Source organism: Spirosoma flavus (genome assembly GCF_054778555.1).
Map to the genome: position 1 here is coordinate 1,211,103 of NZ_BAAGZL010000002.1, position 57,671 is coordinate 1,268,773.

49 protein-coding genes (1 of these 49 only partly in view) are annotated in these 57,671 nt (G+C 48.8%); 19 read left to right on the forward strand and 30 right to left on the reverse strand.

Features of this window, described 5'->3' with window-relative positions:
- Positions 1-43: 43 nt before the first annotated feature.
- Positions 44-973: an NAD-dependent epimerase/dehydratase family protein gene (locus ACYVF1_RS13885; RefSeq protein WP_461079671.1), complete on the forward strand. Its 930-nt coding sequence runs from the start codon at positions 44-46 to the stop codon at positions 971-973.
- A 171-nt stretch (positions 974-1,144) separates the two neighbouring features.
- Here the strand turns inward: ACYVF1_RS13885 and ACYVF1_RS13890 are convergent, their stop codons facing one another.
- Positions 1,145-2,458 (reverse strand): glycosyltransferase, encoded by a 1,314-nt coding sequence (locus ACYVF1_RS13890; RefSeq protein ID WP_461079673.1) that lies wholly within the window; start codon positions 2,456-2,458, stop codon positions 1,145-1,147.
- 355 nt (positions 2,459-2,813) lie between these two features.
- Here ACYVF1_RS13890 and ACYVF1_RS13895 point away from each other — a divergent pair, with 355 nt between their 5' ends.
- From ACYVF1_RS13895 to ACYVF1_RS13910, 4 genes are all read left to right on the forward strand, one after another.
- Complete coding sequence (locus ACYVF1_RS13895) at positions 2,814-3,332, forward strand: hypothetical protein (RefSeq protein ID WP_461079675.1); 519 nt, start codon at positions 2,814-2,816, stop codon at positions 3,330-3,332.
- Positions 3,333-3,428: 96 nt separating this feature from the next.
- Positions 3,429-3,926 carry a deoxycytidylate deaminase gene (locus tag ACYVF1_RS13900; RefSeq protein WP_461079677.1) on the forward strand — a complete coding sequence of 166 codons (498 nt, stop codon included), beginning with the start codon at positions 3,429-3,431 and terminating at the stop codon, positions 3,924-3,926.
- Positions 3,907-4,506: an acyl carrier protein phosphodiesterase gene (locus tag ACYVF1_RS13905; protein ID WP_461079679.1), complete on the forward strand. Its 600-nt coding sequence runs from the start codon at positions 3,907-3,909 to the stop codon at positions 4,504-4,506. Before ACYVF1_RS13900 ends, ACYVF1_RS13905 begins: the two co-directional genes overlap by 20 nt.
- A gap of 185 nt (positions 4,507-4,691) precedes the next feature.
- Positions 4,692-5,546, forward strand: a complete 855-nt coding sequence (locus ACYVF1_RS13910; protein WP_461079681.1) for a DUF2911 domain-containing protein — start codon at positions 4,692-4,694, stop codon at positions 5,544-5,546.
- Between the two features lie 78 nt (positions 5,547-5,624).
- On the opposite strand, the gene ACYVF1_RS13915 is transcribed toward ACYVF1_RS13910, so the two are convergent.
- From ACYVF1_RS13915 to ACYVF1_RS13930, 4 genes are all read right to left on the reverse strand, one after another.
- Positions 5,625-7,064 carry a DUF1501 domain-containing protein gene (locus ACYVF1_RS13915; RefSeq protein WP_461079683.1) on the reverse strand — a complete coding sequence of 480 codons (1,440 nt, stop codon included), beginning with the start codon at positions 7,062-7,064 and terminating at the stop codon, positions 5,625-5,627.
- A 21-nt stretch (positions 7,065-7,085) separates the two neighbouring features.
- Positions 7,086-10,331: a DUF1553 domain-containing protein gene (locus ACYVF1_RS13920; protein WP_461079685.1), complete on the reverse strand. Its 3,246-nt coding sequence runs from the start codon at positions 10,329-10,331 to the stop codon at positions 7,086-7,088.
- A gap of 184 nt (positions 10,332-10,515) precedes the next feature.
- A complete protein-coding gene (menB, locus tag ACYVF1_RS13925) occupies positions 10,516-11,340 on the reverse strand; it encodes a 1,4-dihydroxy-2-naphthoyl-CoA synthase (protein WP_461079687.1) in 825 nt (274 codons plus the stop codon).
- A gap of 80 nt (positions 11,341-11,420) precedes the next feature.
- Positions 11,421-11,879, reverse strand: coding sequence for a DUF2452 domain-containing protein (locus ACYVF1_RS13930; protein WP_190887833.1), 459 nt, complete (start codon positions 11,877-11,879; stop codon positions 11,421-11,423).
- A gap of 116 nt (positions 11,880-11,995) precedes the next feature.
- Here ACYVF1_RS13930 and ACYVF1_RS13935 point away from each other — a divergent pair, with 116 nt between their 5' ends.
- Genes ACYVF1_RS13935 through ACYVF1_RS13945 form a run of 3 tightly spaced genes read left to right on the forward strand, consistent with a single transcriptional unit; the run spans position 11,996 to position 14,341 of the window.
- Positions 11,996-12,466, forward strand: a complete 471-nt coding sequence (locus ACYVF1_RS13935) for a QcrA and Rieske domain-containing protein (protein ID WP_461079690.1) — start codon at positions 11,996-11,998, stop codon at positions 12,464-12,466.
- 4 nt (positions 12,467-12,470) lie between these two features.
- The gene (locus tag ACYVF1_RS13940; protein WP_461079692.1) at positions 12,471-13,583 is read left to right on the forward strand and encodes an AMP-binding protein; all 1,113 of its coding nucleotides are present in this window, start codon (positions 12,471-12,473) and stop codon (positions 13,581-13,583) included.
- 20 nt (positions 13,584-13,603) lie between these two features.
- Positions 13,604-14,341: a hypothetical protein gene (locus tag ACYVF1_RS13945; RefSeq protein ID WP_461079694.1), complete on the forward strand. Its 738-nt coding sequence runs from the start codon at positions 13,604-13,606 to the stop codon at positions 14,339-14,341.
- On the opposite strand, the gene ACYVF1_RS13950 is transcribed toward ACYVF1_RS13945, so the two are convergent.
- The 4 genes from ACYVF1_RS13950 to ACYVF1_RS13965 form a co-directional block, all read right to left on the reverse strand.
- Entirely contained in the window at positions 14,316-14,981 is a 666-nt protein-coding gene (locus tag ACYVF1_RS13950) for a class I SAM-dependent methyltransferase (protein WP_461079696.1), read from the reverse strand. The genes ACYVF1_RS13945 and ACYVF1_RS13950 overlap by 26 nt on opposite strands.
- 91 nt (positions 14,982-15,072) lie before the next feature.
- Entirely contained in the window at positions 15,073-17,511 is a 2,439-nt protein-coding gene (locus ACYVF1_RS13955) for a tetratricopeptide repeat protein (RefSeq protein WP_461079698.1), read from the reverse strand.
- Positions 17,474-18,532: a hypothetical protein gene (locus ACYVF1_RS13960; RefSeq protein WP_461079700.1), complete on the reverse strand. Its 1,059-nt coding sequence runs from the start codon at positions 18,530-18,532 to the stop codon at positions 17,474-17,476. The genes ACYVF1_RS13955 and ACYVF1_RS13960 overlap by 38 nt, the downstream gene beginning before the upstream one ends.
- Before the next feature lie 236 nt (positions 18,533-18,768).
- Positions 18,769-21,501: a fibronectin type III domain-containing protein gene (locus tag ACYVF1_RS13965; RefSeq protein WP_461079702.1), complete on the reverse strand. Its 2,733-nt coding sequence runs from the start codon at positions 21,499-21,501 to the stop codon at positions 18,769-18,771.
- Positions 21,502-21,865: 364 nt separating this feature from the next.
- On the opposite strand from ACYVF1_RS13965, the gene ACYVF1_RS13970 reads away from it, so the two are divergent.
- Positions 21,866-22,426 (forward strand): carboxymuconolactone decarboxylase family protein, encoded by a 561-nt coding sequence (locus ACYVF1_RS13970; protein WP_461079704.1) that lies wholly within the window; start codon positions 21,866-21,868, stop codon positions 22,424-22,426.
- Between the two features lie 77 nt (positions 22,427-22,503).
- Here ACYVF1_RS13970 and ACYVF1_RS13975 read toward each other — a convergent pair whose 3' ends face one another.
- The 4 genes from ACYVF1_RS13975 to aac(6') form a co-directional block, all read right to left on the reverse strand.
- Positions 22,504-22,953 (reverse strand): putative periplasmic lipoprotein, encoded by a 450-nt coding sequence (locus ACYVF1_RS13975; RefSeq protein ID WP_461079706.1) that lies wholly within the window; start codon positions 22,951-22,953, stop codon positions 22,504-22,506.
- A 204-nt stretch (positions 22,954-23,157) separates the two neighbouring features.
- A complete protein-coding gene (locus ACYVF1_RS13980; RefSeq protein WP_461079708.1) occupies positions 23,158-23,793 on the reverse strand; it encodes a response regulator transcription factor in 636 nt (211 codons plus the stop codon).
- 37 nt (positions 23,794-23,830) lie between these two features.
- Positions 23,831-25,801, reverse strand: coding sequence for a tetratricopeptide repeat-containing sensor histidine kinase (locus ACYVF1_RS13985; RefSeq protein ID WP_461079710.1), 1,971 nt, complete (start codon positions 25,799-25,801; stop codon positions 23,831-23,833).
- Positions 25,802-25,886: 85 nt separating this feature from the next.
- The gene (gene aac(6') / locus ACYVF1_RS13990; RefSeq protein WP_461079712.1) at positions 25,887-26,327 is read right to left on the reverse strand and encodes an aminoglycoside 6'-N-acetyltransferase; all 441 of its coding nucleotides are present in this window, start codon (positions 26,325-26,327) and stop codon (positions 25,887-25,889) included.
- A gap of 62 nt (positions 26,328-26,389) precedes the next feature.
- Here aac(6') and ACYVF1_RS13995 point away from each other — a divergent pair, with 62 nt between their 5' ends.
- Positions 26,390-27,052, forward strand: coding sequence for a hypothetical protein (locus ACYVF1_RS13995; RefSeq protein ID WP_461079714.1), 663 nt, complete (start codon positions 26,390-26,392; stop codon positions 27,050-27,052).
- A 134-nt stretch (positions 27,053-27,186) separates the two neighbouring features.
- On the opposite strand, the gene ACYVF1_RS14000 is transcribed toward ACYVF1_RS13995, so the two are convergent.
- Positions 27,187-28,518 (reverse strand): sensor histidine kinase, encoded by a 1,332-nt coding sequence (locus ACYVF1_RS14000; RefSeq protein WP_461079716.1) that lies wholly within the window; start codon positions 28,516-28,518, stop codon positions 27,187-27,189.
- Between the two features lie 343 nt (positions 28,519-28,861).
- On the opposite strand from ACYVF1_RS14000, the gene ACYVF1_RS14005 reads away from it, so the two are divergent.
- Positions 28,862-30,229 carry a sensor histidine kinase gene (locus ACYVF1_RS14005; protein WP_461079718.1) on the forward strand — a complete coding sequence of 456 codons (1,368 nt, stop codon included), beginning with the start codon at positions 28,862-28,864 and terminating at the stop codon, positions 30,227-30,229.
- A gap of 36 nt (positions 30,230-30,265) precedes the next feature.
- Here ACYVF1_RS14005 and ACYVF1_RS14010 read toward each other — a convergent pair whose 3' ends face one another.
- The 7 genes from ACYVF1_RS14010 to ACYVF1_RS14040 form a co-directional block, all read right to left on the reverse strand.
- Positions 30,266-31,174 carry a hypothetical protein gene (locus ACYVF1_RS14010; RefSeq protein ID WP_461079720.1) on the reverse strand — a complete coding sequence of 303 codons (909 nt, stop codon included), beginning with the start codon at positions 31,172-31,174 and terminating at the stop codon, positions 30,266-30,268.
- Between the two features lie 86 nt (positions 31,175-31,260).
- Entirely contained in the window at positions 31,261-33,666 is a 2,406-nt protein-coding gene (locus ACYVF1_RS14015) for a glycoside hydrolase family 65 protein (protein ID WP_461079722.1), read from the reverse strand.
- A 248-nt stretch (positions 33,667-33,914) separates the two neighbouring features.
- The gene (locus tag ACYVF1_RS14020) at positions 33,915-34,979 is read right to left on the reverse strand and encodes a TolB family protein (protein ID WP_461079724.1); all 1,065 of its coding nucleotides are present in this window, start codon (positions 34,977-34,979) and stop codon (positions 33,915-33,917) included.
- Between the two features lie 202 nt (positions 34,980-35,181).
- The gene (locus ACYVF1_RS14025; protein ID WP_461079726.1) at positions 35,182-35,370 is read right to left on the reverse strand and encodes a hypothetical protein; all 189 of its coding nucleotides are present in this window, start codon (positions 35,368-35,370) and stop codon (positions 35,182-35,184) included.
- A 213-nt stretch (positions 35,371-35,583) separates the two neighbouring features.
- Positions 35,584-35,943, reverse strand: coding sequence for a hypothetical protein (locus ACYVF1_RS14030; protein WP_461079728.1), 360 nt, complete (start codon positions 35,941-35,943; stop codon positions 35,584-35,586).
- Positions 35,944-36,463: 520 nt separating this feature from the next.
- Positions 36,464-37,702, reverse strand: a complete 1,239-nt coding sequence (locus tag ACYVF1_RS14035; protein ID WP_461079730.1) for a hypothetical protein — start codon at positions 37,700-37,702, stop codon at positions 36,464-36,466.
- Positions 37,703-37,846: 144 nt separating this feature from the next.
- Positions 37,847-39,034 carry a hypothetical protein gene (locus tag ACYVF1_RS14040; RefSeq protein ID WP_461079732.1) on the reverse strand — a complete coding sequence of 396 codons (1,188 nt, stop codon included), beginning with the start codon at positions 39,032-39,034 and terminating at the stop codon, positions 37,847-37,849.
- 253 nt (positions 39,035-39,287) lie between these two features.
- Here ACYVF1_RS14040 and ACYVF1_RS14045 point away from each other — a divergent pair, with 253 nt between their 5' ends.
- Positions 39,288-40,376, forward strand: coding sequence for a sensor histidine kinase (locus ACYVF1_RS14045; protein ID WP_461079734.1), 1,089 nt, complete (start codon positions 39,288-39,290; stop codon positions 40,374-40,376).
- Positions 40,357-41,139, forward strand: a complete 783-nt coding sequence (locus tag ACYVF1_RS14050) for a LytR/AlgR family response regulator transcription factor (protein WP_461079736.1) — start codon at positions 40,357-40,359, stop codon at positions 41,137-41,139. Before ACYVF1_RS14045 ends, ACYVF1_RS14050 begins: the two co-directional genes overlap by 20 nt.
- Before the next feature lie 17 nt (positions 41,140-41,156).
- On the opposite strand, the gene ACYVF1_RS14055 is transcribed toward ACYVF1_RS14050, so the two are convergent.
- Positions 41,157-42,080 (reverse strand): NmrA family NAD(P)-binding protein, encoded by a 924-nt coding sequence (locus tag ACYVF1_RS14055; protein WP_461079738.1) that lies wholly within the window; start codon positions 42,078-42,080, stop codon positions 41,157-41,159.
- Between the two features lie 67 nt (positions 42,081-42,147).
- Complete coding sequence (locus ACYVF1_RS14060) at positions 42,148-42,636, reverse strand: PPC domain-containing DNA-binding protein (RefSeq protein ID WP_461079740.1); 489 nt, start codon at positions 42,634-42,636, stop codon at positions 42,148-42,150.
- A 190-nt stretch (positions 42,637-42,826) separates the two neighbouring features.
- On the opposite strand from ACYVF1_RS14060, the gene ACYVF1_RS14065 reads away from it, so the two are divergent.
- The 3 genes from ACYVF1_RS14065 to ACYVF1_RS14075 all read left to right on the forward strand — a co-directional run bounded on the left by ACYVF1_RS14065 (position 42,827) and on the right by ACYVF1_RS14075 (position 48,517).
- On the forward strand, positions 42,827-44,104 hold the full coding sequence (locus ACYVF1_RS14065) for a TolC family protein (RefSeq protein ID WP_461079742.1): 1,278 nt from the start codon (positions 42,827-42,829) through the stop codon (positions 44,102-44,104).
- A gap of 33 nt (positions 44,105-44,137) precedes the next feature.
- Positions 44,138-45,262, forward strand: a complete 1,125-nt coding sequence (locus ACYVF1_RS14070) for an efflux RND transporter periplasmic adaptor subunit (RefSeq protein WP_461079744.1) — start codon at positions 44,138-44,140, stop codon at positions 45,260-45,262.
- A gap of 123 nt (positions 45,263-45,385) precedes the next feature.
- Positions 45,386-48,517, forward strand: a complete 3,132-nt coding sequence (locus ACYVF1_RS14075) for an efflux RND transporter permease subunit (RefSeq protein WP_461079746.1) — start codon at positions 45,386-45,388, stop codon at positions 48,515-48,517.
- Between the two features lie 82 nt (positions 48,518-48,599).
- On the opposite strand, the gene ACYVF1_RS14080 is transcribed toward ACYVF1_RS14075, so the two are convergent.
- The 4 genes from ACYVF1_RS14080 to ACYVF1_RS14095 form a co-directional block, all read right to left on the reverse strand.
- The gene (locus tag ACYVF1_RS14080) at positions 48,600-49,163 is read right to left on the reverse strand and encodes a DinB family protein (RefSeq protein ID WP_461079748.1); all 564 of its coding nucleotides are present in this window, start codon (positions 49,161-49,163) and stop codon (positions 48,600-48,602) included.
- Positions 49,164-49,178: 15 nt separating this feature from the next.
- The gene (locus tag ACYVF1_RS14085; protein WP_461079750.1) at positions 49,179-49,787 is read right to left on the reverse strand and encodes a nucleotidyltransferase family protein; all 609 of its coding nucleotides are present in this window, start codon (positions 49,785-49,787) and stop codon (positions 49,179-49,181) included.
- A 66-nt stretch (positions 49,788-49,853) separates the two neighbouring features.
- On the reverse strand, positions 49,854-50,609 hold the full coding sequence (gene truA / locus ACYVF1_RS14090; protein WP_461079752.1) for a tRNA pseudouridine(38-40) synthase TruA: 756 nt from the start codon (positions 50,607-50,609) through the stop codon (positions 49,854-49,856).
- Between the two features lie 143 nt (positions 50,610-50,752).
- Entirely contained in the window at positions 50,753-51,937 is a 1,185-nt protein-coding gene (locus tag ACYVF1_RS14095) for a helix-turn-helix domain-containing protein (RefSeq protein WP_461079754.1), read from the reverse strand.
- Positions 51,938-52,047: 110 nt separating this feature from the next.
- Here ACYVF1_RS14095 and ACYVF1_RS14100 point away from each other — a divergent pair, with 110 nt between their 5' ends.
- On the forward strand, positions 52,048-53,478 hold the full coding sequence (locus ACYVF1_RS14100) for an aldehyde dehydrogenase family protein (protein ID WP_461079756.1): 1,431 nt from the start codon (positions 52,048-52,050) through the stop codon (positions 53,476-53,478).
- Positions 53,479-53,869: 391 nt separating this feature from the next.
- On the opposite strand, the gene ACYVF1_RS14105 is transcribed toward ACYVF1_RS14100, so the two are convergent.
- On the reverse strand, positions 53,870-54,049 hold the full coding sequence (locus ACYVF1_RS14105) for a transposase (protein WP_461080756.1): 180 nt from the start codon (positions 54,047-54,049) through the stop codon (positions 53,870-53,872).
- A gap of 79 nt (positions 54,050-54,128) precedes the next feature.
- The gene (locus tag ACYVF1_RS14110; protein WP_461079758.1) at positions 54,129-54,545 is read right to left on the reverse strand and encodes a DUF6331 family protein; all 417 of its coding nucleotides are present in this window, start codon (positions 54,543-54,545) and stop codon (positions 54,129-54,131) included.
- 955 nt (positions 54,546-55,500) lie between these two features.
- Here ACYVF1_RS14110 and ACYVF1_RS14115 point away from each other — a divergent pair.
- Together ACYVF1_RS14115 and ACYVF1_RS14120 are read left to right on the forward strand one after the other, a co-directional pair.
- Positions 55,501-56,472 carry an aldo/keto reductase gene (locus tag ACYVF1_RS14115; RefSeq protein ID WP_461079760.1) on the forward strand — a complete coding sequence of 324 codons (972 nt, stop codon included), beginning with the start codon at positions 55,501-55,503 and terminating at the stop codon, positions 56,470-56,472.
- Positions 56,473-57,300, forward strand: coding sequence for a helix-turn-helix domain-containing protein (locus tag ACYVF1_RS14120; protein WP_461079762.1), 828 nt, complete (start codon positions 56,473-56,475; stop codon positions 57,298-57,300).
- A 242-nt stretch (positions 57,301-57,542) separates the two neighbouring features.
- Here the strand turns inward: ACYVF1_RS14120 and ACYVF1_RS14125 are convergent, their stop codons facing one another.
- On the reverse strand, positions 57,543-57,671 hold the 3' portion of the coding sequence (locus ACYVF1_RS14125) for a hypothetical protein (protein WP_461079764.1). Its footprint extends 69 nt past the window's final position; 129 of the gene's 198 nt are visible here — the last part of the coding sequence; the start codon falls outside the window, past its right edge; the stop codon is at positions 57,543-57,545.

Below are 57,671 nucleotides of genomic sequence, written 5' to 3' on the forward strand. Positions count from 1 at the left end.
GGCCAGCGTTGTTTAGTAACCTTGTTAATCAATACAAAAAGATATGCAGACCATCCTGGGAGCCAATGGACAAATTGCCGAAGTGTTAGCTAGAGAACTCCATCAAAACTACACTACCAATATTCGGTTGGTCAGCCGAAACCCTAAAGCAATCAACCCTACTGATGAGCTATTCCCAGCTAATCTGCTGGATGCACAAGCGACCGATGAAGCCGTAGAAGGCAGCCAGATCGCTTATCTGACGGTTGGTTTGCCGATGAATACCAGTCTGTGGCAGGAACAGTTTCCGGTTATGATGCAAAACGTAATTGCTGCCTGCAAAAAGCATCAGTGTAAGCTGGTATTTTTCGACAATACGTACATGTATGCCAAAACCAGCGAACCTCAGACGGAAGAAAGTCGGTTTGCGCCCATCGGCCCGAAATCGGTGGTGAGAGCAACGATTGCGACCATGCTCTTGAATGAGATGACCAACAATACTATAGAAGCGGTTATTTGCCGGGCGCCTGAGTTTTATGGACCAGCTAAGACCCAAAGCCTGACCAACACGTTCATTTTCGACAACATCCAGCAAAACAAGACATTACAAGTTCCGCTGAAAGACAATACGTTACGAACCCTTATCTGGACACCAGACGCCAGCCGGGCGATGGCGTTGATCGGCAATACGTCTGATGCCTACAACCAAACCTGGCATCTGCCCTGCGACGACAACAGGCTGACGTACAAAGGGTTGATTGATCTGGCTTCCACTATTTATCAAAGGGAATTTAAGTACACAATTTTAAAAGCGTGGATGTTCAGCGTTGGGGGCTTATTCAACCGACAAATGAAGGAAATTCAGGAATTACTGCCCCGTTACCGGCATGATAATATCTTTATTTCAGACAAATTCAAGAAACGATTTCCTGATTTTGCTTACACGACGTATCAGGAAGGTGTTACCCAAATCATGAACGACCCAAAACACTGACTGTAAGCAATTTACTGTTGGGACTGAACTATGAATGATTGTCAAAACTACCATTTGATTCATAACGTATTGCCGACGCGTGGGGCTTTGACCTCCACGCGTCGGCAATACGTTCACTTAGCTATCTTAACATCGGAGAGCTAAAACATGGCCCATCGTTTGGACTATCTTTTACGCCATGATACGTTTTGATTTATGATTGTTCAGTACGTCCATCAGGTGATTTTCGCAGAGGGTCAACGTATCATACTGGCTAAACTCAGCGGCAAGGGCCGTTACGTTAGTGCGGTACTGCGAACTGCCCAATACTTGTTCGACGCTACGTCGAATTCTGGCTGCTTTGGGCGTTTCTGTATGCAGACGAACGGCCAGTCCAAAGTGACTTAAACGGGCAGCAATTTCATTCTTGCCTTCATAGACACCCGCCACAACCATCGGTAAACCGTTTTTAACACTTAGCAAAACTCCGCCGTAGCCACCGTTCGTGACAAAAACACTTGCGTAAGGCATCACAGCATTGAAATCGATGAAGTCTTCAATAATAATATTGGATTGAGGATACTGACTACGTAGCTCGGCCGTTTTAGAACCGCCCGTGGTCGCAATCACCAACGTATCGGTATCGTTTTTAAAGGCTTCAATGGTCGGAATAATGATTTTGCCGGGATCGCGTTCGATGGTTCCCTGCGTTACCAGCACCACTCTTCGGTACGTACAGGCGCGTTGCGCATGCCGAAATGGATATTTATTACCCGTTTTGTGTGGCAACAAGGGGCCAACGAAATGAACCTTATCGCTCATATCAGAACGTTTGTACTCGAAACCGGGCGTACCGCTCTGAAGATACCGGTCGGCTTTCGTAACTGCAATATCAAAAAGCAATTCTTTTTCGGGCAGCAGACCAAAAGGACGTATCACTTCATTATACACATCGGTGCATTGACGCATCATCCGGCCAACTACCATACGTAGCAAACTCTGCACGTGCCGCCCCAGCCACGACCTGGCCGGTGTCATACCGATTCCATTGGGTGGTAAATCGCGCGAACTCTGCGGCAAAGGCACAATACCCATAACCACAACCGGGACGTCGAAAACGTGCTGCATAACCGCCATAGCCGAAAAACCAATGTCACACACCACCAGATCGAAGGGGAAAACCTGATGAATTTGCTGCAAATCGACCATATAATCCTGAATAGGACGAACGAATACGTTATTGATATCGAATCGGATGCGGTTTATAGCTCCTTTGATCTGCGTGCGCTCCGGAAATAATTCGTCGAGGTTATCCTGGTTAATAACCCGGGCTTTTTGGAACGGATAGACTGGTATGCCCAAGCGTTCGGCCCGGTCGGCATAGGCACCGCCCGTATACCAGCGGACATCGTAGCCCTGTTGTTTGAGATGAACGGCCAGGCCAGTAAGCGGGTTAAAGTGCCCGTCCATGGGCATGGTAGCAAAGAGGATTTTGGGAGTTGTCATCGTACGTTGTTGTTTGGTTGTTCGAGCAAGGTCACGGCAAAGGTGGGGCTTCCCGGTACAGTCAACCAATCACAGGTACGACGAAGCGGCAGTTCTGCTGGCTGAACTGACCGAAGTATTGTATAAACCGACGCTTTTACCTGAAAAAGGCCCTAACGAAGCCAGAATCAGGCATTTTTCTGATCTGAACGGAGATGGATACACTTGATGGTTCATTTTTTACACTTCGCACACAACATCTGACGGTTCGTCTGCCTGCAACTTTCTGAACGCAGCTCAACCTGCCAATTTTGAACCGGCAACGCACTGAAGCACTGCCTGAACCATCCTCTTTTTTCAAAACAACAACTACAAAATGAACACGTATTCTTTCACCACTCGCTTATTGGGCCTTTGCCTGCTCGGTCTTGTATTGACAATGACCGCCTGTAAAAAAGAAACAGAACCTATTAACCCAAACAATGGCGGCAGCGCACCGGCTTTCGTCGATAAAAACCTACGTATCACGGCGGTTACGTCTGACCCACTTATCGATATTGATGGCGACGGCAAACTGGACAAAGACCTGCTCCCCTACCTGCGTCCCTGCGATCTGGACAACACCATCCGTTTCGAGAAAAGTGGTCGGTTGTCGGGCACCAGCGGAGCAACCAACTGCAACGACGGTTCCGAACAGGCTACCGATAGTAAACCTGGTACATGGACGTACAATGCCAATTCGCATGTGCTACGTCTGATCACGACAGTTGATTCTAAACAGAGCGTATCGGAGTGGGAAATTCTGGAAGAATCGGCCAGTGGCTTAAAAGCAAAAGTGAGCGCAGAGGGAAGCACCGATGATTTCCGGCTTATCATGACCTGGAAAGCACAGTAACAAGCTTTAAAGAGTGAAAGAGCGAAAGAGCGTATAGAACGAGGCACTCTTTTATTCTTTCGCTCTTTCACTCTTTACGACTACTTTTACGGCAATATGCTCCTAACACCGACATCCAAGCCCCGTTTCGATGACATTTTTATGGAGCTGGCCATTAATCTGGCCCGCCGATCGCACTGCATCAAAGCGCAGGTAGGTGCGGTGCTTGCCCGCGATACCCGAATTATTTCAATCGGTTATAACGGCCCACCGGCTGGTACGCACAACTGCGACGAGGAGTTTCCCGAAGTGGGCTGTCCACGCGATTCCAAAGGTTCCTGCTCGCTGGCCCTACATGCCGAACAGAACGCCATTTTGTATGCTGCCAAAAATGGTTCGGAAGTGGAAGGTGCGACGATCTACGTAACGCTTTCGCCCTGCATTGCCTGCGCCCGCATTATCTACAGCATGAAGATCGCCCGCGTAGTTTACCTGAATTCCTACGCCGAATATAAAGGCATCGCATCCGACGAAGGCGTTGATTTTTTACGTCGGTTTGGCGTTACGGTCGAACGCTACGTGCCTATCCAACACCATGAACATACTGGCACATAGTTACTTATCGGGGCAAAATACGGGTCTGATTATCGGAAATTTTATCGGCGATTTCATAAAGGGAGATCCAGCTCATCCTCGTCATCAGCTCAATTCCGGCGAAATTTTGGGCGTACGGCTGCACCGTGCCATTGATTCGTTTACCGACAGTCATCCGGCCGTTGACGTAGTACGAAATTTACTTCATCCTCGCTGCCACAAGTATGCTGGAGCGGCCGTCGACGTTTTTTTCGATCATTTCCTGGCCCGACATTTCGAAACGCTGACTGGTCAGCAACTCACTACGTTTGTCCAGTCGTTTTATCAGACATTACAGAACAATCAGGCCCGCTTGCCCGCAGCAGCCGTTCGGATGACCGATTACATGATACGTCAGGACTGGCTCACCAACTACCAGTTTCCCGAAGGCATCGACCGCTCACTCAAAGGACTTTCCCGCCGAACGGCATATCCATCTGGCCTGGATACAGCCATCGAAGATTTCACTACGTATTACGACCTGATTGGCAGCCAGTTTAACCGTTTCTGGCCCGATTTGGTAGCGCATACCGAACCGCTACGTTCCACCAGCCTCGATTAACTGCTCCTGGATTTTGTGGGTATATGTAGCATTTCATTTCCCTGAGCAGCCTTTTTAGTAACTACGTTCAATGAGTAATAGTCGATAGACTATTAATAACTTCCCCCCGAAAGTATCGCACGAGGAATAATAGCTATACCTTTGAGAATTGAAAACAAGCTTAACTATTTACTTCATTATTTATCATGATGCGTTTTACGTTTTCGCGCCTTGCCGTAGCTAGCTTAATTACCCTTTCTTCGCTTTCAATGGCTCAGGCTCAGTTGAAAATTCCGGCAGCCAGCCCCTCCCAGACCACTAAACAAAGTTTTGCCCTGGGTGAAATTACGCTTGAATACTCCAGACCGGCGATTAAAGGTCGGACCATTTTCGGTGACCTGGTTCCATATGACAAAGTATGGCGGACGGGGGCTAATGCTACGTCCAAGATTACTTTTTCATCGGATGTTAAACTCGAAGGCAAAGAAGTGAAAGCAGGCACTTACGGTCTGTTTACCATTCCGGGCAAAAACAGTTGGGAAGTAATGCTTTCTAAAGATCTGGCTTTAGGCGCGAACGTTGGCGACTATAAAAAGGAGAACGAAGTTGTACGAGTTCAGGTGAAACCAACTATGCTGGACAGAAAAGTAGAAACGTTTACGATCAACATCGCCGATATTCTGCCAAACTCGGCCACGCTGGAAATTATGTGGGATAAAACCCGCGTTCCCGTTGCCATCACGGCCGATGTCGACCAATCGATTATGAAGAATATTGAGGCTTCAATGGCCTCTGATAAGCCGGCCTATTTCGAAGCAGCCAGCTATTATTACGATACCAATCGGGATTTAAAACAAGCGCTTGGCTGGGCAACCAAAGCTACGGAGCAAAATCCTAAAGCTTTCTGGATCATGCTGTTAAAAGCCCGGATTGAACTGAAATTAAAAGAAAAAGCCAGTGCCATTGCCAGCGCCGAGAAGACGGTAGAATTAGCAACCGCAGCCAAAAATGCGGACTACGTTAAAATGGCAAATGACCTGATTGCTTCAGCCAAAAAGTAAAATTGGTCTTCTTTTTCCAAACGGCTGACTCTTAGGAGAGTCAGCCGTTTGGCTTTATCAACGTAATAACAGTGTTGGTCAGGCCAGAATACCTTTCACTAATTTGCCTTCTACGTCGGTCAGGCGGAAGCGACGGCCCTGAAATTCGTACGTTAGTTTTTCGTGATCAATGCCGAGCAGATGCAGCAAAGTAGCCTGAAAATCATGAACATGCACCGGATTATGGGCAATGTTGTAGCCGAATTCATCCGTTTCGCCGTATGTAATTCCCGATTTTACGCCACCGCCGGTCATCCACATCGTGAAGCAGCGAGGATGATGGTCGCGACCGTAATTGTCTTTTGTCAGTTTTCCCTGCGAATAATTTGTCCGGCCAAATTCGCCCCCCCAAACCACAATTGTATCGTCGAGCAATCCCCGCTGTTTCAGGTCAATCACCAGTGCCGCTGACGCCTGATCGGTGGCCTGACATTGCTTGGCTAATCCTTTAGGCAGGTTTCCGTGCTGGTCCCAGCCTTGATGGTAAAGCTGTACAAACCGAACATCGCGCTCAATTAACCGACGGGCCATGAGGCAGTTAGCGGCATACGTACCGGGTTTCCGGGCATCGGGGCCGTAGAGATCAAACACCCAGTCGGGCTCTTTCGATAAATCCGTTACGTCGGGAACAGAAGTCTGCATTCGGTACGCCATTTCGTACTGCGCAATCCGGTTGGCAATTTCAGGATCGCCGAAACGGTCGGCCTGAGCCTGGTTGAGTTGTTTCAGTGCATCCAGCATGGCCCGACGGTCGTTACCCGCATAACCACTGGGGTTGTTCAGGTAAAGAACCGGATCATTTCCGGAGCGAAATTGCACACCCTGATGCTTCGACGGCAGAAATCCATTGCCCCACAGTCGGGCATACAACGGCTGATCCTGTGGCGCATTGTTCGACACCAGCACAATGAACGCGGGCAAATTCTGATTGATCGAACCAAGTCCGTAGCTCACCCACGAACCAATGCTGGGCCGACCCGCCAGTTGATTGCCTGTCTGAAAAAACGTCAGCGCCGGATCGTGGTTGATCTGCTCCGTATACATGGATTTGACAAAGCAGAGATCGTCGGTAATGCGACTCGTATACGGCAGTAACTCACTGACCCAGGCCCCGCTTTTTCCGTGCTGGCGAAACGTATAGGGCGAACGTACCAGCGGCAGGGCCGATTGCTGAGCGCTCATGCTAGTCAGTCGCTGTCCTTTCCGAACCGACGCGGGTAAATCCTGACCATGCATTTTAGCCAGCATCGGTTTATAATCAAACATTTCCAACTGCGACGGTCCTCCACTCTGAAACAGGTAAACCACTCGTTTCGCCTTGGGAGCGCGGTGCGGACGATCGTCAGTTAGCGGGGACGAACGTAACGTTTCCGGCAACAGTGAACCGAGCGCTAGAGTGCCAAGTCCCAGCGAGCTTTTCCGAAGAAAAGCTCGTCGATTGAACGTATCGGCTATGATTTGGTCCAGTTGTTGGTTCATAATGCTGTTTCGAATCGGTTTCTAACGCCGGGTAATGAATGCATCGGAATTCATGATGGCACTGGCTACCACTGTTCGGGCAGTCAGTGCAGGCAGGTCATTTTTTTGACCAGCGCGATACGTTCCTGAGTTGAGCCAGCCCGCCATTTTCGCCGGATTTCGTTTAAACTTTTCGTATTCAGATTGATACAAACGTAGTAATACGTCCATTTCGCGCCCTACCGGACGCTGCCCGGTCAGAAGTCGATAACTGTACAAAATTTGCGCTTTAGGTTGCGGATATTTTGATCCGGCCCGTTCGGCCACCACACGAGCGGCTTCCACAAATTGCGGATCATTGAGTAAAATTAACGCCTGTAATGGTGTGCTGGTTTTCTGTCGCTGAACGACGCAGTAACTTCGGGACGGTCCGTCGAAGGTGTTCATAGACGGTGGCGGATTGGTACGTCGCCAGAACGTGTATAAACTTCGCCGGTACAAACCCGCGCCCGAATCCGGTTCATAAACTGCATTATTTACGGCCCACAAACCTTCTGGCTGATAAGGTTTTACACTTGGCCCGCCAATTTTACGTACCAGCAAACCACTGGCAGCCAAGGCATTGTCACGTACCATTTCGGCCGTAAGCCGGAACGACGGCCCACGTGCCAGCAACGTATTATCGGGATCTTTACGCAGCATTTCGGGCGTTACCTGCGACGACTGACGATACGTTGCCGACATGACAATCAGCTTTTGCAGTGCTTTCACATTCCAACTGCGAGGCTGTTCTGACAACGTAGCGCGGGCAGGCTCTCGGAACGTAACAGCCAGCCAGTCAAGCAACTCCGGGTGGTTGGGTATTCCGCCCTGATTACCAAAGTTATTCGCGTTTTTCTGAAGACCCGCTCCAAAATAGTTTTGCCAGTATCGGTTCACAATAACACGCGCCGTCAGCGGATTATCCGGATGCAAGAGCCACTGCGCTAGCCCCAACCGATTTTTCGGAAAATTTTCAAACGGCAACACGCTAGCCGGAACATTGGGATGGACCTCGGGACCATGTGCGTCATATACACCCCGCTTGAGCAGGTACGTTGGCCGAGGTGATTTCATCTCATCCATCACCATAATTTCCGGAATATCCTCAACGTAGCGATTCCGTTTGGAACGTAGCGCTTGCAACGTAGCAGCCTGTTCCTGATACGCTTTTGAATGATTTACTACGTAGTATTTTGCCAGATCGGGCGTAGAAAAAGACGCCGGCAGATCCACACCGCCCTGATTACGTACCAATTGCGCGATTTCAGGAGCGGTCAGTTCGCGGGCGTAGATGACCAATTCGTCCATTTGCCCATTTTTGAAACCAGCTCCGCGCATATCAGCTCCTAGTTGCAAACCCGGCTGCTCGCCACCGATGAGATTTTCCTTACTGAGCAGAATGTCTTTGTAGAGGTTGTCTTTTTCGGTGAGCATCCCCGCTTCTCGCCCATCGACGTAGAGACGCAGCCCATTCGCTTTACTGGAGCCATCATAGGTCATCATCAGATGCACCCACTTTTGCTTTGGAAGCTTTTGCTGACTCACCCGAATAATGCTGTTATAAGGCCAGGTGTGCGCCATCAGCAATTCAGCCCGCCCGTCGCGTAGGTTCAGGAAATAGCCTCGAAAATTATAGAGTATGTCGCCCAGCCCTTTGTGAAAAATCACACCTTTATTCAGCTCTTTCGGGATGTTGACCCATAGGCCCACCGAAAACGGCTGCGACCGGTCGAAAATACCAACTTTGCCCAATTTCAATACGTCGTCGCCGTTTGACTGGAAGGCATTACCTAGCTTTCCGGAAACCAGCTTTGGCTCTTCCACCACCCCTTTATCTTTGGCCGAAACGTTATTGACAAATTGATTATCAACCAGTTTATCAAACGTATAATGTGCTTGTAGACCTTTCTGCGCATCAAATATTGCTGATTTTCCACTCGGCGTTTCCCAGTTGGCGAAAGCCGTTTTTTCTCGTTCGGCAGTCTGACGTAGCGCAGTTTCGCTCACTTTAATCTGGCTATCCAGAAATGTCAGCAAACTGTCCTGTTTTTTCTCCGTCAGCAGCATGGTAGGCACCGGCATGGAGTTATCCCAGGAAATCTGCCCCGCTTCGTCGACGTTGTTGAAAAAAGCGAACAGGGAGTAATAATCTTTCTGGGAAATCGGATCAAACTTATGATCGTGACAACGGGCGCACTCGACCGTCAGGCCCAGAAATGCGGTGCCAAGTGTATTAGTCCGGTCGGCCACGTACTCCACCCGGAATTCTTCATTGACGATGCCGCCCTCCATGTTCTGCGAGTGATTGCGGTTGAAAGCCGTAGCCAGTCGCTGCTCTTTGGTGGCATTTGGCAGGAGATCGCCCGCCAGTTGCCAGGTCGTAAACTGGTCGAACGGCATGTTCTGGTTGAACGCCTTAATAACCCAGTCACGCCAGGGCCACATCGGCCGGTAACGGTCAACGGTATAGCCATGCGTATCGGCAAAGCGGGCTGCGTCGAGCCAATCAACGGCCATTTTCTCGCCGTAATGCGGTGATTTCAACAGCCGATCCACCACTTTTTCGTACGCGTTTGATGAGCGATCCGCCAGAAAAGCATCGATTTCTTCGACAGTTGGCGGCAGGCCGGTCAGATCAAGCGTAACCCGACGTAGCAAGGTTTCCTTATCGGCTTCGGGCGCAGGCTTCAAACCCGCCTTCTCAAGCGAATTCAGTATAAAAAAGTCGATCGGATTTTTGGGCCAGCTCGTGTTTTTAATGGTCGGCAACGTAGCAGCTTCGGGTTTAATAAGCGCCCAATGTGGTTTATATTCCGCCCCTTGTTCAATCCATTTCATCAACATGGCTTTCTCATATGGCGTCAGAAATCGGTTCGACGCAGGCGGGGGCATCATTACGTCAGGATCGGTGGCGATCAGTCGATAATACACTTCACTTTCACTCAGATTGCCCGGAACGATAGCATGTTTACCGTTTGATTTTTTCAGCGCAGCATAAGCGCCTTCTGGAGTCGCTAACTCTAAACCACCTTTTTGCACCGCTTTGTCGGGCCCGTGGCAGAAAAAACATTTGTCGGACAGAATGGGCTTTACGTGCCGATTGTAGTCAATGGTTTCGGGCAACTGGGCATCTAACCTGGCAATCTCGGCGGGTTTGTCAACATGACTACATCCCTGCAGAAACAGGCTGACCCAAATGAGCCAGCCCACAATTTGCCAGTACGTTCGATGTTGCCAGATATGCATAACAACTGTTTCTGTTTGCTTTTCTTAGGTAATTTATTGTCTCTTTCCACGAAATTATTGTCACAAATATAGTCGCTTTGCGTGATAAAGACTGGAACAGTGATCGTCAATTCAGTTGGTTAGCAACAAAAAACGCCGACCATTTCTGACCGGCGTTCTCCATTCATTATACGTATCACTACGTTTACGGAAATTTCGGAAACTTGCTGAAATCCGGTTTACGCTTTTCCAGAAAGGCGTCTTTTCCTTCTTTAGCTTCCTCCGAAAGGTAGTACAGTAACGTAGCATCTCCAGCCAATTGCTGAATGCCGGCCTGTCCGTCGAGTTCGGCGTTGAACGAAGCTTTGAGCATACGTAGCGCGATAGGGCTTTTCTCCAGCATTTTGCGGCACCAGCTTATCGTTACTTCTTCTAACTGCTCAAGTGGCACAACTTTGTTGACTAAACCCATGTCCAGCGCTTCCTGGGCATCGTATTGATCGCAGAGGTACCAGATTTCGCGGGCTTTTTTCTGACCGACGATACGGGCCAGATAACTGGCACCAAATCCGCCATCGAACGAACCAACTTTGGGGCCCGTCTGACCGAATCGGGCATTTTCGGCAGCTATGCTCAGGTCGCATACTACGTGCAATACGTGTCCGCCACCAATGGCATAGCCAGCTACCATCGCCACTACGGGTTTCGGAATCCGCCGAATCTGCATTTGCAAATCCAGTACGTTCAGACGCGGCACTTTGTCTTCGCCTACGTACCCACCATGTCCCCGCACCGATTGATCTCCGCCCGAACAGAAGGCTTCTCCACCTTCGCCGGTCAGAATGACAACACCCACGCGTTCGTCCTGACGAGCCAGTTCCATGGCTTCCGACATTTCCTTGACGGTCAATGGGGTAAAGGCGTTACGTTTGTGTGGACGGTTGATGCTGATTTTGGCAATTCCGTCGTAATAACTGAACAGAATCTCCTGATATTCTTTAATTGTTTCCCAGGGGTAATTGCTTTGCATATTCTAAAGAATGAAAGAGCGGAAGAATGAAAGAGCGAAAAAGCTGCCATTTCAACACGCTCTTTCGCTCTTTCATTCTTTTACTCATTATATGAAACTTCGTGATATTCCACATCCCACGTATGGTCGGCCATCATGCGGACGGTGGCGAGGCAGCGCTCGAATGGGAATTTGCGTCCCCATTCGTTTGGTGCCACCATCGATAGCACATCCTGACCATTTTTGCGGGTATAGAAATGATACGTTTTGCCCACTACCGGTTCAAAGCTCATCTGAGCTGCATAAATTCGCTCCGATATTTCGACCCGGTGCCGAATTGCCGTGGCCTGTTCAGCCAGCAACTGCATTTGTTTGTAAAGCTGGCTAAGCTGCATGTCGGTCTGCTCGCGCATGGCGGCAACTGCCCGACCAGTGATTTTGCCTTTGTCTTCGGGCCGAATGACGGCACCACCCGCTGTGTGGGCGTAGGCCAGCAATCCTGGCGCATCCGCTACTTTATCCGGCGAAATCGGATTGATGAATACTTTCGCTTCTTCCATTTTTGTAAATTGGGTAACCGCCCGGCGAACGTTATTGTTCGCTGTCGTTGAATGACAAAAAATTTATATTTATACCGAAATTCGGCATAACGCCACAAAAATACGCGAAAACCACTATGGAAACCAGTTTTCCCACCTCCGATAAATCTGTGATGCCCCGGCACACGTTTTTCCGCATCCTCGGCACGGGCCTTGGTGCATTTTTATTAAGTGGCTCAGCATCAGCCTGCACCTGGGAAGAGAACCCGTCGATCGAGTCGACTGAAGCTGCCCCAAAAATTGATTTTACGCTTCGGCTGGACGACAATGCGAATCAGAACTTAAAAACAAAGGGCGGCTACGTAGTCGTCAATAATATCATTATTGTTCAAACGAGCGACGGAAAATTTGTGGCTGCGGCATCGAAATGTACGCACGATAACACCCTTTTGGTATACCGGGCATCGGCTAATGAGTTTTACTGCGCCCTCGATCTTTCTCGTTTCGATATAACCGGAAAAGTGATCTCCGGCCCTGCTACCAAAGCGCTTACACTGTATACCATCGATTCAAATTTAACCGCCGGTACGTTACGCGTTCACAATTAAGCGTTTGGGTCGTAGCGTGCGGGGCAAAGATGTGCCCGTACCGCACGCTATGCCCCATGCCCCGCGCCCTATGCCCCATGACGCCTACCAAGATGAAGCCCAGAAATTTTGCGAAGCCTGGCTGAGCGGTCAGACGTCGTTTACATTGCATACGTCGGGTTCTACCGGTACACCGAAGCCGATTCAACTGTCACGGGCTCAGATGCGGGCAAGTGCTCTGCTGACCGGGCGCACACTTGGTTTACAAGCTGGTGATACGTCATTAGTTTGTTTGAATATTCGCTACGTAGCAGGCGTTATGATGCTCGTTCGTGGACTGGAACTGGGGCTATCCATGACGATCATCGAGCCATCCAGCAATCCACTCCTTGCTTTTGCGCCCACCGACGTATCATTTGATTTTACAGCTCTGGTACCGCTCCAGCTACAAACCGTTCTGAACGAAACGCCCGAAAAATTGCCTATTCTAAACGGAATGAAAGCGATTTTGGTAGGTGGTGCGGCTACCAGTCCGGCGCTGGAACAAGCGCTGCAAGTCATTACGGCACCCGTTTTCGCTACGTATGGCATGACCGAAACGGTGTCGCATATTGCCCTTCGGCGGCTGAATGGACCAACAGCTACAAACGTATTTACAGCGCTGGAAGGGGTAGAATTGGGTACCGATGAGCGAAATTGCCTGCACATCCGCTCGGCCGCAACTAATTTCGAACGTATTCAAACCAACGACGTAGTAGAACTGCTCGACGCTACGCATTTTCGCCTGCTTGGGCGCGCCGATACGATTATCAACAGTGGTGGCGTAAAAATACAGCCCGAACAGGTAGAGCAGGTCATCAGCGACGTGCTACATCAGGCGGGTTTATCCTGGCGCGTGCTGGTCATTGGTCGGCCGGATGATTTACTGGGGCAACGTATTACGGCGGTTTACGAAGTTGCAGATTCTGCCCAAACGGCGGCTTTTAAGGAGGATACCGTAGCGCAGACGATTCGCCAGAAACTTGGCCCTTACGCGGTCCCGAAAGAATCCATCTTCTTACGTACTACCTTTGCAGAAACGGCAACGGGCAAAATTGACCGGAAGGCCACCGAAGCCGCTGTTTTTCCCAGGCCATAAACCTGACCGTTTCCAAACGTATGTCTTTCCAACGTCTCCAGATTCGCTATCAGACGGCGCGCTCATTGCCAGCGCCTTACGCTTATTTTTACACCCTCACGCTGACACCGGAAGGTACCAGCGGACTTCAGGTCGACCTGGCCATTACGTATCCCGATCGTGAGGACATCGACGACGACGAACTGATTGCCGAAGGGTTCACACGCGACGATGATTTTAGCTGGTCGGGGAGATTGCCCAAAACGTGGCTGGAAAGCGTTGACACGCTATTGTCGAAAACGCGCCTTCGTCAGCTGAACGAAGATGAACTAGGCGAAGACGATGATTTCTGGGAGATAACGGCCGATAAGCAGGGCCAACAGCAGGGAGCTCCCGCCAATGCCGATAAATGGCAGTATCTGGTGCAGGAATTGATTCAGGCTGCCTACGAAGCCATTGGCCGTGAACATCCGTTTCACCTGACGTACCTCGATCTGAACAGCCGACGCAGCGATACCGAACTGCACCTGACAGCCTCTTTTGTCGAACGTAACGTAAGAATTATCAGGCATTTGAACCGTCAGGAACAAACGAAAACGATGCCCTGGACTACGCTACAACAACTGATGAGCCAGGTCTACGAACACGATTACGACCCCGATGATGCTTTACTCAAACGGCCAAAACGTGATGGTCAATGGTTAAACCTGGGGGGTGACGAGTGGTATGACATCAGCGATTTTCGGAACCTGATTACACTGTTAACCAGTTTGTTGTAAAGGTGTTACGTTGTTCCAATTCCCACACTTCGGCAGTAGCCATTCCACCGACCTGTGCGCTACGTTCCCGAAGCTTCAGGCCAGTTTCTGCCAGAGTGGTTTGCCAATCGGCTAACTGTTTGATCTCGATACGTGCCGTCAATCGAAAGAAACGTATCATTAACCATAAAATTCCTTTCTGCCACCCGTTTTTGGGTTGAACAAAATCCGTTACGTACCACTGACCGATTGGTTTTAGTACGTTGCGAAGTCTAGGAATTAATTGGGACCGCAACGTTTTTTCGGTGAAAAGGTCCAGCACAAATGGGGTCATCACTACGTCGAAACGTTCGTCAGGTTGCAGCGTCAGTTCATTACCGACTCTGAATTCTATCGAGCCCATTTGCTTGCTCTTTATGATCCGCCGGACTGCCTGGTTAATCATCTGGCGCGATGTTTCAAGGTATAAAACCTGTCGCGGCCGGCAGTGTGTCAGCACCTGTTGAAGTAACCAGCCCGTTCCACCTCCAACGATCAAAATGGTGGCATCAGCCGGAATCTGATGTAGCCAAACAACCTGCGCCTGTTGAAGACGGCGACCAAAAATCAGCATCGCCAACGTATCATAAATCGGCGCAACCAGATCGAAATTTCCGGACATAAAGTAGGATAGATGATGTATGATGCGTTTGTGGTGTCAAATGAAAGCATCCGACACCACAAACGCATCATACATCAAACTTCATACACAATTACTCTTCTCCTTCTGCCATGAAATCTTTATAAAACGGGCATTCCTGAAGCATTTCTTTGTGGAAGGCTGATTTTGTATGCTTGTTGAGGTAGTCAGTAAAGGCGCTGGAAAACTTCGATTTACGTATCATTTTCATCTTTTTCACGAAGGTCGAATCTTCTTCGTAAACATAGCCATGACGCACCTGCTCAATTGACTCCTGCATAGTAAACGCATTAGCTTCACACCGAGCGGCCATGTACGCCGAGCGATCTGACAGCGCTTGTGTTTTAGCCAGTTTAGCTGATTTTTCGAAGCAACTGCGGGCATAGTCGGTGGTGTAATAATCAGTGTGCGACAGTACGTCGAATCGCTTCTGTTTCGCCGTCGGGTCAGTGGGAAGGTCGTAAAAGGAAAGTTCAGCGCTACTCCAGTACGATTTGGCAGCGAGCCAGGCGTTTCCGTACCAGCTCAAATTCCAGGCGCCACAACCCAACTGATAATATAAATCAGCCGCCTGATCGCCGGTTGCCGCTTTAGCCTGCTGTTCCAGTTCGGCCATTTTACGGGCAAACGTCAATGGTGTGTACGAATTTTCTTCCGCTTCAGCCGGAAAATTCATGGATTTGTCAGCAGCGTTTAACTTCGGCATTTTCACGGCAAATGGGTTGACTTGGAAATACGTCGTAAAATTCTCATCGTTCCAGACTTTGGCCTCTACTTTCGCAAATGCGGCTGCCGCTTCAGCGTAGCGATGTTCCATTATCAGCCGACGACCTAACAGTAGGTTTAAATTATCGTTTGTAAAGCCCGTCAACACCAGCAACCGCTTATCAAAATCGGTACGGCTACCTTTATTCGCATAAGCGATAACGGCTTGAACCGTAGACACGCGAACGGTATCATCAATGTAGCGTGAGTCGGTGGTACTGGCGAAATACGAATCTGAACCGGGCTGTGACGTCAGTATAGTCATCAGATACGATTTGGCCTGGTTGGTCGCATCAACCGATTCTGTTTTAGAGCGACTACAACCTGATAACCAGCCACTTTTCGTTTCGGATTTATTCTGGTAAAGGTCGGCAAAACGCTTGCAGACGGATACAAAGGCGTTGTTTAGGCGAAAATTGCCCGTGCTGTCAAATTCTTCCAGATACGTTATCAGTTTGTTTTCGATCTCGGGCGTAACGCTTTCAGTCTGAGCCGCCAGCAGGAGCATTTGCTGTACGGTTATCTGCGTTTTCAGGGTTTTGTTGGTCGTTGGCGATTTTTCGGCCTGCTCCAGATGTGTTTGGGCCGCTTTGTAATCCTTCACTGCGTAATCCAGATAAGCCCCCGCCGTGTACCAGTAAGCCGGATCTCCCAAGTCCTTATTTTCAGCCGATTCGAGGGCAAAAGTTCGCAGTTTTTCGAAATACGGCGTGGCTTCCGTTTTACGTCCTTCAAACTCCGTCGAATCCGGGTGGTTCGGCAATCCGTAATCAATAAACTCCTGCGCAGGTTCGAAGAAATAATATTCGTTACGGTTGATTTCCCGCGCCATTACCAACTCAACCAGCGGATTTTTCGGCGCCAGATGCACCAGCGATTTCAGCAAATCCAGTCCATCCTGCCCCGGCTGAATGGCGCACAACGCATAGACAGCCGCCCGTTCCGTATCGTTGGCAGCGTATTGCAGCGCGTCTTCCCGAAAGTGAATCCCGTATTTACGGAGGCTCAGCTCAGCCGCTTCCCGACGCGATGGGCAGTGGGCAAACACCTGCGCAAACTCGAAAATAGCCCGCGACGTATCGCCCTGCGCCAGCGAGGCACCCGCCCGCCGACTGAGCGCCCAATCGCTGATGAACGTCTTTTTTGGTAGTGGTTTCACCAACTGGTCGTAAAGCTGCGAAGCCTGCTTATAATCACCGATTTCGCTGGCCAGTTTCACCGCCTGAAATGCATAACGTTCTTTCAGAAAAGCGTCGTTCGTCGTCTGATACGTTGCTTTGGCCTCTTCGAGTTGGCGAGGCAGTTGGGCGCTGTCGATCGGTGTAGCGGCTGCATCCCACGGATTACTTTGCCCGTTGTCAGTCGACCAGGCAAAATTCAGGTACGTAAAGGCGGGCGCTGACAGCTTCGATTTCAACGTATTGACGGCCGCTGGTTCTTCTTTGTACAGCGCTTTGCTGACCACCGTTTCCGATACGTTTCCGCCCGCATATGCCGTCCACGCCCGTACGTTTTCGTCCACAACAATCGTATCTTCCTCCGATGCTACGTCCCATTCGGTATCGGCGTAGAGTTGGGGCGAAAACATATACCGTTTATCGCCGGGTGACATGGTAGCCGATTCGGGCATGAAAAAACTCATGAACTCGCTCGGATCGAACGAAGGACCGCAGGCAAGGCCAAATCCAACGGCTATTATAAGAAACGGTTTACGAAAGCGGACGAAAAAGTGTGCGTAGGATTTCACGGGAATAAGGAGCTAAAACAAGCGAATCGAGGTGGTATAAAGCTAAGGTAACGGATTGATTATCCAACTTATGGAGTAGTTGTTCCTTGGCCGACAACAACGCCTGTGATGAGACGGCTTCGGCCCGAAATAAGTCACCCCGGCGTATCGAAAACCCAAACGCCGACGTATCGTTTTGGGCTACAAATCGGTTGCTGTCGGGCTGAGCTATCAGGAATCGTCGGTTGGCTAATTGGTTTCGATCGATGTTGTTTAAAAACGTTAGGAAACGTCCATTTCGATATACAACTGTCCAGCGAAACAGCGGCAATACCACATCGAGCGGCAACGGATACGTAGCAACAAACGATACGTATTGATCGGCCACCTCGGCGTCGTAAATGGAATTTCGGGTCGACGGATTTTTCCAGTCGGCTACGTTGTAAAGCATCAGCATTCCCCGCGACACAGGTGGAATGCCGGTCTGGTCGGTATATTTTACCTGGTGCAGGCGAATCGTGGCCGACAGGGGACAGTTTAGTTGATTGCCAAGCAGACGTAATAGTCTGAAATATCGGTCGCGGGTGCTTACACTCCAGTCACAGTCGAGCTGCACTTCTTTGAACGTAATATCCTGTTTTTGAGAAATTTGCCGAATCTTTTGCGCTACGTGCGTAGCTAGTTCGGATAGAGCGCCCGACGTGAGCTGAGTCAGCGTTCGATTGGTGATAAACACCACCGGCACTACGTTACCAACTGGTTTTTGGGCGAAACGTAGCAAGGCTTTCGGTACCGGCTGGCGGATTTTCGGGTCCCAGTCAACGTCGAAGAAATGAACGTAAAGCTTATTGACGTTCAATTGCTTAATGGCCTTAATTTCAGAGTAGGTAGGATTGTAAGTCGCTTTCCAATGATAAAAAGCGGGGGTTATGTTAGCCGATGTTTTAGCGTTACGTTGCTCCGTTGATTGACACGCAAATAGCCCCATCCCGACTAGGAAATAAGCCATGCTACGTATAAATCGACCTCGCGACGTTTTCATTCGGGGCGAAATTACGAATCTTCGACTTCTCGTCCTGAAAGACTTCTCAAGCGGCTGAGTTTGCTGACTGGCTTAACAGTCACTCTTCTTTAATCAAATTTTGTTGGCTAGAATGGACATGGAGCGTCGATTTGGCGAGTCCTCGATCAGAAACTAAATAACTATTCTCGTCGCGTAGCGACCAAACCAATCAGCATCTTCGGTTGATCGCTACGCAACTTAATTTAAATTGCATCTTACCGCTGAATCAGCACTTTTCGAACCTCCACCTCGCCAGACGATTGTAGCCGAATTAGGTACAAGCCCGCCGGACGATCCCGCATATCGATTTTGAACCGGTTCTCGCCCGTTTGGGCCTGTTCGTCCTGCCGATGCAGTGTCTGACCGCTTGCATTTACAACCTGAATTTGGACGGGTTGTGACTTTTGCACGTAATACGTTACGGTTATGAGACCGTCTGAGGGATTTGGGTAAACGCCAGGCGTAGAAACCCCTTCCAAAAGCTCGGCGGATTCACGGCCCCCACTGACCGAAACCAACCGGATATGGTCGTAATAAACCGTTATATTATTGTTGTGGTAATTCTGGAAATTCAGCCGCTTAATTTGCGTTGGATTCCCTAACTGGCTCATCGTTAGGCTTATTTCCTGCCACTGATTGGCCGTAGGTGTGAACGTATAACCCGATGCTTCCCCCCCACTGTCGGCATTGTTGGTATACACTTTAATGGGCTGACTACCTGTGCTACGTACCCAGAATTTCAGCAACGTATTACTGTTGGTAGTCAGCGCATTGCCTTTCCTTAACGAAAACCCTCCCCATGCATAATAATCGACTTTGGCTGAATTACTGCCCACCTGAACCGGACTGGTAGTACTAAAATTATTCGACGTATTCCATGACCAATCCTGCCAGTCGGTTCCGACTGCGTCGTTATAAATCACCAGTTCATTCGCCGGGCAGGTCGACGTAGTGGCATTGGCCGTGTTGCTGACGGTTGATACGTTCCCCGCTGCGTCTCGAGCTTTAACGGTGAACGCATAAGCCGTTCCGCACGATAACCCCGAGACGGCATACGTAGTACCCGTTACGTTCCCGTTCAACAACGTAGCGCCTTGGAAAACCTGATAAGCCGTCACGCCCACGTTGTCGGTAGAGGCCGTCCAGTTCAGTGTTAAGCCAGTTGGAGTGATACCAGAAGCCGCCAGATTAGTTGGAGTTGAAGGAGCCTGTGTATCGGGCGTCGACGTGCCGGTATCGAACCGAATGTAGTCGTAAAATATGGCAGGACTATTTCCGGCATCTTCCTGAATATTAATGCGTTTGATAGCCGACGGATTTCCCAAAGTGGCCATTGTTACCGTGATTTCTTTCCATTGATTGGCGTCAGTTGTAAAATTCATCATCTGGCTGTAGCCCCCGCTATCATCTGCCTGGGTGTAGACTTTCAGGTTGTTGGCCACGCTGCTGTAGACCCAGAACTTGATAACCATGCCCGCCGACGGTGTAATCGGAGAATTTCGCCGTACCGAAAAACCGCCATAGCCGCCATAATCCACCCGAATCGATTTGCTGCCCTCTTTCACCGGGCTGGTGTTAGCGAAATTACGGTAGGCGCTCCACGTCCAGTCTTCCCAATTGGTGTTAAGCGCATCGCCATACACGAGCTCGCCCGCCGGACAAGCGCCCGTCGTGAAACTGACAGCATTGCTGGCTGACGACGTATTTCCCGCGCCATCTTTGGCCTTCACCGTTACGTTGCTGTACGGCATATTGCAGGTCAGGCCGAGCGTAATCGACGTGTTCGGTGTCGACGCCAGCAACGTAGTACCCGCGTAAATAGCGTAGCCAGCAACACCCAGATTATCGGTCGAAGCGGTCCAGGATAACGTAGCGCCGGTCGATGTTACGTTCGAGACTACTACGTTGGTCGGGGTCGTAGGCGGCTGTGTATCAGGCGTTACGTTACCCAGGATGGATGGTGGCCGGACAGAAGTGTTCTGGATACTGTTAGGGTCGCTGACGGCGATGGCCTGGCCCCATGTGTTCGACCAACTACCATAATTTCCGTTCGTCGTTACGTCGAATGTAGTGCCGCAGTTGCTGGTTCCGTCCTGTACCTTGCCCCAGGTCCAGACCATCCAGCCAATCTGGTTGGCCTGACATTGCTGCAACACCCAACTATACGGAATCGATGTACTGCAATCATAGCCCGTCTGTTGCGGCCCTTCACCAATGATAAATGGAATGTTCTGACTAACAACGGCATTGAAAAGATTCGTAAAGCGATTCTGAAGTGTCTGCGTGTTCGAATCTTTCCAGTATGGATGCACAGAAAATACCAGATTATGTTGAGGATCACTTTGTTGAAGTGAATTCCATGTATTAATAATCACGTTTTCGTTCTGGCCGTAACCGGGTGCGTCGATCACAAGGGGCAAGGTGTAGCCAGCGGTTCGCAACTGAGAAACAGCATCCGTGTAGGCGGTCTGAAACTGAGAATCAGTTGTGTAGTTATCACCGGCTTCGTTGGCAATATTGAGCAGTACCCATTTTTTGTACTTGTTCATCGCCGTCATTACGTCTGACCGCTTCCAGTAATCGAGGCAGGTTTGCAGGTTGTAGAGGTTGCCGGTACTGTTGTCGAGCTGAACAATAGGAATGATTTTATTGGCAATAGAATTACCCAACAAGGCGTCTAGATCACTGGCAGAACCGCTTGTGTTCCAGCAGATTCGCACGACGTTGGCGCCGGTTTGAGCAATCTGCGGCAGCGTTGTTACCCCCTGCTTATCACTGGAGTAGACGAACATTTCATTTACTCCCCGGAAAACGACTTTTTCGCCAACAGCGGAGTAGATGTTTCGCCCATTGACATACATTGTAACGCCCGGCTGCGCGAGCGAACGTAGCAGCGGGAAAACCCAGAAGTAGCCGATTAAAAACGGAAGCAGTACACGACGTTTCATACAATTAGCTGGATTAATTTTGTTACCACTAATACATTATTTGACAATATAAATAAATTATCTCTCCAACTCAGATACAAATAGATTTGTTATTAATGAACTTATAGTCAAGGTTATTAGACCGTCTAATAAAGAAAATCCCGAACAGCGAAAGGCCTTTCGGGACGGAATAGCTAAATGATTTGAAGCGACGATTGAAACCTTGTGGTGTCAGGTTGAAGAATCCAACTTCATACGATGCCTAAAAAGTTAACACTAGAGATATATTATAAATGTATCTTGAAGGCGATTGCTTTTCCAAAAAGGCTACTCAGTTACAGATTACCCAGAAATTGATTCATTTATCATCTAACTCCACAAATCAATGCCCCACATTCAATTGCTCGAAGGCCTGCCGGGAATTATGGGACCAATGACCTTCAGCCCTGAAACAACCAAACCGCTCAACGCCCTGGCTGATGTATTGTTGCGGACCAACGCCAGTGAATCGTTTACCCAGGCTGAGCGCGAATTGGTTGCTTCTTATACGTCGAAGCGGAACGATTGCCTTTTCTGTTCAAATTGTCACGGTGCCGTTGCCGATTACCTGTTTGGGCCAGAAAATCAGGTTGTTGCCAAAACCTGGGAGGATCCGAACACGGCACCTATTTCTGACAAAATGAAAGCACTACTCGCCATTGCGGGAAGTGTTCAGGTGGGCGGGCAATACGTTACTCCGGAACAAATTGCTGCCGCCCGAGAGCAGGGGGCTACTGACCGCGACATACACGATACGGTATTGATTGCGGCCGCCTTCTCAATGTTTAATCGCTACGTGGATGGCCTGGCAACCTGGGCTCCTGAGCCACGAGAAGCCTATTCTGAGATGGGTCAGATGCTGGCTACACATGGGTATCCGGAAACCGTAGCAACTCCGCCAGCATAAAGAACGAAACTCCTGATTAGTAGCAATCGGGTAATGTCAGATGTAAGCATCTGACATTACCCGATTGAGCCCGTTGATTATTTAGCGGCTGTAAATTTCAGTTCGAGGGTTTCACCCGTGCTGGGATCTTCTTCGTTTAGATTGAAGATGATGTTGTCGCCGTCGGCATCAGCTACCTGCTCGCCATCCACGTAGAGGCCGTACACTTTCCCGCGTTTTTTTACTTCTACGTTATCAATGTCGATGGAGGCATCCTGCGACCCGGTGGCTTTCAGCGTGAGAGTCATCGTTACGTTATCTTCCGACGTAGCATCCAGGCTAACTGTTCCTGAAATGGTCTTCCCCGACTGGGTCAAAGGCAATTTGGGGAGGTCGATTTCGTCGGTGCCAGCTGCGTAGCGGAACGAACTCAGTTTATAATTACCGGCTACTACGTCGGCCGCATTTTCCGGCTCAATATCAGTTTCACTTTTTTTGCAGGCGGTAAATGTCAGAGCTACGACGAAGAAAAGAAGGATCGTTTTCATGGCTTTTAGTTGTTTGCGGGGTGATTTCCGTCAATCACCGAGGCAAAACTATTGGCCATTTCAAGGCTCATCAATACTGCATTTGTATGATTTTTAAAGAGCAGTTCAAAGAGCGAAAGCATGAAAGAGTGAAAGAGCGATAACCAGTTGGAGGCTTTTCTATCGGCTGGTTATCGCTCTTTCGCTCTTTCATGCTTTCGCTCTTTATTTTCTTCCCAAATACTTATTCACCGCTTCCACTTTGGAGTGTACCTGGAGTTTTTCGTAGATGTTGAAAATGTGTTTACGCACCGTGGTAGGGCTAACGAACAGTTCTTCAGCTACTTCCTTGTGGCTATGACCTTTCGCCAAACGGTCCAGAATTTCGCGTTCGCGGGGTGTTAATACGTCTAATTCGGTTGGAGCGGAGTGGTTGACGTGGAACGAACCCGCAATTTTACGGGCAATAGTACTACTCATGGGAGCCCCCCCTTCGTGCAGTTCGGTGATGGCTTCGAGGAGCTTATGGGGCGGGCTACGCTTCAGAATATACGAATTGGCGCCCGCTTTAAGCGCTTCAAAAACGGTTTCATCTTCGTCATACATCGTACACATCATAAACTGGGTATCAGGACATTTGGGTTTTAGATGCCGTACACAGTCGATGCCGTTCATGCCCGGTAGGTCGATGTCCATTAGCACTACGTCGACGCAGTGACCGGGCAGGTAATCGAGGGCCGCTTCGGCCGTCTCGAAGGTAGCCTGACAAAAAAAACCATCGGCACCGTCGACCAGAATAGCCAGCGATTGCCGAATCGGCTCTTTATCTTCAACAATTGCAACGGTTATGGAGGTTTTCATCTGGCAATATTCTCCGTTTTTTTTGGGGAAAGCTATACTACGTTTGCAGTATTTTGGGGGCCGGTACGGGTGGGTACGGATAGGTGATTTTCACGGAAGTACCGGCTATAGAAGACGAAATTTCATAATGTCCGCCTGATTCTTCAATACGTTGCTGCATGTTGCCCAAACCGTTACGTAACGCTGTCTTCTCGTTGGGCGTAAAACCTCGGCCATTATCCGCCACTTCAATGTAAAGTTGATCACCATCAGGGCGGATCGTTAGCTTCACTTCCGTGGCCTGGGCATGTTTCACTACGTTGTTCAGGGCTTCCTTCACCACCAGAAAAACGTTACGTCGGTCGGCGCCCCGTATCGCGATTTCATGGGGAGATTCCGATACGTCGGTTTTTAACGTAACGGAAGAATTTTCCATGAATTCGCTCGCATAAGCACGCGTGTAGGCGATCAACCCGTTAAGGCTATCATTTTTGGTGTTCAACGACCAGATGATCTCATTCATCGACGTCACCATTTCTGATGAAATACTCGAAATCTTTTCCACTTCGGGTGTCGTCTTATCCCCCATCTTCGTCTTCGCTACCTCGCTCAGCAGACCAATTGCGGTCAGCGACGCGCCCAGATCGTCGTGCATTTCTTTGGCGATACGTCGGCGTTCTTTTTGCTGGCCTTCCAGTTCCGACTGCACTACCGCCAGTTCGCGCTGGCGTTCAGCAGCCAGCAGTGCTTCGTCGGCGGTACGTTGGCGCTGGCGGTAATAAAGGTAAGCAAAGACCAGCCCCCCGCCCACGCCAACAATGATCAGGCCGGCAATCAGTAGGTAAAGATTCTGCCGATTTTGTTTTTCCTGCAACTGGTCGATACGTAGCTGTTTCTGAGCCAGTTGCTCACGCGATTCGGCCTGTTTCAGCTTCACTTCGTAATCCTCAAGCAAACTTTTTGTTTCCTGATTATTCAGCGAATCATCCACCCCAACATATTTATCGAGCCACTCGACGGCCGCTTTATAATTCCCCAAACCCTGATTCGCAATAGCGTATTCTCGGTAGATATTCCGAAATTCGGTTAATCCAGCTTTGTTTTTCTCAGCAATGGCATGCGACTCATCCAGCAGTTTTTTGGCGGCTCCAAACTGCTTCATCTGGCTTCGGGTCTGGGCTAATGTCATCAGCAGGTTAATCTCATGCCGGGAGTTGCCCATCTGACGCGTGAAACGTAGAGCTTCGTTCCGGTAATAAAGGGCCGAATCGTAGCGTGCCGCCAACGAGTGCTCGAATCCAATATTGTTGTACAGATTAATCAAGAAATCAAGGTCATTCTTGTCAATCCATTGCTTGGCTTTTAGGTAATTCGCCATCGTTTCGGGCTTTTTCCCCATGTCGCTGTATACGACGGCCAGGCTGAAATAATCGGTGGCGATTGCCCGTCGGTCGGCCTTATTTACCGTCAGAGTGCTATCGAATGCCAGCGCTTTTCGGTAATGTTCCAGTGCCTTTTCGTGCATCTTTTGCTTATTAAAGATGTATCCAAGGTTCTGATTCACAACCGCTACGTTGCGCGGACTTCCGTCTAGCTGCATGTAGCGAGCAGCCTGTTGGTAATTGGGAATGGCTTCCTGAAACCGCCCCATAAATAGGGCCGTGTTAGCCATAGCAAAATAGCTAAGCCCCAGATTTCGCTTTATTGTATCCTGTTTAGCTTTCTGAACAGCCGCCAGCGCCACCTTACGGGCTTCGTCGTGTCGCCCCAGATTATTGAGCTGGTAAGCCATGAGCCGTACACTCTCAAAATAGCCTCTAGTGTAATTTATTTTCTGGGAAAAACTGTACGCTTTCTGATAATTGTTCAGCGCCTTGATGGGCTCACTTGTTTCAATGGCTTCTCCTTTTTTCAGGAGGGTCATTACGTAGCTGGTATCGGTCGGGTTAGGCACCGACTGACCCAGACAAACCACACCAATCAGCATCAGCGCAAGTCCGAAACACAGTTTTTTTATCAGCGATAGCATCCAGTTGAGCCATTACGTTTCTAAACAAAGATAAACGAAACGCGGTAATCGCTACGTGTTTGGCAATTGCCCGGCGAATTATGGCTTAGATTGGCTTGATAAACGAAATTGTTCGTTCTACTTCCTCAAAACCAACCCCTTTGTGGAAAGCTTCCCCTAACGTATTGTCGATTACTACGTCGGATGCCAGTTCCTTACTGCCTTGTTCTCTGGCCCATTGTTCGGCCTGCTGGATGAGCGCCCGACCCACGCCCTGCTGCTGACAATCAGGTGCTACGTAGATGCCCTCCACAAAAGCGACCGGCGTTTGGGAAGCGCCCGGTACGTAGTCATTCCGAAGTGACAGGTTTATGAAGCCAATGGCTTTTTGCTGATTGTCGCGAGCGATAAAGGCCGCCTGTTTCGGAGATTCGTTAATTTCCTTTAGTACATCAGTCATTTCGGACTCCGTCGTGTCGGGCCATAGCGCCAGAGCCAATTGTTGCCATTCCTGAAAATCAGGTTCGTTTATTTTTGTGATACGCATAGTGGAGGAGTTTGAGTAGCTACTATTTTTACGTTGAATAAAACATCTAGTATACTCAACGTATGAAAAAAATCTTCCTCTTCCTATCTGTTACGCTAACCGTAAATACCGCTACGTTCGCCCAGCGGCAGGAATTGTCGGTTTCGCCAATTGGCTTATTTTCCCCAAAAAATCAATTAATTCAGCACGAACGCTATGTTGATAAACAACAGAGTCTTACGTTTTCGCTGAGCTATAACGAGAAGTTACCGAATAGTACGTTCTTTTACCCGCCCCGCACCGAGCGATTCCAGAATGCCCGACTGGCGGCTGGTTACCGGTACTACGTTCCGGGTGTGGGCATTGGCGACGAACTGACCTTGTTTGGGTCTGTGCGGGCTATTCTGGATTATTCAGCTTTACGACTTGTTAATGATGTACGCTATCCTGTTCCGGCCGATTCGCTACGTGCCGCCGGTATATCGCTGGCACCCGAACTTTTGGCGGGCGCCAAAGTAACGTTCGTAAAGCGCATTACGCTGACCGGCGCCATTGGTGGGCAGTATCTTTTCAAGCTGTTTTCCACTAGCCAAATCACACAAAATCAGGACTATTGGAACTCTTTTTACTGGACCAATGATAATCAGGACGCACAGTTTAAACGTAACGTTGTCACGCATTACCGCCAGGGCTGGTATCCGTCCGTTCAGGTTACGGTGGGAGTGGTTTTGGGAAAGAATCGTTAGTCTATAAACAGGTGGACGAAACCTATTCAGTTTATTTACTTTCTATTCTACCCTTAAATCCACTGAACCGGACTTTTCTAAGTTGTTGTAAACCCAATAGGGAAATTAAGAGTAAATGAGTAACGACTGGCTATTCACTTAATCAGCGGCAACGTAACGACGAATTTATCGGCTGTTTCTTCCACTTTTGGCATCTGCTGACCCAGCAATTGATATTTCGACAGAATATTCAACAACCCTTTTTGTGTGGAATTGACTCGGTTGGCCGCCTTGCGCTGTAACGTATTGCTGACAATCAGACAGCCATCTTCCGTTGTAACGAGTTGAATCTGTAGGGGTTGCTCGGCCGAAACGATGTTGTGTTTTACGGCATTTTCGACCAGCAACTGAAGCGTCAGCGGGGGGAGTTTATAATGAAGAAACGACTCACCGATGTTTTTGATCAGGTCGATGCCGGCGCCGTAGCGGGTTTTTAATAAGTGATAATACGAGTCAATAAAAGCCAGTTCGGTTTGCAGGGCCGTGAGTTCGTGATCATTGGTACGCAGCAGGTAGCGGTATACGCTCGACATTTCATCCACAAAACGTTCGGCTTTAATCGGCTCAGAGGCAATGAGCGACGACAACGTGTTGAGGCTGTTGAACAGGAAATGGGGATTAAGCTGCGCCTGAAGCGCCATCATCTGCACCGCCGACATTTGCTGCTGAAGTTTTTCGGTAATCAGCTCCGATTCAAGATGTTGGCGTTGATGCTGTTCGCGCTCGCGGGCGAGTCGCTGTTCCATGGTGGCAATTCGAATGGCGCTTCGGCGCTGGCGATATCCCAACAGCAACGTAAAGCAAATGAGCTCGGCCAGAATCCCCAGTTCAAAGTACGTCAGAGGAGCGGCCAAAATGGAATCCGAATTATCCAGTCCTATTCCAAGTATGGTCAGCACCATCGACACGATGCCGCCTGCTAGTATGAAACCTGACCCAATTGCTACGTAGCGGGGCACTACCCCTTTCAGCCGAGCGATTTGCCACACGCCATAGCCCGCAATGACGACCATGAGCAACCGCATAGCCGTATGCGCTGTGTCGTAAATGGAGCCATACCACGTATCGACGGCAAAACACAGCACCCACATCAGCACTACGTAGGCCAGAATGATACCTTTTGTAATCCGGAATAAGCGAAAAAGCCCAGGAAGTCGACTGCGAAGTTGAATGAGAGCATCCGCAAAATCGAAATAAACAAAATAGGCGAGCATCGGGGCCACTACCCGAACGAAATACCACGTATTGTTCGATACGTACTGGCTGATTTCATCGACGCGCAGGCCAAAATACACCAACCAGGCCAGCATATACAGCGTATAGAGCCCATATAGGCGTTCGCGGTAAATGCTCCACTGTACGATGTTCAGCAGCAGGATAGCGCAGACCATCCCTGTGAACAGCAGATTCCAGGTGGCAAATGGCATGAAGTGTTTGTCTCAGTTAGGTAAAAATGGTCTAAAAATCGGAATTCTCCGGGTAGTAAGGCAACTGAAAAGCCGGTGAATTGGTATAAGTCGGGGATGAATCGTCATAAAGTGGCGGTGAATCGTATGGATTTAATGTTATGGAGTTGTAGGGTTATAAGGTTGTAACGTTGTAACGTTTTATGGGATGTGCAGCCAACACTACAACCTTGTAACTCTACAACACTACAACCCTTTAACTCTACAACTATATAACTGGACAACCCGTTTTACCAATCCGCTTAATTCTCAACGATTTCACGTATTTTCGTTTCTTCAATCCTCTGAACCAACTACTTCATTCATGACCTACGAAGCCTGGTCCCCACTTTTTCTGGGAATGGCGCTGGCCCTGTTGATTGCCAATCTGGTACAATGGTTCATGTACCGTGAACGTATCTACGGGCTATACACGATTTACACCCTGATCTGGGCGATTTATTTCACCATCAACCACTTCCATCTGCCGAAAAACGTCAGCAATTTCTATAAAGTCCTGCTGTCGTATTCGGGTTACGTAGTGTATCTGGAACTGGCCACGATATTCCTGGATCTTAGCGACCGCCCCCGGTTTCGGCGCTGGATCAGGCGGGTGCAGGGGCTGCTGGTGCTTTACATTCTGACAAAAGCGTACATCTATCTGTTTACCGATTTCTGGAAAAGCCCCCTCCACGATCTGCTGGTTCATCCGGTTCGCTTTGCCGTGATGGCGGTTGGTGGGTATATCGTTTTTTCGTTCTATCGTTCCAAAGATACCGTTGCTCGTTTTTTTGTGGCGGGTACGGCGTCGCTGCTTATCAATCACCTCATTACTACGTTGTTGCTGATACGGTCTCCAACTTATAATCAGCAAATGCCGTTCTGGGAACACCCCGATTTGTTTGTGCAGACGGGTGTTGTGCTCGATCTGATTTTCTTTGGACTAGGAATTACCCACCGGCATCGGCGCGAAGCGGTTCGGAAAGTGGCCGTTGAAGGGCAGCTTGCCACCGAACGCGAACAACGTCAGCGCGAACACCTCGAAGCCGATTTGCAGATGGAACGACTGAAACAGGAGAAAACCGAAGTGCAGATGCGGGCATTGCAAAGCCAGATCAACCCGCATTTTCTGTTTAACAGTCTCAATACGTTGTCGTCGCTCATCGACGAGAGCCCCCGGCAGGCGGGTGAGTTCGTTGATGAATTATCGAGTGTTTATCGCTATCTGCTACGTGCCAATCGCACTTCCGATACGTCGGAACGCGACCGGGATGGCGATCTGACAACCGTCAGTCTTGAACTCGAATTTATCCAGTCGTATTTCCACTTGCTACGTACCCGTCATGGAGCATCTGTTCGTCTGGAGGTCAACGTACCGTCTGATCATGCCGAAGCGCTGCTTCCTCCATTAACGCTGCAACTGTTGGTCGAAAATGCGGTGAAACACAACATTGCCTTACCCAACCAGCCGTTGAGCATCCGCATACGTAGCACTGACGATGGGAATTTAGTCGTTGAAAATACGCTGCAACGCAAAATGCTACGTGTCGAATCGACAGGAATCGGTCTGGCGAACATCACGACGAAATACCGCATTCTGAACCAGCAGGAACCCAAAATTGAGGAAGTAGAGGGCTGGTTCCGCATTACGTTGCCGTTGCTGGAACCCAAAAATTTGGTAGCGACAACGTAGCGATCTAAAACCCAGACAGACTCTGGATCTTGAAGGCTACTGTCGTTTTTTCGCTATAATTTCTTTCAGGGCTGGCTCCAGCGCAATTCGATGTGAGCCTCCAAAAACCACGAAAACCCGATCATGCACGTTGAGGGCGCTATCAATTTTTTGCAGGAGTGCCCGATCACGAACAACTTTGGTACCACGGCTTACATCGCCCAGCGGCCCGTCGTTCGTCAAATAATAGTCATAAACTTCTTCAAGCTTGTTCAATGAGAAGTCTTTATGAAGATATTTCCGATAAATTCTTTTGAGTGAATCCAGCGATTGCGCTTCCGTAGAAAGTCTGAAATCAGCTTCAGTGAGATAGGAAATAAATTTTTCCTGCCAGGCTTTTTCCAGAGTCATACCGGGGAAATAGCCTTTACGGTAGCCGTCCAGAAACCGTTCGATGGCCAGATATAGATAGATTTGATCTTTGGGAAATTCTTTTTGTAAGGCAGCAAATTCCTGCTTTTCATCCAGATCTCCATTCATCAATTTGATACCCAGACTGTCGCATAAATATTTGACAACGCCCGTCTCTCCGTTTGCGTGAATGGCCGAATCCAGCGTTGGATATTTTCGATCCATAGAGATTTGACCGCCTTCATTGAACGCAATCTCGGGGTTCAGTTTGTTAAAAGCCTTTACTAGCTGGCTAAATTGTGGATGCGACGTATCACGCACATGAGAAGCCCCGAAGAAAACCAGTTGCTTTTTTCCGTTCCGCAAGTCGGTATATGTAATGGTCCACGTACCGGTCGAATCCAGTTCTGCCTGACTTTTGGCGTTCAATGTATCCAGGTATTTCTTAACCAATCGGTAATCCCGAACCGGATAACTGGAAATATTTTCACTGGCTTCTTTATGACAGGAAAAAGAAAGCGCCGTAATGAAAAGGAGCCAAAAAATTACCTTCATATGCTTGCCCTGCATTATTAACTCCTGTTAAAATGGACAGTGAAGTGGTGTCAGATACGCCTACCTGACACCACTTGAAGAACGTATCAATTAGGAATTGGCTCCGTCACTTCACTCTCGGGCTGAATCGTTACTTCTTCGTTGTAGAGACAAAGCGTGATCGGCTCCTTCGAAAAATTGTGAATCGTTACGTTCTGCTGCGTCGTTGTTACGTCCAGCAATGCACCCCGGAATCGGATTTTGAACGAGAACGATTGCCAGTTTTCCGGACAGTAAGGACTGAGCACTAACTGGTAATTTTTTGGCATTGGCGGCAAAATGACCCATTCGGTTTTGCTTTCCTGCCGTGCCTTTTTGACAACTTCCTTATATTCTTGGGGCAGTTCCAAACCAACCCGCATCCCGCCGAAACCCTTTACCACCGCCAGCCACGTACCGGCCATCGACGTAATGTGGCAGCCGTCTTCGGTATCGTTGTTGTAATCGTCGAGGTCGAGCCGGGCGGTGCGGAGGTACATTTCGTAAGCCTTCTCTTTCATCCCAAGACTGGACGCCAGAATCGAGTGGACACAGGGCGACAACGACGATTCATGCACCGTCATCGGTTCGTAGAAATGGAAGTTCTTGCGGACAAAATCGGGCCCGTGTTCGTGTTCGAAGAAATAAAGGCCCTGTAATACGTCGGCCTGTTTAATAAAACACGACCGCAGAATCCTGTCCCATGACCAGTTCTGGTTGATAGGCCGCTGCCCTTTTGGAATATCCGAGACTGGCATCAGTTCCTTGTCCAGAAAGCCGTCCTGCTGCAACCAGACCTGCCGCTCTTCGTCAAAGGGTAAATGCATGTTATCGACAATATGCGTCGCTTTCTCAATCTCTTTTTCTTCCCGAAAATGAATTCGGTCGATCAGTTCAGCATATTTTTCCTCATCGAGAATCTTTACTTTATTGACCGCTTCGATGGTGTAACGTAGCGTCCAGGCGGCAATGTAGTTGGTATACCAGTTGTTGTTGACGTTGTTTTCGTACTCATTCGGTCCCGTTACACCCAGCATGACGTATTTCTCCCGCTCCTTCGACCAGTTGACGCGCTGGCTCCAGAACCGGCTGATCGCAATGAGTACTTCCAGCCCATAATCGACCAAGTATTGCTCGTCGCCGGTGTAGCGAACGTAGTCAAAAATGGCGTAGGCGATGGCCCCGTTCCGATGAATTTCCTCGAACGTAATTTCCCATTCGTTGTGGCATTCATCGCCGTTCATGGTCACCATCGGGTAGAGCGCAGCGCCCGCCCGGAAGCCCAGTTTCTGCGCATTTTCGATGGCTTTCCCGAGTTGTTTGTGCCGGTAAATCAGCAGATTACGCGCCACCTTCTGTTCGGCGGTCGAGAGGTAGAAGGGCAGGCAGTACGCTTCGGTATCCCAGTACGTACTACCGCCGTATTTTTCCCCCGTAAATCCTTTAGGGCCAATGTTTAATCGTTCATCTTCGCCGGTATACGTCTGGTTCAACTGGAAAATATTGAACCGGATTCCCTGTTGCGCTGCTACGTCACCGTCGATGACGATATCGTTCGTTTTCCACTTATCGGCCCAGGCTTGCTTCTGCTCGAACAGCATTTTTTCGAACCCTTTGCGGCTGATACGCTGGATGTACTTGTGGGCTTCCTTGATCAACGTATCCGAATCGTAATTCAGCGACGACAGGTTAACGCCGTACTTATAAATGACCGTTTCCTGGCCCTCCCGGCAGTCGAGCGTAATGCGGTTCGCTACGTATTTCTCGTACTTGATCGGCTGCGACTGGTAGTCGATTTTCTCGCCGTTCTGCTCAATTTCCACACACATGCCCGACGCTACGTGGAAGCCCGTTTTGCGGGTACGAAGTTCGATGTACGCTTCACCATACGCGGTTTCCTTACGTACCTCATCCCAGAACGTTTCGTCGTAATTGGCGTCGCGGTTGCGGATGGCCCCGTCGATGTAGGGCGTAATGGTTATTTTCGCGTCGAAGTTCAGCGGTTTGATGGCGTAACGTATCGCCCCGGATTCATCATCAACGATGGAATAAAATCGTTTGGCGTTGACTTCCACCTCTTTTCCACTTTTCAGTCGGGCCACAAACTGGCGTTCGAGGTAGCCTTCCTGCATATTGAGCACCCGCCGAAACTGACGTACTTCGCAGGTGTTCAAGTCGAGCGTTTCGTATTCAATATCAATGTCGATACCAATCCAGTTGGCGGCATTCAGCACTTTGGCAAAGTATTCAGGGTAACCATTTTTCCACCAGCCAACGCGGGTTTTATCGGGATAGTACACGCCGGCAACGTAATGGCCCAGCATGGTTTTTCCGGAGTATTTTTCTTCAAATGAACCACGTCCGCCCAGTCGGCCATTGCCGATAGACATCACGCTTTCAGTTATTTCATTGTAATCACGATGGAAACCTTCTTCAACTATATTCCAGGGGTCCTGTGTCAGGTAATGTTTCATCAATAGGTTATGAATGTTGCGCGAATTTAATCCGAACGGCGCGTAGTTTGCATGCCTGCGAGTAGATACGTAGTTCGCAATTACGGCGTTCCGTCGATTCGTTATCTCTATTGAGACGCGCTACGTTCGGCTCAGTTACATAAGAAGATTCCGGATGACAAGTCTGGATAAGTCATTCTGCCAGCATCGCTGCTGGTAAATCAGTACGTAGCTGGCCAGTGAGAACTGTGAATCAGCGCCTGCGGAGCTTATGGGCGACGTACTGGAATACCCACCCGGTATAAATCAAAGCCCCCTTTTCCACCCGGACGATTGGACGAAAAAATCATCAATTGGTTGGTAAACTGATTTGACGTATACAAAATAGGCCGGTATTCATCGGAGCTGGTATTGATGCCGGGACCAAAGTTAACCGGAGCAGACCAACCCTCTGCCGTCCAGTCGCTAAAATACAGGTCATACCCGCCGTATCCGCCGGGACGGTTGGACGAAAAAACTAATCTATCTCCACTAATGAAGGGACATTTGTCGTCGGCTGATGAAGACAGGGAGGCTACTTTTTCAATCGAAATATTCGTCAATGTCGGGAGTTGAGCAGGCCATGCAGAAGGCGCAATGGCGGGTAATCCGGCTTTGTAAATATCAAAATTACCCCCCCGGTTCGAGGTAAAATAAAGGGCTTGGTAGCCCTTGTCGAACGTTGGATAGCCATCATCAGCCGGCGAATTCAGGAAAGCGACTGGCTGAGGAGCCACAAATTGCTTGTTGCTTACCCGACTGGACAGACCCGTAACGGACGTTGGAGAGGACTGATAATTATGGGTAAAATAAATATCCAGATTACCGGATCGATCGGATGCAAACAGCATAAGGTACTCGCCAAAATGTCCATCACTGTCGGTTGTGTTACCGGCCAAGTCTCGAAAGGAGCGAATATAAGGCCCTAATTCGTTGGCGTTGGAGTTAGCGACCTGAGCAGCCCAGGTTAAAGGGCTCTGTTCTTCAATGACGTCTAACCCGCCGTAAGGGTGCGTGTTAAACGTAAATGATCCACTTCGTAGATCAAACGTGGTTTCGAGTGATTCGTGCACTAGATTAAAATCGGTTCGACCACCCCGTTTTGAGGAAAAGACTAACGCCATAACATTGCCTACCACGTGACTGGTCGAATTATAGTCATCATCGGCTGAGTTTATATCGCTTAAATTCTCAGGGGTTTCCGGAAAGCTACCTTGTGTATACTGATCAGGAGTGAACGGACCACAACTGCTGACGGCTACCAATAGAAAAAATAGGAAAAGTAATTGTTTCATAGTAGCGTAGTTTAGAAACATAGAGTCTAATCGCTGGCGTATAGTTGTAAGGCAGTCAAGTTCCGCCTTCACCTGACGATTTTACGCACTATTTTTCATTTTTTACATCTTTATACTGGTCTGAAAACAAGTCAGCCTGGTTTTACCGCGGTAAAACCAGGCTGACTTGTTTTCAAATGAAGTTTGTGGCTAATCCACAGGCCTATTTGTCGTCCTCGTCCTGTTCGACGTGCCCATGAATATAACCATCGGCCAATTCTTCCTGGTCGTCTAAAGGCGTATTTCCAGGCTGATGCTGCCCTTCCTGGCCCTGAACTGACGCATTGTCGTTATCCATGTTTCCTCCCTGATCTGCTTCACCTCCTGGCGAATACCATCTGATCGTTTGCATATGAATGTAGTTTTTGAACGAATTACCACCTGAAAAACCAATGAATGAAGAGAAAGTTTATTAATAATTTGATCTTGTCAAAGCACAGCCATTCACCCTAAATAAAAAGCCTCTTATGTGGCTTTGGCACGAAGATGATGCGCAAAAGCCACATAAGAGGCATTGGTTTATTGGTCTTGAAAATGCGGATTGAACTAGGCCAGAAAGCCCCGTTTACCTAGCTTTAAAACGGAGACGAACGGTGTGAACCTGCTGCGCGAACTCGCTTAAATTGTTCTGAATACCTTCCAGTTTAACACCAGTCAGTTGGCTAATCAATTCATTATTAAGCTGTTCATTCTGACTAAAAACCTCAACACGGCAAATCTCACTATCTGAATTTATCCGAAACTGTACGACCACAATTCCAGATTTTCGCGTTGGCTTAAGCGCATCTGGGTACGATACATAATTCGCCAGCTGTTGTTCCAGCGTTACTTTCTCACCTTTCGGTTTATGTGTAGTAATGGGCGCTGCATTAGCCTGCGTTGCTAGGAAGCCTACCAGCAGCAAAAAAGCGAGATACTTTTTCATGACTTCAAATGGATTAAACTAGGTACGTAAAGTGCTCTCGACCATACCAAGCGGGAGCTTCGATTAGCTAATATTAATCAAATATTACGTCAATATTAATTTTATGTTACTGTATTTATTTTGAGGTAGGCTCTTAAATTATAGATATCATTCAACTATTTATTCAAATTGGCCAATGTATTTTTCTTATTACTATTTTTAAAGTACAATCTATGCTTAAATCACTTTGTAAGTGGCTATTTCAAAATATTATTTTCCTAGCCAATGTTAAGCAAATATTAACAACGCGTTACGTAATCGCTGAACTCCCAGCTTAGCATTTTCTAAAAAACCTATATTTTATACAAGCTACTACGTTACTGACGCCGAAGATTTCGACACGTTTAGCAACCAAACTCACGTTAATTGATACGTCATTACGAAAAAACCCCGACCGAGCAGGCAGGGTTTTCATTGTACAACGCTACGTCTGTAAGTTCAGCTAAAACCAATGCTGGCCGATCTTACGCAGGCTAGCGTATCACTTTTTTTCTAGTAAAAACTGCTTCATCAATCGTTCTAATTCCTCAATTCTGGCTTTTTGCTGCTGTAATTCCTGTTTATTGGCTTTATCCGACTTCTCTAATTGAATGGTGTATAGCGTCAGTTCTTCTACTTTCTCCAGCAACGTAGCGTTCATCCGCACCAGATCAACCCCCTCCTTCACTACCTCCCGGGCCGAGGGCACGTTGGACAAATGCCGGTGCAACGTAACGTAGCGTTCCACCTCACTCAGCGTAGGCAGTTGATACGTGGGCTCAAATACTTTATCGCTCCACTGAGTCACGTTGTCGATCCGTAACCGGTGGCGGGCCAGTACGGTTTCGCCCACTTCGTTGACGGTCAGAAATTGATCGGTGGTTCCCTGAAAAAGTGGGTTTGATAAATGGGCAAACTTGATACGTCCATTGTTTCTAAGATTAATGATGCCTCGTACGTCGAGCGGATATTGCGGGGCGTTGGTGCCAATCCCCACGGCAATGCTGGTGTTGGCAGGATCACCTAAAACGATGGCGTTATTTAGCGCAACGGTGGCATTGTAACCAATAGCGACGGCATTCTGCAACGTACCATTGACGGGTTGGGCGTTGTATCCCAACATGGTGTTGTTGCTTCCAGTGGTGGTATTGGAGCCTGCATCGACCCCAAAAAAGGCATTGTTATTACCATTACTGTTGGTACCCGCATTTTTACCGAAAAACGTGTTTCTACTCCCCACAGTGTTGTTAAAGCCTGTTCCGGCTCCCACAAAAGCATTGTCGTTTCCCAACAGATTTTTCTGGCCGGCATCATTGCCCATGAACGTATTGGAGCCGCCAATAGTGTTGAAAAAACCCGCCTGATTACCGACAAAAGTATTCAGACTACCATTATTGTTATGGCCTGCCTGATAGCCCAGAACAGTATTGTTGGTACCCGTCGAGTTGTATAAACCAGCCAGCGATCCCACGAAAACATTATACCGGCCCGTTGTATTGCTGTTGCCAGCCTGATAGCCCAGAAACGCATTATCAAACCCTTCTGTGTTTTTATTACCCGCCTGATAGCCCACAAATACATTGTCTCCGCCTGTCATGGCTGTATTACTGGCCCCTATTCCCACAATAACATTCTTCGTTCCGGGCGCGGCCGAGGTTGGTGAAGTAGCTACGTAATTATTTTGTGCCAGTAATGGGGTACCCAGCAGCAGGGCGCACAGAATAGAATAAAGTGGTTTCATTGATTTCGTAATTAAATGCCTGTTTCTCAAAGTTAAGTTTTTATCAACATGTTTTAAGATTACCTACCTTTCGGTCGATTTTTGGTAACAAAAAAAGCCCCGACCAGCTTAAGGAAAGGGACTTACAGTCTTCGTCTGAAAGAACTATTTCTTTTCCAAAACTTGCTTCACCAGCGCTTTCAGCTCGACCATTTCCTGTTTTAATTTTTGATTATCAAGCTGCTGCTGTTTAATCATCTTGTCCTGCTGGATACTATACAGCGTCAACTCCTCCACTTTTTCCAGCAACGTAGCGTTCATCCGCACCAGATCAACCCCCTCCTTCACTACGTCCTGAGCCGAGGGAACATTGGACAAATGCCGGTGCAACGTAATGTAGCGTTCCACCTCGCTCAGCGTGGGCAACTGATACGTTGGTGCAAATACTTTATCGCTCCACTGAGTCACGTTGTCGATCCGTAGCCGGTGGCGGGCCAGTACGGTTTCGCCCACTTCGTTGACGGTCAGAAACTGGTCGGTCGTGCCCTGAAATAAGGGATTAGACAAATGGGCGAACTTGATACGTCCGTTGTTTCTAAGATTAATGATGCCCCGCACGTCGAGCGGGAACTGAGGGGAGTCGGTGCCAATCCCCACGGCAATGCTGGTGTTGGCAGGATCACCTAAAACGATGGCGTTATTTAGCGCAACGGTGGCATTGTAACCAATAGCGACTGCATTCTGGAGCGAACCACTAACGGGTTGGGCGTTATGACCCAGCATGGTGTTATTGCCGCCATTGGTGTTGTTTTTCCCGGCATCAACTCCTACAAAGGTATTGTTGTTGCCTAGACTGTTAAAGCCCGCCTGATTACCCAAAAACGTATTTTGATTGCCACTAAGGTTATTAAAACCCGCCCCCGGTCCTACAAAAGCGTTATTGTTGCCCGATCTGTTTCTCTGACCCGCATTGCTACCCAAAAACATATTGTTATCGCCTGAGAAATTATCGAAACCCGCCTGATAGCCTACAAAGACATTAAAGTCACCAGTAGCGTTGGTGCGGCCCGCCGTAAATCCCAGAAACGTATTATTGATACCTATGGTATTGCTGGACCCCGCATAACTGCCTATAAACGTATTCTGGCTACCCGTTGTACTTTGGCTCCCCGTCATAAAGCCAACAAAGGTGTTTTGGCTGCCCGTCATGGTTGTTTTCCCGGCACCTATACCCACAATGACATTCAGTCCTCCCGGTGTGGTGGAGGTTGGTGAGGTGGCCACGTAGTTATTTTGCGCCAGGATTTGGGAACTCAGCAGGAAGGTCAGCAGAAAGCCGTATAGTGATTTCATAGACATACGAATGTGTTTTTTGCCAAATCTAATTTTAGAACCCATCTGCTACCGATTCCATTTACTTTTCGGTAAGTAGTTTGATAAGTGTTGAGTACCAAAAAAAGAAACCAATCAGCATTCATGACTTATCTTGCCCATTTAAGGGGTAGACGTTGTCAGTTCACCGCTTAAATTGGTTGCTTTACCGTCTTTTTTGGCCTTCTGGCTTATGGGCAATTCTATCTTTAAGGCATTTCATCGGTTCACGCATATGAATCAGCTCAGTAGAGACGATCATTCTGGCGAACAATTACAGCACGAAATCGACAAGATTCTATTACGGGCTTCGGTCGTTACGGGCCTGTTTATGGGGTTGATTTCGCTATTGTTTTTTGAAGCCATCGACGACCGGCCAGAGCCGAAAGTGGCCTGGTTTTCGTTCGGGATGGCGTTTCTGTTCACGATGCTGATCTGGATGTTCAACATCTACGTCAACAATGGTCGGGGGTTACCCTTTATTTACCGGTTCATTAATCCAGACTATGGGTTTGTGATTCGGGTGCTGATCTGCCTGCTCATCAGCGAGGGTATGATACGTGTCTGGACGGTACTGGACGTATTATATCGAATGGAAAATACGGGCACCAGCAATTTTCCGGCGGTGCTACAGGTGCGGGGGCTGCTCATTGTGGCATTCTCGCTGCTTACTACGTGGGGTGTCGAAAAAGCATTAGCGCAACAACAGGCTATGGGGCTCATAACCAAATTGAAAGAAGAAAATTTTCAGGCGAAGTACGAAGTACTCAAACAGCAGATCAACCCGCATTTTCTGTTCAATTCCCTGAATATTCTGAAGGGTATGATACGTACCGGAAACGAAGATGCGGAAGAATATCTGATCAAACTGGCCGAAGTGTATCGGTACATTCTGCAAAGCAACGCCAAGCAGGACGTAGCGATGTCGGATGAGTTGCTGATGCTCGAATCGTACCATTTCATGCTGAAAAACCGCTTCCGCGACGCCATCGACCTCACCATTACGTTGTCGCCCGAAACCCGCCGGTCGATGCTGCCCCCGCTGACGTTGCAAATGCTGATGGAAAACTGCGTGAAACATAACGTATTGACGCAGAACCGAAAACTGCATGTCAGCGTAACCGAGCAGGATGGGATGGTGTTGTTTCGAAATAACCTGCAACCCAAACAGTCGCTGCAATCGAGTAACCACGTTGGGCTGGAAAACCTGACCCGACGCTACGAACATTTGTGCGGCAAGCCGTTACGTATTGAACAGGATGAACATTTTTTTACGGTTTATTTACCTATAATTCCGCCCGACAATGACCGTGCTTATTCTTGAAGATGAGGCTATTACCGCCGAAGAATTACAACACTACGTAACGGCTATCGATCCATCGGTAAACGTACTGGCTTTGCTCGAAACCATTGAAGAGGCTGTTGATTTTCTCAAAACACACGAAAGTCCAGACCTGATTTTTTCGGATATACAACTCGCCGACGGGCTGAGTTTCGAGGTATTTGAACAGGTTCCGGTCCGTTGCCCGGTTATTTTCTGCACGGCTTTCGATGAATACGCCATTCAGGCTTTTTCGACCAACGGCATCGACTACGTACTGAAACCGTTTGACCGGAAAGCGATTGAAGGAAGTCTGAACAAATTCCACGCGCTGCAAACGTACTTCCAGCGCGACACGCCTGCCCCCGCCAAAACCGACCTGAACGAACCGCTGCAACGGCTCATCGAACAGCTACGTCCCAGCCGACGTTCGAGTTTTCTGGTCAATTATCGCGGCAAATTCTTCCCGGTTTCGGTGGCCGACATTGCTTATTTCTATACCGAAAATGACGTAGTGTGGCTCCACAAATCATCGGGCGAAAAGTTTTCCCTCGAATACACGCTCGATCAACTCGAAAATCTGCTCGATCCGTCCCAATTTTTTCGGGCCAATCGGCAGTACATTATTCGTTACGACGCCATCCGTGAATTTGAATCGTATTTCAACCGCAAGCTCGCCGTCCGGCTTCACCTGCCCACCACAGAACCCATTATCATCAGCAAAGCAAAAGCAAGCGAGTTTATGCATTGGCTGGAGCAGCGGTGACGCGTATCATTACTACGTTATCGATTGGCCAAAACGGCCCATATTGGTGTCCACTCAATATCTGGATATCGGTTGTTGTCGAGTGAGTCTAGTTTGGCTGCGCCACTGAGCATGTCGCGCAGATACTGCATACCCTGCCAGGGCGGAAAAACTTCATTCGGTTGTGGCGATACCGTGCGCATCATTTTAATCATGGTGTTCAATACGCCAAGCCCACCCAGACGTAGCAAGCTGAATTTTTCACCCGTTGCTTTCTGGGCGGCTTCCTGCAAATCTCGAATGCTCGCCACTTCACCAGCGATACGTAGGTAACGGGGTGCCGATGGATCGAGGGCGGCCGCAGCCGTAAACTCAGCCGTATTTTGGATAGTCGTGAAGTCCATCAATTGGTCGGCGCTACCCCAGTACATAACCCGATTTAGCTTAAACAGCACGACAGGTGCCTGCCCCGTCAGTAGATCAGTAAACATGCCGTTCAGAATCGACGTAGCGGCAATGGGCGCCTTATCAAGCAATTCATTAAACGTCCGACGCAAATCCAGATTGCGGTTTTCACCTTTGGGTAATGGACGATAATCAATACAATAATCCGACGGAATAAACCGGGGAACGCCCGCGCCAATAGCCGCCTGAAGCAGTCGGGTTTGGCCTTCCACAAGCACATCCCGCAATCCCGACAAAGCTGAAACAAGGCACGTACCACCCTGGCAAGCTTTGGTCAACGATGCTACGTTACTGAAATCCACATCAATAATCGATACGCCCTGCTGCCGTAATTTGCTGATTGTCTCACGGTTGCTCCCCTGACGTACCAATGCCGTTACGTTGGCCCCACGCCGACGTAGTGACTGAGCGATATGTTGGCCCAGATTTCCGGTGGCCCCGGCCAGGATGACCGTATGTTGAGCGGGGTTATTTACCTGTGGCTTCCTTTCTTCCATTTGCGAGCGATTTGTCCCCAACAGACGTAGTGTTTATGTGCATTGTTTCACCCACCTCCCGAATTTCTCACAACCGCAGCACAGCAGCTCCCGTAGCCTGATCTGTTTCCCGGATTAGCTGGGTAGAATGTACTGTAATGGTTATTTCGACGGAGCCGGTGCCTACTTCTAATGCCAGGATGTGCCCTCCGAAGGCTTTAAAATCTTTGTCTGTAACTACGCCATGCATATGCAGCGCCGGCTTACCGTCTTTCCAGGCAATGCTACCCGTCATGCTGGCCATTTCCATATCGCGCATGGATTTTGGCTCGTACTCTTTCTTTTTGGCATTCCAGAAGCCGAACGTTGGATGAACAAACCCAAAGCCCGTCAGGCTGGCGCTGGGAATTTTCTCGGTAAGTGTAAACTGCTCAAGCTCAGCCAGTACGTTGTCGCCCTGACGTAGTACCATTACGTATCCGGTAGGGGTTTTAATGTATTTGGCGGGTTGCTGGGCTTGTACCGATAAGACCAGTAGACAATTAACAGAAAGAGCAATCAGGAAGAAAGCATTCATGACAGTTGCAGATGATGAAACAACTTATAAACGAAATTCGGCCAGAACCTTCCTGATTTCACGTCAATTTAACCGCCTGATTCTGCCTGTTTAGCCCCTCAATTTGTCCGCTTCGCCCAGTTAAGCCACCTCATTCTCTACCCACATTTTACTTTTGGTGCATCGGTCAACGATCAATCGCCAACAAGCAATGAAACGTGTTTTAATCGGGCTTTTTTTGCTACTATCCAGCAGCCCAGCCTTCTGCCAAACTCCCGCCGACACACTCCGGCTAACGCTTACCCAGGCCGAAGACCAGTTTCGCCAACACAATCTGTCGTTGCTGGCTACGAAACTGGGCGTCAATGAATATCAAGGTTATGAGAATCAGGCGAAACAACGAAACAACCCATCGATTTACATCGAGCAGATGCCTTATAACCCACAGAGTCGCGAGTTTATGCCTGTAAAACAAAGCAATTCTGAACAGCTCATTCAGGTGCAGCAACTGCTTTTGCTGGCCGGTAAACGTAACAAACAACTGGCGCTGGCCGCTACCAATACCAAACTGGCCGTCGACCGTTTCGATGATCTGGTACGTACGCTTTCGTCGCAGCTACGTTCAACGTTTTATGACCTGTATTTTCAGCAGAAAGCGTTGGCAATTTATGAGCAGGAAATTACTACGCTGAGCCAGACGGTAGCGCTTTATCAGCAGCAATACGATAAAGGCAACGTACCGCTCAAAGACCTGACCCGCCTGAAAGCGTATCTGTTCAACCTGTCGACCGAACGACAACAACGGCAGGCTCAACTCACTGACGATCAAACCACATTGGCGGTATTACTCAATATCGCACCCGAACAACCCATAAATGCTACGCTGACAGATGCCGAGGTTAACCAGCAACGGGACCTCGGCAGGCTGTCAATTGATAGTCTGATGACCCTTGCCGAACGGAACCGCCCCGACCTGCGCGGCTATCGGGACCAAAATATCGCCGAACGACAAAATCTGACGCTCCAAAAAGCGATGGCCGTTCCCGATCTGACGCTGCAAGGCACCTACGATCGGAACGCGGGTTACATCCCCAATTATTTCGGTGTCGGCGTCGGTATCTCGCTGCCATTTTTCAACCGCAATCAGGGTAATATTCAGGCGGCTAACGTGCGGATTCAAAGCAGCCAGCAGGTTGCGTCGGCGTATCAGCTTCAGGTGGAGGGCGAACTTCAGCGGTCGCTGGCGAAAGCGCGGCAGGCCGACCAGTTATACCGCACCTTCGACCAGCGTTTCAATAGCGATTTCGGCCGACTCATCGACGGTGTTACGTTGAACTACCGCAAACAAAACATCGACGTAGTGGAATTTCTGGACTTCCTGGATTCTTACAAAACGTCTCAGATTCAATACATCCAACTCCAAAACGACCGCACACAACGGCTGGAAGATCTCCGTCTGGCTGTCGGTGCCAACCCATTTGCCAACTAAATCAGTCAACCGAATTCGTCTTGCCAATACACCATGAAAACGCATCAATTTCCCCGCATTAGTTGGCTCTTACTTCCAGTGGCTGTGCTATTGGCTACGTTGCTGACCAACTGCCAACCTGACGCATCGGCCAACAATACGGCCGACAGCACCAGTAAACAAGTCGATCTGCTCGCCACCGCTACGTTCGATACGGCCAAACTCGTTCCGGTAACCAACGAGGTGAACCTGACCGGCAAAGTGACTTTCAATCAGGACAAAGTGGTGAAGGTATTTCCGCTGGTTGGTGGCCACATCGAAAACGTGAAAGCCGACCTCGGCGACTACGTAAAGGCAGGTCAGGAACTGGCGATTATCCGCTCTGGCGAAATGGCCGACCTTGAACAGCAGTCTATTGCGGCACGCGGTCAACTGGCTATTGCTCAGAAAAACAATCAGGTAACTGAAGATATGGTGAAAAGCGGCCTCTCGTCGCAGCGTGACCTGGTTTCGTCGCGGGAGCAGTTGCAGGCGGCTAAAGGCGAGATGAACCGCATCAGCGAACGACGTAGTATTCTGGGCGGACGTGGTTCTTCGGTCTACGTAGTGAAAGCCCCTGTAAGTGGTTTTGTGGTTGAAAAAAGCGCGTCGACGGGTATGGAAATCCGCTCTGACGATCCGGAAAATCTGTTCACCATCTCGAACCTAGATCACGTGTGGGTGATTGCGAACGTATATGAATCCGACGTAGCGCACGTTCACGAAGGCGATCTGGCACGTATCTCTACGTTGGCCTATCCCGACCAAGTCTATCAGGGACGTATTGACAAGGTTTTCAACGTATTAGACCCTGACAGCAAGACCGAGAAAGTACGTATCACGCTGGTCAACCCAACCAAAGGTTCCGACAACATTATTCTCAAACCGGAGATGTTTGCCAACGTGAGTGTTCAGTACGCTGGTCGCGACCAACGTATCGGTATTCCGGCGAAAGCTGTAGTTTTTGCCGACAGCCGGAACTACGTTGTCGTTGCCGACGCCCATAATCGCCCGGTCGTTCGTGAAGTCGATCCCTTCAAAACGATTGGCAGCACTACGTATCTCAACAGCGGTGTGAAACCCGGCGAACGCGTCGTCACGCAAAATCAACTCCTGATTTTCAACGCACTAAATAACTAAAGAGGGTTTTAAAGAGCGAAAGAATGAATGAGCGAAAGAGCGATTTGTAACTACAAAAGCTCCCGCCCTAACGATCCAATCTTTCGCTCTTTCGCTCATTCACTCTTTCGCTCTTTAATACTCATGAACAAGTTCATCAAAGGTATTCTCACATTCTCGCTGAAGAACCGGTTCTTCATCTTTTTTCTGACGGTGCTGGCCATTGTGGCTGGTGTCATCAGCTACCAGAATACACCCATCGAAGCGTTTCCCGACGTAACGAATACGCGTATCACGATCATCACGCAGTGGCCCGGACGGTCGGCGGAAGAGATCGAAAAATTCGTGACCATTCCGGTTGAAATTGGCCTGAACTCGGTTCAGAAAAAAACGGATATTCGGTCTACTACGTTGTTCGGACTGTCGGTAGTAAACGTCATGTTCGACGATGGCGTCGATGATAGTTTCGCGCGGCAACAGATCAACAACCTGCTACCAGGAGTCGATCTTCCCGATGGCGTAAAGCCTGACGTTCAGCCACCTTACGGCCCAACTGGCGAGATTTTCCGGTACACGCTGGAGTCGCCCACCCGCACGGTTCGCGAACTAAAAACGATTCAGGATTGGGTGCTCGACCGCCAGTTCAAAAGCGTTCCGGGCGTGGCCGACGTAGTGAGTTATGGTGGCGAAGCTAAAACCTATGAAATCTCGGTTGATCCACGACGACTGGCCGATTACAATATTACACCACTCGAACTGTATCAGGCCGTTGCTAACTCGAACGTGAACGTGGGTGGCGATGTGATCGAGAAAAACGCCGAAGCCTACGTCGTACGTGGCATTGGCCTGCTACGTAACCAGCGTGATATTGAGAATATTATCGTCAAAAACGTGAAGGGTACGCCCATCATGGTACGTAACGTAGCGCAGGTGTCGGAATCGGCGCTGCCCCGTCTGGGTCAGGCTGGCCGCGACAAACAGAACGACGTAGTGGAAGGCGTCGTGATTATGCGGAAAGGCGAAAACCCGATGGAAGTGATTGAGCTGGTGAAAGCTAAAATCAACCAACTGAACACCAGCATTTTGCCATCGGACGTAAAAATCAATACGTTCTACAACCGCGAAACGCTGGTCAATTTTGCCACGCATACCGTTACGCACAACCTGCTCGAAGGGATCATTTTCGTAACAACCATCGTGTTCCTGTTCATGGCCGACTGGCGCACTACGTTGGCGGTGTCTATCGTGATTCCGTTGGCCCTACTGTTCGCCTTTATCTGCCTGCGGCTCAAGGGAATGTCGGCCAACCTGCTGTCGATGGGAGCCATTGACTTCGGGATTATTGTCGACGGAGCCGTGGTCATGGTAGAAGGAATTTTCGTAGCCCTCGACGCCAAAGCGCATCACGAAGGCATGGAACGGTTCAACAAATCGGCTAAGCTCGGGCTGCTACGTTCGACGGGAACGGAGATGGGAAAAGCCATTTTCTTCTCGAAAGCTATCATCATTACGTGTCTGATTCCAATTTTCTCGTTCCAGAAAGTTGAGGGTAAAATGTTCTCGCCCCTCGCCTGGACGCTGGGTTTTGCCCTCCTGGGAGCCCTGCTCTTCACGCTGACGCTGGTACCGGTGATCGCGAGTATGTTGCTGAACAAGAACGTACGCGAAAAACACAATCCGTTTGTTAAGTTCATCACCGACAAAGCGATGCGAGCGTTCTCGTTCACTTTCGCCCGCAAACGCGCTAGTCTGTTACTGACGGCATTACTGGTAGTGGTTGGTTTGTCGGGTTTCAATCTGTTGGGTACTGAGTTTTTGCCCGAACTCAACGAAGGTTCAATTTACGTGCGGGCGTCACTGCCAATGAGTATTTCGCTGCCCGAATCCATCCGGTTGACACAACAGATGCGCAAGGTATTTCAGCAGTTTCCTGAGGTTAAAGGCGTGATTTCGCAAACCGGTCGCCCGAACGATGGTACCGACCCAACCGGGTTCTACAACGTTGAGTTCCTGGTCGATATCTATCCGAAAGAGGAGTGGAAAAGCGGCATTACCAAAGAACAATTGGTGGCTAAAATGCAGGATAAGCTCAAAGTTTTCCCCGGTATCGACTTCGGATTTTCGCAACCCATCATGGACAACGTAGCGGAAGCCGTGTCGGGGGTGAAAGGCTCCATTGCGGTCAAAATTTACGGTAGCGATCTACCCACGCTGGTCAAGAAAGCCGACGAAGTGGAGAAACAACTCGCGACGGTACGTGGTATTGAGGATTTGGGCGTTATCAAAAACATCGGTCAGCCCGAAATGCGGATTGAACTGGATGAGTACAAATTAGCTCTCTACGGCGTCAACAAGGCTGATGCGCAGGCAGTTATCGAAATGGCGATTGGCGGTAAAGCAGCTACCCAGATTTACGAAGGCGAACGCAAATTCGATCTCCGTATCCGCTACGAACCCAGTTTCCGACGTACCGAAACCGAAATTGGCAATCTGATGGTACCGACTCAAACAGGCACGCAGATTCCTATCAAGGAAATCGCTAAAGTTTACACGCAGACCGGCCCGATCCTGATTTTCCGTGAAGGCAACCAACGTTTTTCGGCCGTAAAATTCTCGGTACGTGGCCGCGATATGGGTAGCGCCATTGCTGAAGCGCAGCAAAAAGTAGCGTCGGCCGTTACGTTCCCTCCGGGTTATTCAGCCAAATGGGCGGGCGATTTCGAGAACCAGCAACGTGCTACCAAACGGCTGGGCCAGATGGTTCCGGTAAGCTTGATTATGATTTTCGTGATTCTGTTCGTACTGTTCGGCAACGCCAAAGACGCTGGATTAGTGCTCGTTAACGTACTGTTCGCCATCATCGGCGGCATTGCGGCACTCCTCGTTACGCACGTCAACTTCAGTATTTCGGCGGGGATTGGGTTTATTGCCCTGTTCGGTATCTGTATCCAGAATGGTGTGATTCTGATTTCGGTCTTCAAGAAAAACCTCAAGAACCAGATACCGTTGGCGCAGGCTATTTACGAAGGCGTGTTGTCGCGGGTTCGCCCGGTAGTGATGACCGCCATGATGGCAGCCATTGGTCTGATTCCAGCCGCTGTATCGACCGGGATTGGTTCTGAAACATCGAAACCGCTGGCGATTGTGGTTATCGGCGGACTCATCACCGCTACGTTGCTGACCCTGTTTATTTTCCCGCTGGTGTTCTACGCCTTCTACCGCCCCGGTGCCCGCGAGCGGAAAGCTATGAAAAAAGCGCTGGCAGAGCAGATCTAAAGAGCGAAAGAATGAAAGAGTGAAAGAGCGAAAGTACCTGCCGGACACTTTTCGCTCTTTCACTCTTTCATTCTTTCGCTCTTTAGATCTGTTCAGCCTTTACACGTAGCGCCTGTTTTAGATGGCGTTCGGTATGGGCTAGCAGCATCAGGAGAGCATCGCCCAACCTGATTTTAAGCCAGTTACCGAACAGTGTCATCACTTTATCCTTATTCCAGTCGAGGTAAACGGCCTTGTCCAGCAGCGAACGTAGCAGTGTTTGCAGATCCAGAAACTGGCCCATCACGTCGGCTGGAACGAGTTCGTTGGCAGGGCGGGGACGGATCATTCCCGGTGCGGGGAGCTTGATTTTCACCTGAGGATCAACGGCGAAAAGCATCGCTTTTCCTAACAAATCGCTTTCGACAGGCTGATCGGTGGGTTGCGTCTGTACCAATCCAAGTTTATCGACCTTATGCTGAATGTTACGTATGTAGAACCGTTCGGCTAGATTCAGGTGCTGCAAACATTCAATAATACTCCAACGTTCGGGGCTGGGTTTCCAACGAAGTTGCTCATCACTGAGGGGCGCAAATTCCTGTTCGACCGTTTTCAGAATAGCCGTCAAACGGGTTTGTAAATCGAGTGCCGTTTCGAGTTTCTGCATGAAATCAGTGTTGATTTATGGCTGGGCGTGTAAATAAGCCTGTCTGAACTGGTCAACGTCCTGTCTGGTGTTTAGATCAATAGAACCAGCCTCAAACGGTATTTCTGAACAGTCATCGCGGTGGCGAACAATTACCCATTGTACTCCTTTGTCGCCCTGAAGTTGCAGTAACTCAGAAATATAGGTCCGGTAAAATAAAGCGGGTACGCCGATCTGAGTTCCATACCGACAGGCCACAATGCCCTTCTCTTCCTCTTTCCGGATATCGAGCATGTGCAGAAGCAAACCTAATGACACAATCGGTTGATCGATGTGCAAAATCAGGACAGCCTCAATGTCTTTGTGCGTCAAATACAAAGCCGCGAGGCCTGTTTTCAGCGAACCCGCCTGTCCGCTTGGCCAGGTTGGGTTATCGACAATCGTAACGGGCAGGCCCTCTAATTCAGGCGCAATCTGGTTTCGGTTGGCCCCCAGCACAACCACTACGGGGCCTTGTTGAAGCGCCAGCGCACTTTCAGTAGCTCGCCGAATGAGCGTTTGCTCTTTATAAATCAATAACTGCTTCAGGTCGCCACCCATGCGCGACGCATCGCCAGCAGCTAATACTATAGTTCCAATTTTCAAGACAATCGTTTTTTGTTTGAAGATAGAGATAAAGAGCGAAATACTGACGCAAGCCTTTTGGCACTTTCACTCATTTGCACTTTCGCTTTTTATAAAAGGGTACCCAACTTCCACGAGTGATAAACCTTCGGCGGGGGCAGCCCGACCAGCTTTTTTGCGGTCGCGTGCTAGTATAATTTGCTCAAAATCGTTTACGCTTAATCGCTCCTGCCCTACTGCCAGCAACGTACCAACGATGGCACGTACCATCCCGTGCAGAAACCGGTTTGCCTGAATATGAAATACTAAATCACCATTCGCTTTCTCTTCCCACTCAGCCCGGTCGATACGACAATCGAAGGTTTTGACGTCGGTTTTTACCTTGCTAAAACTTTCAAAATCAGTGTAATTAAGGAGTATCGAGGCCGCTTCATTCATGCGTGCTACGTTGAGTGGCAACGTGAATAAATACGTCAATCCTTCCCGAAACGGATCTTTCCGCCGACTGATGTGATACTTATAATACCGATACGTAGCGGTGAAGCGGGCATGATCGTCGGCACGTACCGGAAAGCAGTCGTATACCGCAATATCCCTCGGAATTAGGCTATTGAGCGAACGTAGCAAGTGGGTCGGTAACGCTACGTCCGTTTCAAAATGCGCGAATTGCTCTCCGGCGTGTACGCCCGCATCGGTTCGTCCGCTGCCTACTATAGCAATAGGCTGACGTAGTACGGTGGTCAGGGCTGTTTCAAGGACCTCCTGTACGCTCAGCCCGTTAGGTTGCCGCTGCCAGCCGTGGTAATTTGTTCCCCGATACGCCAGTTGAAGAAAGTAACGCATAATGGCGGTAAAGGTACGAAGGAGCTGATTGAACAGGTTATTATATTAACAATACTACGTAGTGAAATGGTAAGGGCTTTGAGCATCAGACACGTATGCCATTTGCCAAAGCCCTGTTAAAAAGAGGAAGGTATTTTTGGTAATTATAATCTATCGACTTCAAATTTCAGATCGTCGATCAATTGACGTAGCCGCTCGGTGCTGGGCGGTACGGGCGGCAATTCCTGGCTGACGAAGGCGCTTACTTCCCAAACTTCCAGTACGTCTTTTAGAGACACTTCACGGTTTGGCACGTCGGTACGGTCGGCAGTAAGTAAGAGTACGCCCCTCGTTTTCACTTGATTATATACCCGGCGACAGCAAATGACTGCGCCATTCGGATGATTCAGCATCAGGACATACACTTTGCCATCTAGAATATCGAACCAGTTGCGAATAAACTTCCCGACGAGCAGCGCCCCTGGAAACGTAAAGTCGTCACCTGCTTCAAAAGCGCGATATTGGCCTTCGGGCAGGTTTGGCAGATGCATGGCCGGCAACTGATAAATAAAGTCGGTCTGCTGATGTCGCTGGCGATACGTAGCAAATTGCGCCTGCATCACCACCGGGATACTAGGCCCCATCACCTGTGTCGATGGGGTAGGCTTAGCCGTTACGCCCGGTTCTTCATAAACATTATTAAACGTCAGTACGTCCGTTGGCCGGGCCGGATTTGACGTAGCAGCCGGGTTTCCGCCCCAACGGTCAGTCGAAGGCATAAATAACGATTCCGTATCGGGTTTATCCTGCCGAAGCCAGTCAGCCGTATTGGCAGACGGGTTGCTCACTGGGCGAACAGGCGACGTAATGACGGGCGGATTCGGCGCTGGATGCTCGTTTGTGCGACGTACTTCCTCCTGAGGTCGATAAAATTTGTTCAGTACCGACGAAAGCGGTTGCGGTTCGGGTTGAGGAGGGCCAGGCTGCGCGAAAATATCCGGAAAATCAGGATGCTGAAACGGATCGTCGTCGGAGGTCAGTTTCCCGTCGGAACGGATCGCTGGTCCTGAATCTAAACGAGCATTGTACGTATCGGCTGATTTCTGGCCCAGTGGAATGCTGAGATTCGGTGTTTCACGGATTTTACGGAGATCCTGCCGAGTCAGCAGTTCAACGGTGGTGTTGAATGCTTTGGCAATTGCCTGCATATTTTGCTGATTCGGATTGGCACGCCCCTCTTCGTAAGCACCTAATAAAGAACGTTTTATATTTATTTTTCGGGAGAATTGCTCCTGCGTTAACCCGTTTAGCTTACGCAGGTAGCGGATGTTATCACTGACGAGCGTCATCCGGTTGGGGTTTACTAAAGTTTCAGCTAAGATAAACGATTCATGAGTTAAATCCACATCAGCCGGTTTTTTGTACTTTTAGCCTAAATAATTGCCAAATTTTCCAGGCCATGACCACGCTTCAGCCCCAGGTGAACCTACGTAATGATATACAAACTGTTTTCGATGCACAACGCCAGCAAGCCCGTTCGATGGCCTTAACCAGTGCTGATCAACGTATCGAACGCATTCGCCGGATTCAGCAGTGGCTCACGGGTAATGAAACGGCGATTCAGCAGGCCATGTACGACGATTTCCGGCGACCTCCGGTCGAGGTGATGGTGGGCGATCTCATTCCGATATACAGCGAAATCAAACATACGATTCGGCATTTGAACCAATGGATGAAACCCCAGCGCGTTCCGACGTCGCTCGCGCTGGTCGGTACTCGAAGTTACATTCACTACGAATCCAAGGGCAACGTACTGATTATCAGCCCCTGGAATTATCCGCTCGCGCTAATGATACGTCCGTTGGTAATGGCCATAGCTGCTGGTAATGTATCAATATTGAAGCCGTCGGAGTTAACTCCACATACGTCGGGGCTCATGAAGCGGATGATTTCGGAGTTGTTTCCTCCCAATGAAGTAACTGTTTTTGAGGGCGATGCTACGGTTTCGGAAGCCCTGCTTGAACTGCCTTTCAACCACATTTATTTTACGGGAAGCCCGTCAGTTGGCCGTCTGGTGATGACTGCTGCGGCTAAACATCTGGCATCCGTTACGTTGGAATTGGGCGGGAAATCGCCCGCGTTCGTAGATGAATCGGCGAATGTGAAACAGGCCGCCGAACAGATCGCCTGGGGAAAATACTTCAACAACGGGCAAACCTGCATCGCGCCTGATTATCTACTGGTACACGAAGCCATAAAAAAGCCCTTTTTGGAGTCATTACAAGAACGCTTGCGGAAGATGTATCAATCTGATAACAAATCAGTTGAAACATCTGACAGCTACGCACGTATCGTCAATAAAAAGCATTTTGAACGACTTAGAATGCTGCTCGACGATGCTACGTCGAAAGGGGCAAACGTTACGTTCGGCGGTCAGCTCAACGCCGACCAGAATTTTATTGAGCCCACTATTCTGGAGAACGTAACGCTGGATATGCGGGTCATGCAGGAGGAAATTTTTGGCCCCATACTGCCTATCCTAACGTATCGAATGCTTGATGAAGCGATACGGCTTGTTAATCAGGGCGAAAAACCACTGGCGCTTTACATCCAAAGTCGAAATCAGAAAAACACGCAATACATACTGGACAATACCTCAGCGGGCGATACGGTGGTAAATGATACGTTGCTTCAATTCGGAAATATGGAAATTCCGTTTGGGGGCGTCAACAACAGCGGTATCGGCAAATCGAACGGTTTTTTCGGTTTCCAGGAATTCTCTAACCAGCGGGGAGTCATGCACCGCGACCTGGGTACCATTAACTTCCTTTACCCGCCCTATACCGACAGGGTAAAAAAGATCGCTCAATTTATAGCGAAGTATTTATGAAGTGAGAATGGATTGTATTTTATCGTTCTTCGGCATGACAAATTACCACTTTGGCCTTTGCCTTAATAGAAAAGTACACTATCTATCGGTGCTTAACTTGCTCTCATCGAGTCGATCTGTGAAGTTCCCCAAAAAATGGTGATGAGCTGGACTTGGTTATCAGGCCATTCCAGCTATCGGAGCCTTCTTTTACTAACCAAATATGAATTGCTTACTTCGCTATTTTTTATTGCTATGCGTTTGGCTCGACGAGCTGAGACTCGCGGGGTTGACCGTGCCATAATTTTCTACTAAACCAGAGGCTAACTTTCTCCGCTGAACTGGCCGTTAGGAAGGCCGGGCTCCAGTTGGTGTAAACAGTGTAATTCGGCAAATCCTAAGCCGACGTTCTTTACTTGAAATTATAAAAGGTAGCTTCGTTAACGTTTATTTTGCGACATACTTCAACTATGACCACTCCGATCTCAGTTTGCTTAAGGGCAAATTCAATTTGTGCTTCAGTAGTACACGAAAAGCACTTGCGGCATCTTGGGTAAATATTAAATAATTGTTTACCGCCCCTTGCACTTATTTTATGCCAGCTTACTAAATGATTTTACGTTAATAAGAAGTTGGTTGTAAAAACGAAGAGAGAACTAATAAGAAAGAGATTAAAGATTGGCTTCATAAATGCACTCAACCTCGTTAATTAAATAATCGATTAACACCAGGAAAGTTGTCTTATGAAAGAGCTGATTTAGTCGATGATAGACGACTACCTGCTCATGGCTTCTGGCCACACCATCTTTTAAATCTCTAAATTGATTTAGTAAAACTACTATGTCGAGATTTTGAGTCGCTCTAGCGATGTCATCAGGCCAGAACCGAAGCGCATCAATACCACAGCAATCCACACCACATTCCGTTTCGGTCTTTTTCCAAAACTGACTTAACGCATCTTGCTTGTCGTACAATTTCTGGAAAGAAACTCGTTCGTCTATTTCGTATATGGATTGCGTTTGAGGATCAAATTCATGCCATTGTATGTACTTCTCCGGGCCGATCCAGATACTTTCCTGATGATCCATGATGATATGTTTGTGACAGATTTCTGTTCTTGTATAAGTGCCATTTTATTAGGTTGAACAAAAATTCAAACATTTTTTAAACAATACTTTATAGCTCTAGTTTATAAAGTGTATTTCGCTCGAAGTAGACGTACATGCACTTAAAACGCAGCCGTAAGTCTGCACACAGAGCGAAACCAGAAGCCAGGTGACTTTCGCGTCGTCTGGCTTTCTTTTTACCCTCCTACAAAAGTCATATATCTTCCTTTTATACTATAAATATGATGATTATATACCCGAATTCTTAGAATAAGTCAATCATGTACATTTACCAGTTATCGCCCTTTTTAAGCGATTCATCACTTAAATTCAACGCTTGACCAATTCTTCGTTGCCAGCTGAGTACGCTCTTCATTATTTTTGTAGCACATTCACAAACAACAAAGACGATGAACATCAAATTAATGCACATCAACCGCCCGGCTCGGCCCCGCATCATTGAAGTCGGTGGCCCTCTAGTGGGTCTGCGAGGTCGGATGATCTACCGGATGCGGGTTCGCTAAAGGAACTCTTCCCGAAGCGGTAAGCTCCCCAGTGTGGGAGCTTTTTTTATGGCTATTCGTGCTGTCAAGGATCTTAACGAATTAACTCATTTCGGCACTTTTACAGAACCCATAGAGCATTACAAATCGATAGTATATGAATCAGCGGTAGTAGGGTGAGCAGCAAAGCTTACGAAACCAGGGCTTCTAATGAAACGTATCAGCCAACGACACACTTATTAAATCGACGTGTTGTTTCAGACGAGTAGCCTGCTTATAAATCTGATCAACTAATCAGGGGCTAAGCCAATTATGTCTGTGTTTTCCCTCATAAAATCATCTCCTCTACTGATCAACTAAGATGAGCCATATAGGCAAATTATTTGAGCCGTAGAAGAAAACAGCTTCGACTGGAGAGCCGTTTACTTTGCAGTATGAAAAACAGCTCAAAAATTCAACTAGGTCTGAATGGCCCCTTCGTATCCAAACTTGGTTTAGGTTGTATGCGTATGTCTTCCATCTGGGGCGGTCTCACGCCTGACGAAACTGAAAGTGTAGCCACCATTCAGGAAGCCCTGGATAACGGTATTAATTTTTTAAACACGGGCGACTTTTACGGCGCTGGTCATAATGAGATGCTGATTGGTAAAGCCATTAAAGGAAGGCGTGACGATGCCTTTATCAGCGTAAAGTTCGGTGCCATTTTTCACAACGGTGAGTGGTTGGGAATGGATCTGCGCCCCATCGCCATCAAGAATTTTATCAATTATTCGCTGACCCGGTTGGGTATTGACACCATTGACCTTTACCAGCCCAGCCGCATGGATGACAGCGTGCCGGTGGCTGACATCATTGGAACCATCGCCGACCTGATCAGAGAAGGGAAAGTGCGTCACATTGGCGTATCGGAGATCACGGCTGACCAACTCCGCCAAGCCAACAGTATTCACCCCATCAGCGCCTTAGAGATCGGCTATTCGCTGGCCGACCGTCAGATAGAAAGCGAACTGCTGCCAACAGCCAGGGAATTAGGCATTGGCGTTGTGGCTTTTGCTAATACGGCCGAAGGCTTATTGACCGGTGAACTAAAAGCTCCGCTTGGCGATAATGATTACCGGAATCATTTCTCTCGTTTTCAGGGTGAAAACTTACAGCATAACCTGGAAAAAGTTGATATCTTAAAGCAAGTTGCTCATAATAAAGGGTGCACGCCAACGCAGGTGGCTATCGCCTGGGTAAACCAGCAGGGCGATCAGATAATGCCCTTAGTCAGCATGAGTCGTCGGTCGCGCCTACCGGAAAATATCGCAGCGATGGATATTGTATTCACCCCAGAAGAAATGAGCCGATTAAACACGACTTTTGCGCCAGGGGCCATACGCGGTGGCACGTACCTACAACGCTAAATGACGAATCCAGCCGAAATTCTCCCGGGTGTAATCTTCTATTCGTACAGCTCCGCTGAGCGGAAAGAAAAGGTATGTTTCTGGAACCACCATACCTTGATAGGTCAGGTGTCAGGACAGTTTACGCTGGAAACCTCGGGGCAAACCATTTCCATGGGCGGAGGAGGCATACTATTGATTGGCAAAAATCAGCTGGGTACGCTCACCAAAACACCGTTGCCCGGCGGCAATTATGAAACCATCGTAATATCCCTGCAGGAAGACCTGCTGCGCAAGATCGCCTTAGAAGAAAAGCTGGAATCAGACCAGAAATTCATGGACCCACCCAATATCCTGATTCCGGCCAACGATTTTCTGCAGGGGTATTTTCAATCCATTGTTCCCTATGCTCATAGCTCGGGGGCGGCTATGACCGAGGAGATGGGTATGCTGAAAGTAAAAGAAGGGATTAAGCTGTTGGTACTTGCTCTGCCTGGGCTTCGCAACTTCCTGTTCGACTTTTCCGATCCTCACAAGATCGACCTGGAAAAGTTCATGCTTCGTAACTTTCATTTCAATATTCCCCTTGAAAAATTTGCTCAGCTTACTGGCCGGAGCCTGGCAGCTTTCAAACGTGATTTTGGGAAAACCTTCGGTGCCCCTCCTCGGCAATGGCTGCAGGACAAACGGCTACTTGAAGCCAAGCATCTACTGGAAACCAAACAGCAGAAACCCTCGGCCATCTACCTCGAGTTAGGGTTTGAAAGCCTGTCACACTTTTCGTATTCATTTAAGAAAAAGTTTGGTATGGCACCGACTTCACTGACTTTTCATCATTCGCCAAAGTGATTATCTAGTCTTTTCAAAGACCCTATTTACGAAGCAACCCATAAATACAGCTTCGTCTTATGGGTGAGAATTAGTTAAGTGTGTTACGTTGCGGTACCTTGTTCAGCGAATCAAGACCCGGCCATGCCTCCTCAGCCGGCAACTCATACCAAGCACAGCAGGCTTCTTTTCTCTCTTCTAATAGGCTTCTTGCGCTACGTTGAATAGCTTCTGCGGGGTCTTCCCGCTTGTCTTCCATTCATCTACTGGGCACCTTCCTCCAAAACGACCTCGTTCATACTACGTAGCTGGGGCAGTTCGGTGCGTAAGCAACCCCTGATTGATGGCAGATAGGACCACCCTTTCATCTTGGTTCTGGCGGCCAACTCAGT

Bases quoted from the DNA above. Each gene is read 5' to 3' on its own strand.
- ACYVF1_RS13885 (WP_461079671.1), top strand. From the start codon at position 44: ATGCAGACCATCCTGGGAGCCAATGGACAAATTGCCGAAGTGTTAGCT.
- ACYVF1_RS13890 (WP_461079673.1), bottom strand. From the start codon at position 2,458: ATGACAACTCCCAAAATCCTCTTTGCTACCATGCCCATGGACGGGCAC.
- ACYVF1_RS13895 (WP_461079675.1), top strand. From the start codon at position 2,814: ATGAACACGTATTCTTTCACCACTCGCTTATTGGGCCTTTGCCTGCTC.
- ACYVF1_RS13900 (WP_461079677.1), top strand. From the start codon at position 3,429: ATGCTCCTAACACCGACATCCAAGCCCCGTTTCGATGACATTTTTATG.
- ACYVF1_RS13905 (WP_461079679.1), top strand. From the start codon at position 3,907: ATGAACATACTGGCACATAGTTACTTATCGGGGCAAAATACGGGTCTG.
- ACYVF1_RS13910 (WP_461079681.1), top strand. From the start codon at position 4,692: ATGATGCGTTTTACGTTTTCGCGCCTTGCCGTAGCTAGCTTAATTACC.
- ACYVF1_RS13915 (WP_461079683.1), bottom strand. From the start codon at position 7,064: ATGAACCAACAACTGGACCAAATCATAGCCGATACGTTCAATCGACGA.
- ACYVF1_RS13920 (WP_461079685.1), bottom strand. From the start codon at position 10,331: ATGCATATCTGGCAACATCGAACGTACTGGCAAATTGTGGGCTGGCTC.
- menB (WP_461079687.1), bottom strand. From the start codon at position 11,340: ATGCAAAGCAATTACCCCTGGGAAACAATTAAAGAATATCAGGAGATT.
- ACYVF1_RS13930 (WP_190887833.1), bottom strand. From the start codon at position 11,879: ATGGAAGAAGCGAAAGTATTCATCAATCCGATTTCGCCGGATAAAGTA.
- ACYVF1_RS13935 (WP_461079690.1), top strand. From the start codon at position 11,996: ATGGAAACCAGTTTTCCCACCTCCGATAAATCTGTGATGCCCCGGCAC.
- ACYVF1_RS13945 (WP_461079694.1), top strand. From the start codon at position 13,604: ATGTCTTTCCAACGTCTCCAGATTCGCTATCAGACGGCGCGCTCATTG.
- ACYVF1_RS13950 (WP_461079696.1), bottom strand. From the start codon at position 14,981: ATGTCCGGAAATTTCGATCTGGTTGCGCCGATTTATGATACGTTGGCG.
- ACYVF1_RS13960 (WP_461079700.1), bottom strand. From the start codon at position 18,532: ATGAAAACGTCGCGAGGTCGATTTATACGTAGCATGGCTTATTTCCTA.
- ACYVF1_RS13965 (WP_461079702.1), bottom strand. From the start codon at position 21,501: ATGAAACGTCGTGTACTGCTTCCGTTTTTAATCGGCTACTTCTGGGTT.
- ACYVF1_RS13970 (WP_461079704.1), top strand. From the start codon at position 21,866: ATGCCCCACATTCAATTGCTCGAAGGCCTGCCGGGAATTATGGGACCA.
- ACYVF1_RS13975 (WP_461079706.1), bottom strand. From the start codon at position 22,953: ATGAAAACGATCCTTCTTTTCTTCGTCGTAGCTCTGACATTTACCGCC.
- ACYVF1_RS13980 (WP_461079708.1), bottom strand. From the start codon at position 23,793: ATGAAAACCTCCATAACCGTTGCAATTGTTGAAGATAAAGAGCCGATT.
- ACYVF1_RS13985 (WP_461079710.1), bottom strand. From the start codon at position 25,801: ATGCTATCGCTGATAAAAAAACTGTGTTTCGGACTTGCGCTGATGCTG.
- ACYVF1_RS13995 (WP_461079714.1), top strand. From the start codon at position 26,390: ATGAAAAAAATCTTCCTCTTCCTATCTGTTACGCTAACCGTAAATACC.
- ACYVF1_RS14000 (WP_461079716.1), bottom strand. From the start codon at position 28,518: ATGCCATTTGCCACCTGGAATCTGCTGTTCACAGGGATGGTCTGCGCT.
- ACYVF1_RS14005 (WP_461079718.1), top strand. From the start codon at position 28,862: ATGACCTACGAAGCCTGGTCCCCACTTTTTCTGGGAATGGCGCTGGCC.
- ACYVF1_RS14010 (WP_461079720.1), bottom strand. From the start codon at position 31,174: ATGAAGGTAATTTTTTGGCTCCTTTTCATTACGGCGCTTTCTTTTTCC.
- ACYVF1_RS14015 (WP_461079722.1), bottom strand. From the start codon at position 33,666: ATGAAACATTACCTGACACAGGACCCCTGGAATATAGTTGAAGAAGGT.
- ACYVF1_RS14020 (WP_461079724.1), bottom strand. From the start codon at position 34,979: ATGAAACAATTACTTTTCCTATTTTTTCTATTGGTAGCCGTCAGCAGT.
- ACYVF1_RS14025 (WP_461079726.1), bottom strand. From the start codon at position 35,370: ATGCAAACGATCAGATGGTATTCGCCAGGAGGTGAAGCAGATCAGGGA.
- ACYVF1_RS14030 (WP_461079728.1), bottom strand. From the start codon at position 35,943: ATGAAAAAGTATCTCGCTTTTTTGCTGCTGGTAGGCTTCCTAGCAACG.
- ACYVF1_RS14035 (WP_461079730.1), bottom strand. From the start codon at position 37,702: ATGAAACCACTTTATTCTATTCTGTGCGCCCTGCTGCTGGGTACCCCA.
- ACYVF1_RS14040 (WP_461079732.1), bottom strand. From the start codon at position 39,034: ATGAAATCACTATACGGCTTTCTGCTGACCTTCCTGCTGAGTTCCCAA.
- ACYVF1_RS14045 (WP_461079734.1), top strand. From the start codon at position 39,288: ATGAATCAGCTCAGTAGAGACGATCATTCTGGCGAACAATTACAGCAC.
- ACYVF1_RS14050 (WP_461079736.1), top strand. From the start codon at position 40,357: ATGACCGTGCTTATTCTTGAAGATGAGGCTATTACCGCCGAAGAATTA.
- ACYVF1_RS14055 (WP_461079738.1), bottom strand. From the start codon at position 42,080: ATGGAAGAAAGGAAGCCACAGGTAAATAACCCCGCTCAACATACGGTC.
- ACYVF1_RS14060 (WP_461079740.1), bottom strand. From the start codon at position 42,636: ATGAATGCTTTCTTCCTGATTGCTCTTTCTGTTAATTGTCTACTGGTC.
- ACYVF1_RS14065 (WP_461079742.1), top strand. From the start codon at position 42,827: ATGAAACGTGTTTTAATCGGGCTTTTTTTGCTACTATCCAGCAGCCCA.
- ACYVF1_RS14070 (WP_461079744.1), top strand. From the start codon at position 44,138: ATGAAAACGCATCAATTTCCCCGCATTAGTTGGCTCTTACTTCCAGTG.
- ACYVF1_RS14075 (WP_461079746.1), top strand. From the start codon at position 45,386: ATGAACAAGTTCATCAAAGGTATTCTCACATTCTCGCTGAAGAACCGG.
- ACYVF1_RS14080 (WP_461079748.1), bottom strand. From the start codon at position 49,163: ATGCAGAAACTCGAAACGGCACTCGATTTACAAACCCGTTTGACGGCT.
- truA (WP_461079752.1), bottom strand. From the start codon at position 50,609: ATGCGTTACTTTCTTCAACTGGCGTATCGGGGAACAAATTACCACGGC.
- ACYVF1_RS14095 (WP_461079754.1), bottom strand. From the start codon at position 51,937: ATGACGCTCGTCAGTGATAACATCCGCTACCTGCGTAAGCTAAACGGG.
- ACYVF1_RS14100 (WP_461079756.1), top strand. From the start codon at position 52,048: ATGACCACGCTTCAGCCCCAGGTGAACCTACGTAATGATATACAAACT.
- ACYVF1_RS14110 (WP_461079758.1), bottom strand. From the start codon at position 54,545: ATGGATCATCAGGAAAGTATCTGGATCGGCCCGGAGAAGTACATACAA.
- ACYVF1_RS14115 (WP_461079760.1), top strand. From the start codon at position 55,501: ATGAAAAACAGCTCAAAAATTCAACTAGGTCTGAATGGCCCCTTCGTA.
- ACYVF1_RS14120 (WP_461079762.1), top strand. From the start codon at position 56,473: ATGACGAATCCAGCCGAAATTCTCCCGGGTGTAATCTTCTATTCGTAC.